44 protein-coding genes (1 of these 44 only partly in view) are annotated in these 50,287 nt (G+C 65.9%); 21 read left to right on the top strand and 23 right to left on the bottom strand.

What is annotated here, in order from left to right; genetic code table 11:
• Window positions 1-198: 198 nt before the first annotated feature.
• The 4 genes from pssA to AR540_RS21715 form a co-directional block, all read right to left on the bottom strand.
• A complete protein-coding gene (gene pssA / locus AR540_RS21730; protein WP_059232031.1) occupies window positions 199-1,053 on the bottom strand; it encodes a CDP-diacylglycerol--serine O-phosphatidyltransferase in 855 nt (284 codons plus the stop codon).
• A 164-nt stretch (window positions 1,054-1,217) separates the two neighbouring features.
• Window positions 1,218-2,234 (bottom strand): ketol-acid reductoisomerase, encoded by a 1,017-nt coding sequence (gene ilvC / locus AR540_RS21725; protein WP_007159689.1) that lies wholly within the window; start codon window positions 2,232-2,234, stop codon window positions 1,218-1,220.
• Window positions 2,235-2,260: 26 nt separating this feature from the next.
• Window positions 2,261-2,752 (bottom strand): acetolactate synthase small subunit, encoded by a 492-nt coding sequence (ilvN, locus tag AR540_RS21720; protein WP_007159690.1) that lies wholly within the window; start codon window positions 2,750-2,752, stop codon window positions 2,261-2,263.
• 2 nt (window positions 2,753-2,754) lie between these two features.
• On the bottom strand, window positions 2,755-4,479 hold the full coding sequence (locus tag AR540_RS21715) for an acetolactate synthase 3 large subunit (protein WP_059232029.1): 1,725 nt from the start codon (window positions 4,477-4,479) through the stop codon (window positions 2,755-2,757).
• A gap of 396 nt (window positions 4,480-4,875) precedes the next feature.
• Here AR540_RS21715 and AR540_RS21710 point away from each other — a divergent pair, with 396 nt between their 5' ends.
• Window positions 4,876-5,340: a DUF4124 domain-containing protein gene (locus tag AR540_RS21710; protein ID WP_059232026.1), complete on the top strand. Its 465-nt coding sequence runs from the start codon at window positions 4,876-4,878 to the stop codon at window positions 5,338-5,340.
• Window position 5,341: 1 nt separating this feature from the next.
• On the opposite strand, the gene AR540_RS21705 is transcribed toward AR540_RS21710, so the two are convergent.
• Genes AR540_RS21705 through mrcB form a run of 3 tightly spaced genes read right to left on the bottom strand, consistent with a single transcriptional unit; the run spans window position 5,342 to window position 8,798 of the window.
• Entirely contained in the window at window positions 5,342-5,668 is a 327-nt protein-coding gene (locus AR540_RS21705; protein ID WP_059232024.1) for a YqcC family protein, read from the bottom strand.
• Window positions 5,668-6,420: a tetratricopeptide repeat protein gene (locus AR540_RS21700; RefSeq protein ID WP_059232022.1), complete on the bottom strand. Its 753-nt coding sequence runs from the start codon at window positions 6,418-6,420 to the stop codon at window positions 5,668-5,670. The genes AR540_RS21705 and AR540_RS21700 overlap by 1 nt, the downstream gene beginning before the upstream one ends.
• Before the next feature lie 35 nt (window positions 6,421-6,455).
• Window positions 6,456-8,798: a penicillin-binding protein 1B gene (mrcB, locus tag AR540_RS21695; protein WP_059232021.1), complete on the bottom strand. Its 2,343-nt coding sequence runs from the start codon at window positions 8,796-8,798 to the stop codon at window positions 6,456-6,458.
• Window positions 8,799-8,950: 152 nt separating this feature from the next.
• Between mrcB and AR540_RS21690 the strand changes: the two genes are divergently transcribed.
• Together AR540_RS21690 and AR540_RS21685 are read left to right on the top strand one after the other, a co-directional pair.
• A complete protein-coding gene (locus tag AR540_RS21690) occupies window positions 8,951-10,498 on the top strand; it encodes a bifunctional aminoglycoside phosphotransferase/ATP-binding protein (RefSeq protein ID WP_059232019.1) in 1,548 nt (515 codons plus the stop codon).
• Window positions 10,499-10,628: 130 nt separating this feature from the next.
• Window positions 10,629-11,441 carry a cyclic nucleotide-binding domain-containing protein gene (locus AR540_RS21685; RefSeq protein ID WP_059232017.1) on the top strand — a complete coding sequence of 271 codons (813 nt, stop codon included), beginning with the start codon at window positions 10,629-10,631 and terminating at the stop codon, window positions 11,439-11,441.
• A 180-nt stretch (window positions 11,442-11,621) separates the two neighbouring features.
• Here AR540_RS21685 and deoA read toward each other — a convergent pair whose 3' ends face one another.
• The 6 genes from deoA to AR540_RS21655 form a co-directional block, all read right to left on the bottom strand.
• Window positions 11,622-12,932: a thymidine phosphorylase gene (deoA, locus tag AR540_RS21680; protein ID WP_059232015.1), complete on the bottom strand. Its 1,311-nt coding sequence runs from the start codon at window positions 12,930-12,932 to the stop codon at window positions 11,622-11,624.
• Window positions 12,933-12,944: 12 nt separating this feature from the next.
• Complete coding sequence (locus tag AR540_RS21675; RefSeq protein ID WP_059232013.1) at window positions 12,945-13,358, bottom strand: cytidine deaminase; 414 nt, start codon at window positions 13,356-13,358, stop codon at window positions 12,945-12,947.
• Between the two features lie 13 nt (window positions 13,359-13,371).
• On the bottom strand, window positions 13,372-14,307 hold the full coding sequence (locus AR540_RS21670; protein ID WP_059232011.1) for a nucleoside-specific channel-forming protein Tsx: 936 nt from the start codon (window positions 14,305-14,307) through the stop codon (window positions 13,372-13,374).
• Window positions 14,308-14,457: 150 nt separating this feature from the next.
• Window positions 14,458-15,720 carry a NupC/NupG family nucleoside CNT transporter gene (locus AR540_RS21665; RefSeq protein ID WP_059232009.1) on the bottom strand — a complete coding sequence of 421 codons (1,263 nt, stop codon included), beginning with the start codon at window positions 15,718-15,720 and terminating at the stop codon, window positions 14,458-14,460.
• Between the two features lie 105 nt (window positions 15,721-15,825).
• Window positions 15,826-16,533 carry a DNA/RNA nuclease SfsA gene (sfsA, locus tag AR540_RS21660; protein ID WP_059232008.1) on the bottom strand — a complete coding sequence of 236 codons (708 nt, stop codon included), beginning with the start codon at window positions 16,531-16,533 and terminating at the stop codon, window positions 15,826-15,828.
• Window positions 16,530-17,705, bottom strand: coding sequence for a pyridoxal phosphate-dependent aminotransferase (locus AR540_RS21655; protein WP_059232006.1), 1,176 nt, complete (start codon window positions 17,703-17,705; stop codon window positions 16,530-16,532). Before AR540_RS21655 ends, sfsA begins: the two co-directional genes overlap by 4 nt.
• Window positions 17,706-17,996: 291 nt before the next feature.
• On the opposite strand from AR540_RS21655, the gene dksA reads away from it, so the two are divergent.
• The gene (gene dksA, locus AR540_RS21650) at window positions 17,997-18,440 is read left to right on the top strand and encodes an RNA polymerase-binding protein DksA (RefSeq protein WP_058763290.1); all 444 of its coding nucleotides are present in this window, start codon (window positions 17,997-17,999) and stop codon (window positions 18,438-18,440) included.
• Between the two features lie 68 nt (window positions 18,441-18,508).
• Window positions 18,509-19,402 (top strand): tRNA glutamyl-Q(34) synthetase GluQRS, encoded by an 894-nt coding sequence (gene gluQRS / locus AR540_RS21645; protein WP_059232004.1) that lies wholly within the window; start codon window positions 18,509-18,511, stop codon window positions 19,400-19,402.
• On the opposite strand, the gene AR540_RS21640 is transcribed toward gluQRS, so the two are convergent.
• Window positions 19,396-19,812: a VOC family protein gene (locus AR540_RS21640; RefSeq protein WP_059232002.1), complete on the bottom strand. Its 417-nt coding sequence runs from the start codon at window positions 19,810-19,812 to the stop codon at window positions 19,396-19,398. The two genes, gluQRS and AR540_RS21640, sit on opposite strands and share 7 nt — an antisense overlap.
• 103 nt (window positions 19,813-19,915) lie before the next feature.
• On the opposite strand from AR540_RS21640, the gene AR540_RS25565 reads away from it, so the two are divergent.
• The 9 genes from AR540_RS25565 to acs all read left to right on the top strand — a co-directional run bounded on the left by AR540_RS25565 (window position 19,916) and on the right by acs (window position 32,859).
• Window positions 19,916-20,092, top strand: a complete 177-nt coding sequence (locus AR540_RS25565; RefSeq protein ID WP_007159707.1) for a hypothetical protein — start codon at window positions 19,916-19,918, stop codon at window positions 20,090-20,092.
• Window positions 20,076-23,024, top strand: a complete 2,949-nt coding sequence (locus AR540_RS21630; protein ID WP_059232000.1) for a sensor histidine kinase — start codon at window positions 20,076-20,078, stop codon at window positions 23,022-23,024. Before AR540_RS25565 ends, AR540_RS21630 begins: the two co-directional genes overlap by 17 nt.
• A gap of 115 nt (window positions 23,025-23,139) precedes the next feature.
• Window positions 23,140-24,555 carry a sigma-54-dependent transcriptional regulator gene (locus AR540_RS21625; RefSeq protein ID WP_059231998.1) on the top strand — a complete coding sequence of 472 codons (1,416 nt, stop codon included), beginning with the start codon at window positions 23,140-23,142 and terminating at the stop codon, window positions 24,553-24,555.
• Window positions 24,556-25,259: 704 nt separating this feature from the next.
• The gene (locus AR540_RS21620; protein WP_059231996.1) at window positions 25,260-26,651 is read left to right on the top strand and encodes a polynucleotide adenylyltransferase PcnB; all 1,392 of its coding nucleotides are present in this window, start codon (window positions 25,260-25,262) and stop codon (window positions 26,649-26,651) included.
• Window positions 26,648-27,151, top strand: a complete 504-nt coding sequence (folK, locus tag AR540_RS21615) for a 2-amino-4-hydroxy-6-hydroxymethyldihydropteridine diphosphokinase (RefSeq protein WP_177339269.1) — start codon at window positions 26,648-26,650, stop codon at window positions 27,149-27,151. Before AR540_RS21620 ends, folK begins: the two co-directional genes overlap by 4 nt.
• 128 nt (window positions 27,152-27,279) lie before the next feature.
• Entirely contained in the window at window positions 27,280-28,080 is an 801-nt protein-coding gene (panB, locus tag AR540_RS21610; protein WP_059231992.1) for a 3-methyl-2-oxobutanoate hydroxymethyltransferase, read from the top strand.
• Window positions 28,077-28,934, top strand: coding sequence for a pantoate--beta-alanine ligase (gene panC, locus AR540_RS21605; protein WP_059231990.1), 858 nt, complete (start codon window positions 28,077-28,079; stop codon window positions 28,932-28,934). Before panB ends, panC begins: the two co-directional genes overlap by 4 nt.
• 169 nt (window positions 28,935-29,103) lie before the next feature.
• Entirely contained in the window at window positions 29,104-30,768 is a 1,665-nt protein-coding gene (gene pgi / locus AR540_RS21600; RefSeq protein WP_059231987.1) for a glucose-6-phosphate isomerase, read from the top strand.
• A gap of 126 nt (window positions 30,769-30,894) precedes the next feature.
• Complete coding sequence (acs, locus tag AR540_RS21595) at window positions 30,895-32,859, top strand: acetate--CoA ligase (protein WP_059231985.1); 1,965 nt, start codon at window positions 30,895-30,897, stop codon at window positions 32,857-32,859.
• A 358-nt stretch (window positions 32,860-33,217) separates the two neighbouring features.
• Here the strand turns inward: acs and AR540_RS21590 are convergent, their stop codons facing one another.
• Both AR540_RS21590 and AR540_RS21585 read right to left on the bottom strand, forming a co-directional pair.
• Window positions 33,218-33,670 (bottom strand): PA2169 family four-helix-bundle protein, encoded by a 453-nt coding sequence (locus AR540_RS21590; protein ID WP_059231983.1) that lies wholly within the window; start codon window positions 33,668-33,670, stop codon window positions 33,218-33,220.
• Window positions 33,671-33,733: 63 nt separating this feature from the next.
• Entirely contained in the window at window positions 33,734-34,093 is a 360-nt protein-coding gene (locus tag AR540_RS21585; protein WP_007159717.1) for a BON domain-containing protein, read from the bottom strand.
• A 369-nt stretch (window positions 34,094-34,462) separates the two neighbouring features.
• Between AR540_RS21585 and AR540_RS21580 the strand changes: the two genes are divergently transcribed.
• From AR540_RS21580 to AR540_RS21570, 3 genes are all read left to right on the top strand, one after another.
• Window positions 34,463-37,969 (top strand): bifunctional diguanylate cyclase/phosphodiesterase, encoded by a 3,507-nt coding sequence (locus AR540_RS21580; RefSeq protein WP_059231981.1) that lies wholly within the window; start codon window positions 34,463-34,465, stop codon window positions 37,967-37,969.
• 86 nt (window positions 37,970-38,055) lie between these two features.
• On the top strand, window positions 38,056-38,247 hold the full coding sequence (locus AR540_RS21575) for a hypothetical protein (protein WP_059231979.1): 192 nt from the start codon (window positions 38,056-38,058) through the stop codon (window positions 38,245-38,247).
• 195 nt (window positions 38,248-38,442) lie between these two features.
• Window positions 38,443-39,702 carry a cation:proton antiporter gene (locus tag AR540_RS21570; protein WP_059231977.1) on the top strand — a complete coding sequence of 420 codons (1,260 nt, stop codon included), beginning with the start codon at window positions 38,443-38,445 and terminating at the stop codon, window positions 39,700-39,702.
• A 57-nt stretch (window positions 39,703-39,759) separates the two neighbouring features.
• Here AR540_RS21570 and speD read toward each other — a convergent pair whose 3' ends face one another.
• Window positions 39,760-40,554, bottom strand: coding sequence for an adenosylmethionine decarboxylase (gene speD, locus AR540_RS21565; RefSeq protein WP_059232054.1), 795 nt, complete (start codon window positions 40,552-40,554; stop codon window positions 39,760-39,762).
• Window positions 40,555-40,843: 289 nt separating this feature from the next.
• Entirely contained in the window at window positions 40,844-41,266 is a 423-nt protein-coding gene (locus AR540_RS21560; protein ID WP_059231974.1) for an OsmC family protein, read from the bottom strand.
• 209 nt (window positions 41,267-41,475) lie between these two features.
• Between AR540_RS21560 and crp the strand changes: the two genes are divergently transcribed.
• Complete coding sequence (crp, locus tag AR540_RS21555; RefSeq protein WP_027597530.1) at window positions 41,476-42,120, top strand: cAMP-activated global transcriptional regulator CRP; 645 nt, start codon at window positions 41,476-41,478, stop codon at window positions 42,118-42,120.
• Window positions 42,121-42,182: 62 nt separating this feature from the next.
• Here crp and AR540_RS21550 read toward each other — a convergent pair whose 3' ends face one another.
• The 5 genes from AR540_RS21550 to AR540_RS21530 form a co-directional block, all read right to left on the bottom strand.
• Window positions 42,183-43,949, bottom strand: coding sequence for a BCCT family transporter (locus tag AR540_RS21550; RefSeq protein WP_059231972.1), 1,767 nt, complete (start codon window positions 43,947-43,949; stop codon window positions 42,183-42,185).
• A 268-nt stretch (window positions 43,950-44,217) separates the two neighbouring features.
• Entirely contained in the window at window positions 44,218-45,042 is an 825-nt protein-coding gene (trpC, locus tag AR540_RS21545; protein WP_059231970.1) for an indole-3-glycerol phosphate synthase TrpC, read from the bottom strand.
• Window positions 45,039-46,088, bottom strand: a complete 1,050-nt coding sequence (gene trpD, locus AR540_RS21540) for an anthranilate phosphoribosyltransferase (protein WP_059231968.1) — start codon at window positions 46,086-46,088, stop codon at window positions 45,039-45,041. The genes trpC and trpD overlap by 4 nt, the downstream gene beginning before the upstream one ends.
• A complete protein-coding gene (locus AR540_RS21535) occupies window positions 46,089-46,682 on the bottom strand; it encodes an anthranilate synthase component II (RefSeq protein WP_059231966.1) in 594 nt (197 codons plus the stop codon).
• Between the two features lie 259 nt (window positions 46,683-46,941).
• Window positions 46,942-47,604, bottom strand: a complete 663-nt coding sequence (locus AR540_RS21530; RefSeq protein ID WP_059231964.1) for a GntR family transcriptional regulator — start codon at window positions 47,602-47,604, stop codon at window positions 46,942-46,944.
• Window positions 47,605-47,858: 254 nt separating this feature from the next.
• Here AR540_RS21530 and AR540_RS21525 point away from each other — a divergent pair, with 254 nt between their 5' ends.
• The 3 genes in view from AR540_RS21525 to AR540_RS21515 are tightly spaced (at most 15 nt apart) and all read left to right on the top strand, a layout consistent with a single transcriptional unit that may run on beyond the window.
• Entirely contained in the window at window positions 47,859-49,100 is a 1,242-nt protein-coding gene (locus AR540_RS21525; protein ID WP_059231962.1) for an NRAMP family divalent metal transporter, read from the top strand.
• A 15-nt stretch (window positions 49,101-49,115) separates the two neighbouring features.
• On the top strand, window positions 49,116-49,886 hold the full coding sequence (locus AR540_RS21520) for a LamB/YcsF family protein (RefSeq protein WP_059231960.1): 771 nt from the start codon (window positions 49,116-49,118) through the stop codon (window positions 49,884-49,886).
• Window positions 49,883-50,287, top strand: partial view of a putative hydro-lyase gene (locus tag AR540_RS21515; protein WP_059231958.1) — the 5' portion only. 402 nt of this gene lie beyond the right edge of the window; 405 of the gene's 807 nt are visible here — the first part of the coding sequence; the start codon lies at window positions 49,883-49,885; its stop codon lies beyond the right edge, outside the window. Before AR540_RS21520 ends, AR540_RS21515 begins: the two co-directional genes overlap by 4 nt.

The following is a 50,287-nucleotide window of genomic DNA, read 5'->3' as shown; positions in this document are numbered from 1 at the left end:
CCCGAAGGCGTTGACCCAGCCGCGAGGACTCCGTGGAGCCCTCGCCCGACCCAGACCTAAGTGCTTGATTTTCAAGCCGCTTCAGCGTCTGCGCCGGAAGTGGGGCGCATTATAGGGGAGTTTCGGAGCAGGTCAACAGGTTATTTTTCAAAAAGGCAAAAAAGAAGGGGCTGCTTGCGCAGCCCCTTCTCTGGAGACTCAGGCCCGACCGGTACGACGGCCGCGCCAGAGCGTCATGAGGGGACCGGAGACGGCATAGGCCAGGAAGCCCAGCAGCAAGACGCGCGGTGGATCGGTGAAGACCACGGCGAAGACCAGCACGGCGACCAGGATGACCACGAAGGGTACCCGCCCTTTCAGACCCAGGGTCTTGAAGCTCCAGTACTTGAAGTTGCTGACCATGAGCATGCCGGCGGCAGCCACCATGAGGGCAACTAGGAAGGAGAGCTTGGAGCCGAGGATGCCGAAGTCACTGAAGCACCAGACGGTACCGGCCACCAGGGCGGCAGCCGAGGGGCTGGCCAGGCCGATGAAGTAGCGCTTGTCCACCGAGCCGATCTGGGTGTTGAAGCGCGCCAGGCGCAAGGCCGCGCCGGCTACATAGATGAAGGCGACGGCCCAGCCGACATTGCCCAGGCCGCTGAGTGCCCATTGGTAGGCCAGGATCGCCGGAGCGACACCGAAGGCGACCATGTCGGACAAGGAATCGTATTGTTCGCCGAAGGCACTCTGGGTATTGGTCATGCGGGCGACGCGACCGTCCAGGCCATCTAGCACCATGGCGATGAAGATCGCCGCGGCGGCGGCCGAGAAGCCAGCGGAGGCGACGTCGTATTGCCCCTGGGTGAAGGCGGTCTGGGCAGCGACGCCCTTGATGATGGAATAGAGGCCGGCGAAGAGCGCCGCGGTGGTGAACAGGTTGGGCAACAGGTATACGCCACGGCGTCTGATCTTGCGCCCCTGGGCGTCCTGGGTTTCCTCGATGTGCTCATCCACGGGAATGAGGCCGTCGGTGGTGGAAGGGGACGGGGTTTCTTCGGGACGCTCGCTCATGGATTTTCCTTGGGCATTACCTGACGGATTGGACTGACCCCATGCGCACAGGGTTCAGCCTAACCTCCCATGCTAAGGCATTGCCGGGGTCGTGGGCAGTGCAATAAAAAACGCGGCCGAGGCCGCGTCTTTACCGTTCGTTACAGGGCTGACGCCCTGCCCGATCAGTTCTTGGTCTTGTCGACGATCTTGTTCGACGCGATCCAGGGCATCATGGCACGCAGCTTCTCGCCGACCTGCTCGATCGGGTGAGCCGCGTTGTTGCGACGGTAGGCGGTCATGGAGGCGTAGTTGGACGCGCCCTCGGCCACGAACATCTTGGCGTATTCGCCGTTCTGGATGCGCTTGAGCGCATTCTTCATGGCGGCGCGGGACTCGGCGTTGATCACCTCGGGGCCGGTCACGTACTCGCCGTACTCGGCATTGTTGGAGATCGAGTAGTTCATGTTGGCGATGCCGCCTTCGTACATGAGGTCGACGATCAGCTTGAGTTCGTGCAGGCACTCGAAGTAGGCCATTTCCGGCGCGTAGCCGGCTTCGACCAGGGTTTCGAAACCGGCCTTGACCAGCTCGACCGCGCCACCGCACAGCACGGCCTGCTCGCCGAACAGGTCGGTTTCGGTCTCGTCCTTGAAGGTGGTCTCGATGATGCCGGTACGGCCGCCGCCGACGCCACAGGCGTAGGACAGGGCGACGTTCTTGGCATTGCCGGAAGCGTCCTGGTGGACGGCGACCAGGTCAGGGATGCCGCCGCCCTTGACGAACTCGGAACGCACGGTGTGACCCGGGGCCTTGGGGGCGATCATGATGACGTCCAGATCGGCACGGGGTACGACCTGGTTGTAATGGATGGCAAAACCGTGAGCGAAGGCCAGGGTGGCGCCCTGCTTCAGGTTCGGCTCGATCTCGTCCTTGTACAGCTTGGACTGGAATTCGTCGGGGGTCAGGATCATGACCACGTCGGCGGAGGCGACGGCGTCCTTGACCGGCTTGACGGTCAGACCATGGGCCTCGGCCTTGGCCACGGTGGCCGAGCCACTGCGCAGACCGACGACGACGTCGACGCCGGAGTCCTTCAGGTTGCAGGCGTGGGCATGGCCCTGGGAGCCGTAGCCGATGATGGCGACCTTCTTGCCCTGGATGATGGAAAGGTCACAGTCTTTGTCGTAGTAAACGCGCATTGCAGGTTCTCCTGGAAAAGGGGGTATCAGATGCTCAGGGCTTTGTCGCCACGGGATATTCCGGTCACGCCGCTACGCACCACCTCGAGGATGGACGCGGCGCCGATCGCCTGGATGAAGCTGTCGATCTTCTCGCTGGTGCCCGCCAGCTGAATGGTATACACGCTGCTGCCGACATCGACGATCTGGCCACGGAAGATGTCGGTGGTGCGCTTGACCTCGGCGCGCTGGGCACCGGTGGCCTTGACCTTGATCAGCAGGAGTTCGCGCTCGATGTGGGCGCTCTCGGACAGGTTGACCAGCTTCACCACCTCGATGAGCTTGTTGAGGTTCTTGGTGATCTGCTCGACCGTCTCTTCCTGGCCGATGGTGGTCAGGGTCAGGCGCGACAGGGTCGGGTCCTCGGTCGCGGCGACCGTGAGGCTTTCGATGTTGTAGTTGCGCTGGGAAAACAGGCCGACCACGCGGGACAGGGCACCGGGCTCGTTTTCCAGCAGCAGGGAGATGATGTGTCTCATGGTCAGGTCCGCTCCGTCTTGCTCAGCCACATGTCGCGCATCGCGCCATCCTTGATCTGCATCGGGTAGACGTGCTCGGTGTTGTCCACGGCGATGTCGAGGAAGACCAGGCGGTCCTTCATGGCGAAGGCTTCGGCCATCATCGGCTTGAGGTCTTCCAGACGCTGGATGCGCATGCCGACGTGGCCATAGGCCTCGGCCAGCTTGACGAAGTCCGGCAGGGATTCCATGTAGGAGTGGGAGTAGCGGCTGCTGTACTGCATGTCCTGCCATTGGCGGACCATGCCCAGGGCACCGTTGTTGAGGCAGACGATCTTCACCGGCAGGTCGTACTGCATGCAGGTGGAGAGCTCCTGGATGTTCATCTGCACACTGCCTTCGCCGGTGACGCAGGCGACGTCGGCATCGGGGAAGTTGAGCTTGACGCCCATGGCCGCCGGGAAGCCGAAACCCATGGTGCCGAGACCGCCGGAGTTGATCCAGCGATTGGGCTTGTCGTACAGGTAGTACTGGGCGGCGAACATCTGGTGCTGGCCGACATCGGAGGTGACGTAGGCATCCCCACCGGTGACATCGTAGAGCGTCTCGATGACGGTCTGCGGCTTGATGATGCTGCCGTCGCCCTTGTTGTAGGGGAACAGGCCACGGCTGCCGCGCCATTCCTCGATCTGCTTCCACCAGGTGGCCTGGCTCTCGGCGTGGGGCTTCTCGTTGAGTTCGCGGACGACGGTGACCATCTCGGCGAGAACGCTGTCGACCGGACCGACGATGGGTACGTCGGCCTTGATGGTCTTGGAGATGGAGGCCGGATCGATGTCGACGTGGATGATCTTGGCGTTGGGGCAGAAGCGCTTGGCACCGTTGATCACGCGGTCATCGAAACGGGCACCGACGGCGAGGATGACGTCACTGTGGTGCATGGCCAGGTTGGCCGGGTAGCTGCCGTGCATGCCGAGCATGCCGAGAAACTGGCGATCGCTGCCAGGATAGCTACCCAGCCCCATCAGGGTATTGGTGACCGGCAGGTTGAGCAGGCGCGCCAGCTCGGTGAGGGCACCGGAGGCACCGCCGAGGATGACGCCGCCACCCGCGTAGAGGATCGGCCGCTTGGCCGCAACCAGCATTTCCACTGCCTTGCGGATCTGGCCTGAGTGACCGCGCTGCGCCGGATTGTAGGAGCGCAGCTTGATCTTCTTCGGATAGACGTATTCGTATTTCTTGGTCGGATCGCCCATGTCCTTGGGGATATCCACCACCACCGGGCCGGGACGACCGGACTCGGCGAGGTAGAAGGCCTTCTTGAGGACTTCGGGGATCTCGGAGGGGTGCTTGATGATGAAGCTGTGCTTCACGATCGGCCGGGAGATACCGACCATGTCGGTTTCCTGGAAGGCATCGGTGCCGACCATGTTGCTCGGCACCTGGCCGGACAGGACCACCATGGGGATGGAGTCCATGTAGGCGGTGGCGATGCCGGTGATGGCATTGGTCGCACCGGGACCGGAGGTCACCAGGACCACGCCGGCCTTGCCGGTGGCGCGGGCGTAGCCGTCGGCCATGTGGGTGGCGGCTTGTTCGTGACGAACCAGGATGTGGTTGAGCGCCGGTTCCTTGAACAGGGCGTCGTAGATGTGCAGCAGGGCACCGCCCGGGTACCCGTAGATGTGTTTCACGCCCTCGTCGCGCAAGAAGCGGACGACCATCTCAGCGCCAGTTAATAGCTCCACGTATCACCTCATTCCACGCGTGGCGAACGCCCATCTGGGACGTTCAAGGTTCGGTTGACTGCAAGGCAGAGCACGGGCGACGGTGATCACCGACGATTCAGCTGCCTAGAAAGCCTTGTTGGAAGATTCCGATGAATGCTGGAGCTTCCACCCGACGCGAGGTAACGCGGTGCAGGGTATTTGACTGTGGCGGCGCGGGTAGGCACCTCATGGTCTGCCGAGGAGTCAGCTTTGGGCCGATTCGCTACAGCGAACTTTGGATTGTTCGCATTCGACCGGCGCAAGTCAAGCCGAAAGGTGTGGTTGCACACAATCGGCCGCCGGTGGTCGGCCCTGGTGAAATGGTCGGCGCCAACTCTTATAGTGAAGCCTTGCCCTTCCGCCCATAGGATTCCCATGCGCTCGATCTTCTGGCTTCCCGCCCTGGCCTTCGTCTGCAGCCTGTCCGCCCAGGCCGCCCAGGTCTACAAGTGGACCGACGACAAGGGCGTTACCCACTTCAGTGCTCAGCCGCCCGAGGGCCAGAAGGCCAATGAGGTGGACGTGAAGGTGGCACCACAGATCAACGGCAGTGGCAGCGCGCCCACCTACAAGCTGCCCAACGGCGTCCAGCAGCCGTCGGTCTCCAACGACGCCCAGCAGCAGGAACTCGAGCGCAAGGTGAAGGCGCAGGTGCGCGAGGACCAGGCCAAGGTTCAGGCGTACTGCGACCAGTCACGCCAGAATCTGGCGCAGCTGCGTAACAATCCCCGCGTCCTGGTGCAGTCGGGCCGGGGCGAGACCCGCCGCCTGACCGAGGAAGAGCGCGAGCAGCGGGCCGCGGAGATCCAGCTGTCCATCGAGCAGAATTGCGGCAAGTGACTCAGGCGCTTTCGATGAGCCGATCGAATTCGGCCAGGGAGGCCAGCAGGGGCAGCACGGGATCGAGGTCGCCCTGGTAGACGACCTCGGCCATCGGCCGGATACCCGAGCGTACCGGCAGAGCACCATCGCTTTCGATGATCAGCTTCATCCGCGGCAGGAAAATCCACTGGAGCCACTGGGCGAAGCTCAGGGTGTCGACGCAGAAGGGCTCCTGGCTGGCCAGGGCCTCGACACTGGGGGATAGCGCCGACCACCAGCCGAGCAGGCGAAGTTCGCGTTCGATCTGCAGCAGCTGATCGGCTAAAGCGGGTAGGCGCTCGTCCATCAAGTACCCACCTGGGCCTTTTGCCGGGCCAGGGCAGCGCCGGCGGCATCGCCCTGGGCTTCGCGCGCCTGGGCGATGAGTTGCCAGAGGCTGGCCTGCAGCGCCGGACGACCGTTGGCGTAGGTCAGGGCACGGCGGGCCAGCTGCTCACCCTGGGCGGGATCGTTCTGCGCCAGGCGGACCTGGGCCAGGCGGTAGAGCACCTGGGGTTCGCGCGGGGCGATACGCTGGGCACGCTCCAGGCTGGACGACGCACCGTTGAGGTCTCCGCCGCCCTGCTGTTGCTGCGCCGTGGTCAGCAGCGCCAGGACCGGGCCGTCCAGCTGTTCGTCAGCGGCCAGGCCACCGCTGGTGGCGGCGCCTGCGGACGGAATGCCCGAAGGGGCACTGCTGGCGGCGCCGTAGCCGGTCTGGTTGGCCGGCGGATAGACCGGCTGGGAATAGCTGGGCTGCGCCGGTGCCTGGGCGGCAGGCGCGCTGGGACTGGACGAGGTGATCAGCGGCGCGGAGGCGGCCGGTGCGGCGTAAGTCTCCAGGGGTGCGGAACTGCCACTTGGCACCATGACAGTCACCCCGGAGTCGGCCGGCGCACTGGGCGCGGCGGCGACCGGCGCCTGGCGCTGGACCGGCATGGGCCGGTTGTTGCCCTGGCGATAGAGTTCGCCATTGGAGACAGGGCCACCGGAGTCGACCACGGGAATGGCGCCACGCTGCGGCGTGGCGCAACCGGCGAGAAGAACGCCGGCGATCATCACCGGCCAGACTGCTTTCGTCACCTTGCGACCTCTCAATTCAACCAACCCTTGACCCAATCCATGACCGGATTGCCGCCGTTGCCGCCCTGCCCGGCGGCGGGTGCGGCCGGCGCACCACAGGAGGCCCCCGGCGGCGGCTCACTGCCGCGAATATAAGGCATCTGCACGGCATTGGGACACGAGGGGTCGGTACCGCGACCGGTAGTGGCATCCACCCAGGCCTGGACCACGTTGTCGGGCACGGGCATGTCCAGCGAGACCGGATCGGCGCGGCGCATGAAGTTGCTCCACACCTGCAGGGCACCGGTCGCGCCGGTCAGGGGCGTCTTGCCGTTGTCGTCGCGCCCCAGCCAGACCACCGCCAGCAGGTCCTGGCTGAAGCCGGAGAACCAGCTGTCGCGGGAGTCGTTGGTGGTACCGGTCTTGCCCGCCAGGTTCACGCTGGTGGGAATCTGGTTGTAGACCGAGCGCCCGGTACCCTCGCGCATGACGCGCTGCATGGCGTACTGCACCAGGTAGATGGCACCGGTATCGAAGCGCTGCTCGATCTGGAAGGGATAGCGCTTGAGCGGCTCGCCGTTGGCGTCGAGCACGCTGCGGATGCTGCGCAACGGGGTGTTGAAGCCGCCGTTGGCCAGTGTCTGGTACATGGTCGCCACTTCCATGGGCGTCAGGGCGCCGGCGCCGAGCAGGGTCGCCGGGTAAGGCGGCAGGGCGCGACTCACGCCCAGGCGCTGGACGGTCTTGAGCACCTCGGGCACGCCCAGGTCGAGACCCAGGCGCGCGGTGGACAGGTTGTAGGAGTGCGCCAGCCCCTGGTAGAGGAAGATGGTGCCGTGGGCCTTGTGCTCGTAGTTCTGCGGTCGCCAGACCTGGCCGTCGGCACCCTTGACCGAGAAGGGTTCGTCCTGGATCAGGGTGGTCAGGGTGTACTTGCTGGGACGCTCAAGGGCGGTGAGGTAGACCGCCGGCTTGATCAGCGAGCCGACCTGGCGCACCGCATCGAGGGCACGGTTGTAGCCGGCGAAGCGCGGATCGCGACCGCCCAGCAGGGCCTGGACCTCGCCGGTTTCCGGGTTGGTCACCACCATGGCCGACTCGACGTTCTCCGCGCCCTTGCGGCCATCGATGCGCTTCAGGGCCTCGGCCATGGCGGCCTCGGCCTTGGTCTGCAGGATGGGATCGAAGCTGGTGAAGATGCGCAGGCCTTCCTCGGTGAGGTCTTCGTCGCGGTAATCCTGCTTGAGCTGGCGCTTGACCAGGTCGACGAATGCCGGGAAGGAGCTGTTGGTCAGGCTGCCGGCCTTGGTGATGCCCAGCGGCCGGGCCTTGGCGGCCTCGGCTTCGGTGGCACTGACCACGCCCTGCTCGGCCATGAGGTCGAGCACCAGGTTGCGGCGCGCCAGCGCCCGCTCGGGATAGCGCCGCGGATTGTAGTAGGAGGGGCCTTTCACCAGGCCGACCAGCAGGGCCACCTGGTGCAGTTTCAGTTCACTGAAAGGCTGGCCGAAGAAGTACTGGGCGGCCAGGCCGAAACCGTGGATGGCGCGGGAGCCGTCTTGACCGAGGAAGACCTCGTTGAGGTAGGCCTCGAGGATTTCCTGCTTGCTGTAGTGCAGCTCCAGCAGCAGCGCCATGAGCGCTTCGGTGCCCTTGCGGGTGATGCTGCGCTCGTTGGTGAGGTAGAAGTTCTTCACCAGCTGCTGGGTCAGGGTGCTGCCGCCCTGGCGGACCTGGCCGCTGGTGGCGTTGACCCAGACGGCGCGGGCGATGGACTTGGGCGAGACGCCATGGTGATGCCAGAACTCGCGGTCCTCCACCGCCACCAGGCCATCGACCAGGTGCGGCGGCGCCTGGTCCAGCTTGATCAGGATGCGGTCTTCGTTATGCGCGGGGTAGATGCCGCCGATCATCAAGGGCTCGAGGCGGGCTACGGCGAGGTTGCTGCCATCCAGGGCACTGACGCCAGACACGGTGCCGCCGGCGAAGCGCACGCGGATCGCCCGGGCCGGCTCGACGCCCTCGTAGAACTGGAAGCCACGGGTATTCAGGTCGACCGTGGAGGCGCCCACGGCGACGCTGCCGGGACCGTCCACGGTCTTCTCACGGCGATAGCCGAGGGCATCGAGTTCGGTGAGGAAGTCGTCGCGGCTGAGCTTGACGCCATTGAACAATTCCAGCGGCCGGGCATAGACCTTGGCCGGGATGGTCCAGCGCTTGCCGGAGAATTTTTCCTGGACCACGGCATCGAGATAGATGCACAGGCCGGCCAGGCCAACCAGCGCGACCAGGCCGAGCTTGATTGCCCAGCCAGAGAGACGGCGCCAGTCGAAGGTCTTGCGCTTGCGGGAACGGGAGGATCGGGGTCGCTTCATGGCGGCGGATTATACGCAGGTTGCCCGGCGCTCGGCACCGGTCGACCGATGCTTCGTCAGCTATCGTTCATGGCCTCCATGAAGGGCGCGCGGCTTGCGTGGGGAGCCCTGGCAGGGATAATGCCGGCATCCATTTCTATTAAGGATCGCCCGTGAGCCAACTACTGATTTCCGCCCTGCAGAATCCGGCGCTCTATCCCCACCCGACGTCGGCGTTTCGGGTCGTCGAAACCCATATTTCCTGGGTCGTGCTGACGGGAGAAGTCGCCTACAAGATCAAGAAGCCGGTGAATTTCGGCTTTCTCGATTTCACCGAACTGGAGGCCAGGGGCCATTTCTGCCGCGAGGAGCTACGGCTCAACCAGCGCCTGACGCAGGGTCTCTATCAGGACGTGGTGGCCATCACCGGCAGCGAGAGCACCCCCCGACTGGGTGGCGACGGTCCGGTGATCGAATACGCCCTGCGCATGCGGGAATTTCCCCAAAGCCAGCTGCTCAGCGAAGTGCAGCAGCGCGGCGAACTGACCGAGGCGCACATCGACGCCCTGGCCGCACAGATCGCCCGCTTCCACCTGGCAGCCCCCCAGGTGGCGACCGAGCATCCGCTGTGCACCCCGGATGCCGCCATGGCGCCGGTACGGCAGAATTTCGAGCAGATCCGCGCCATGCTCAGCGAGGCGGCTGATCTCCAGCAGCTCGACCAGCTCGAAGCCTGGGCCGAGGCCAGCTACGCCCGTCTGCTACCGCTGTTCGAGGCGCGGTGCCGCGAGGGCTACATCCGCGAATGCCATGGCGACATCCACCTGGCCAACGCCACCCTGCTCGATGGCGAGGTGGTGCTGTTCGACTGCATCGAATTCAACGAGCCCTTCCGCCTGACCGATACCCTGGGCGACGCCGGCTTCCTGGCCATGGACCTGGAGGACCGCGGCCTTGGGGCGCTGAGCAACAGATTCGTCAATGCCTATTTCGAGGCGACCGGCGACTACCAGGGGCTGGCCCTACTGGACTTCTACAAGGCCTATCGCGCCATGGTGCGCGCCAAGATCGCGCTATTCCGCCTCAGCCAGGCCGAGAATGCGGAGCTGCGCGCCGAGATCCTCGCCGGCTATCGCAGCTACACCACGCTGGCCGAAGGCTACACTCGGGTGCCCCAGCCGTTCGTGGCGGTGATGCATGGCGTGTCGGGCATCGGCAAGAGCACCGTGGCCCTGGCGCTGGTGGAGGCGCTCGGCGCCATTCGCCTGAGATCCGACGTCGAGCGCCAGCGGCTCTATGCCGACAGCGACGAGGCCACGCGCTACAGCGCCGCGGCCGGCGAGGCCACCTACGCCCGCCTGCACGAACTCGGCGCCCAGGTGCTGGCCGCCGGCTATCCGCTAGTACTCGACGCCACCTACCTCAAGCAGGACCAGCGCCAGGCCGCCCAGACCCTGGCCGAAGCCCAGGCGGCGCCCCTGCTGATCATCGACTGCCAGGCGGACGACGAACTCATCGCCCGCTGGCTGCAGGAGCGCCAGGCCGCGGGTACCGATCCGTCCGAGGCCACCCTCGCCGTGGTCGCGGCGCAGCGCCAGGCGCAGGACAGGCTGACGCCTGCCGAGCAGGATCTCGCCCTGGTCGTGGAACTGGGTCGGGCCGGGCAGCTGGAGGCCTTGCCGGCTCGGATCAGTCGTCGCCTGGGTCGCAGTCAGGCCTGAGCGCAACCTCTGGGGTGGCAGAACAAGCGTTCTGTCACAGCGCGTAGAGTTGCGGATTTACGATGGCCGACGGGCGGCTTATCGTGCGACCCACGTCACAACCTTTGCGTAACAAGAAGGAATTGGCACCATGTACCTCATCGGCGATCAGCCTCCCTATGTCGATCAGTTGCGCCAGTCGCTGCAGGCCATTCCCGCGCAACTGCTCAGTGGCGTGACGCCGAGCCGGCCGCCTTTGACGTTGAGTCCGGCAGCGCTGTCGCAGGACTGGATGCGTGACGACGAGGTCTACCTGATCCAGCAGGGCCCCTTGCGGGTGGTGCTGGATCAGCGGGCGCTGTTCCAGCTCGACGAGGGCGACCTGATCGGCCTGGGCCGGACGCTCGACCTGCCGCGCCTCGATTACGAGAGCGAAGCCGAGGTGCTGATCCAGCCCTATGGTCGCGAAGCCTTCCTGGCCGCGGCGACCGCCACCCCAGCCCAACGCGATGCCCTGCTGCGCTATCTGCTGGGCCAACAGGCGCTGCTCGCCCAGGCGCTGATCCGCCTCAAGCCACCGGTGACCCAACCGGCGACGGGCTTCCGTCGCTATGCGGCCGGCGACGAGATCATCCGCCAGGGCGATACCGCCGAGCACGTCTTCGTCATCACCGAAGGCCACGCCGAGGCCTGGGTCGATGGCTGCAAGGTGGGCGAGGTGTGCCAGGACGAGATCGTCGGCGCCCTGGCGGTCTTCACCCATACGCCGCGTACCGCCAGCGTGATCGCCAGGACCGCCTGTACGGTGCTGGTGATCCCGCAGGATCAGTTCGTCTCGCTGATGGAGACCACCCCACGTATCGCCCACAGCCTGATCGAGAACATGGCACGCCATATCGACTCGCTGAACAAGGAAGTGACCCGCCTGCGGGGCATCCCGGAGCGACCCGCCGAAAGTAATTAAGAAATATTCTCGAATACGCTTGACGATGGAATGAGAATTGTTATTATTCAACTCAGCCGGTCGCGAGACCGGTCGATAACTGAAGGTCCAGCAGTTGGTCTTTCGGGTTATCTCCTCATCAGGCTAATCACGGTTTTGGACCCGGCTCTGCCGGGTCTTTTTTTTGCCTGAAATTTGGCGCTAGCGCCGATCCAGCAAGGCCGGCACCGGATCAGCCGGTCGCTCTTCCCCCAAGACATAGGCCGCCTGCAACTGCCGGGCAGCTCGCGCTGCACTGTCAGCGTCACGGGCATGAATCAGGCCCAGGGGCCGATTTTCGTCCACCCGCTCACCTGGCAGCGCCAGGCCGGCCAGGCCCACCGCGGGATCTACTTCATCTTCCGGACGTTGCCGCCCGCCACCCAGCTCGACGACCAGCAAGCCAAGGGCGCGGGTATCGACCTGCTGCACCCAGCCCGGGCGTGCCGGATGGACGGCGCGTACCTCTTGAGCCCGGGGCAGATGCTGCCAGGGCCGCTCGGTCAAGTCGGACGGGCCGCCCAGGGCCAGGTTCATCGCGGCGAAACGCGCCAGGGCGGCGCCGCTCTGCCAGGCCTCCAGCACCAGGCGCTCGGCGGTGGCGGCATCCCTTGCCAGTCCGGCCAGTTGCAGCGTCTCCTCGGCCAGGGCCTGAATCACCTGCCAGAGTCGTTCGCTGCGCACCTCCCCGGCCAGCAGGGCGATGGCCTCCTCCACTTCCAGGGCATTGCCGGCACTGCGTGCCAGGGGCTGGTCCATGTCGGTGACCAGGGCGCGAGTGCGCACGCCCGCCGCCTCGGCGACCTGGACGATGCTATCGGCCAGGCGTTGCGCCGCCTCCGCCTCGGCCATGAAGGCACCGCCGCCGGTCTTGACGTCCATGACCAGCACGTCCAAGCCGGCAGCGAGTTTCTTCGCCAGGATGGAGGCGGTGATCAGGTCGACGGATTCCACGGTGGCCGTGACGTCGCGGATGGCATAGAGCCGGCGATCGGCCGGCGCCAGATCGGCATTGGGGCCGACGATGGCGCAGCCCACCTCGGCCACCACCTGGCGAAAGCGCGCCAGCCCCGGGCGGATGAGATAGCCCGGAATGCTCTCCAGCTTGTCCAGGGTGCCGCCGGTGTGGCCCAGGCCGCGCCCGGAGATCATGGGTACATGGCAGCCGCAGGCGGCGAGCAGGGGCGCCAGCACCAGGCTGGTGAGATCGCCCACGCCGCCGGTGGAATGCTTGTCCACCACCGGGCCCGGCAGGTCCCAGTGCAGCACTTGGCCGCTGTCGCGCATGGCCAGGGTCAGGGCGGTGCGTTCGGCGGCGGTCATGCCGCGCAGCAGGGTGGCCATGGCGAAGGCAGCGATCTGGCCCTCGCTGAGGCTGTCGTCGGCGATACCGCGAACGAAGCGCTGCAGGTCCGCTGCAGACAGTTCCCGGCCGTCGCGCTTCTGACGAATCACTTCCTGGGCGAGCCACATGGGGCGAACTCCTTAGAAGTCGTCGAAGGCGCCGGGCAGCAGTTCGGCCAGGGTCCAGGTGCGAGTCAGATCCGGCTCGCTGCCGCTGCAGACGATGGTGGCATCGGGCGCCATCAGCTCCAGCAGCACCTGGCGACAGGCGCCGCAGGGGCTGATCAGGGGCACGCCCGGCGCATGGATGGCCATAGCGGTGAAGCTGCGCGGCGGCAGGCCCTGGCTGATGGCGGCGAACAGGGCGCTACGCTCGGCGCAGTTGGTCAGCCCGTAGGAGATGTTTTCCACGTTGCAGCCATGGACGATCTCGCCCTCGGCGGTCAGCAGGGCAGCGCCCACGGGAAACTCGGAGTGCGGGCAATAGGCGCGCGAGGCAGCGGCAACCGCTTCCGGAAGCAGCGCGGTCAGGTGCGCAGGCAAGTTGGTGCTCATGACGGTCTCCAGATCAGAATTGATAGCCCACCCCCACATAGTAGCCCCAGCCGTTGGAGCGACCCTCGAAGGAGCCCTCGCCGAAGTTCAGCTCGGTGCCGTCGCGCCAGTTGCCGCCATTGTGGAAGTGGCGCGCGGCGAACATGAAACGCAGGTGGGTGAAGGCATACAGCAGCACGTTGGTGGACACGGTGGCATTGGCCGTGCGGCCCGGCTCGTCGCCCAGCTTCGAGCCGACATCGAAGTTGGTGAAGCCGACGTAGGTCAGGGAGGCACCGTTATCGAACTTGGCCAGCGGCCAGATGTACTTGAGCTGCGCCCGATAGCCGTCCCAGGAATCCTCGTTGGCGGCGCCATAGTTTTCCCACTGGCGGCGGCCGTACAGGTTGGCGGACAGCAGCACCGGGGTATGGGTCTCGATGTCGGTACCGAAGCCGGCGTAGAGAGTGTTCTGCCGGCTGGCCTGGCTGCTGCCGTGATCGTAGATCCAGTCGAAGGCCAGGTACCACTCCTTGAACGGCCCGAAGGCCAGCGAGTGTCCCAGTACCTGATCGAGGGAAATGCGCGGCTCGTGCTCCATGAACAGGGGCGAACCGCGATCCCAGACGCCGGAGTCGTGGCTGTTGCCGATGCCGAGCACCCTTGGCACGTCGATGTAGCCGTAGAGCTCGAAGGGCCCCTTGCGGCCGAAGTACTCGTACTCCAGATAGACGTCGTCCACGGGTTGCGGGCCGAAGCTGATGTCCTTGCTGCCGATCAGGGTCAGATCCTGGTTGTACCAGGACGACAGATAAGGCGAGCGATTTTCCGTCTGTTGCGCGGCGGGACTGGCGGTCTCACCCTGGGCACTGTCGGTATCGAGCGCTGGAGCGGCAAACAGCGGAGCACTGCAGCAGAACAGGAGCGGTAGTGCGCTGAAGGAAGCGCGACGGAGGCTGAACGGCGTCATGAGAAGTTCCCGAACCAAGACCTTGAGAAGCCGGCGGATGGCTCGCGGCGGCAACGCGGGAGCGCGCCACGGTCATCCGCTGTTACGTTTTGGCGCATTCAGCGCCGCTGTGCACCATAAAGTGGACCGAACGGTCCAACCGACATCGACCTAGAGGCCGATGAAGAAGCCGGCCAGGGCCGCGCTCATCAGGTTGGCCAGGGTGCCGCCGAGCATGGCGCGCAGACCCAGCTGGGCCAGTTCGTGACGGCGCTGGGGGGCGATACCGCCCAGGCCGCCGAGCTGGATGGCGATGGAGGAGAGATTGGCGAAGCCACACAGGGCGAAGGTGACGATCACCTGGGTATGCGCCGACAGCGGCTGGACGCCAGCCGCTGCCGACTTGATCGGGTCCAGGTAGGTCGAAAGGTCGGCATAGGCGACGAATTCGTTGAGCACCAGCTTCTGGCCGATGAAACCGCCCGCCTGCACCGCCTCGCTCCAAGGCACGCCGATGAGGAAGGCCACCGGCGCCAGCAGATAGCCGAGTACCAGTTGCATGCTCAGCTGCGGCATGCCGAACCAGGCGCCGCACCAGCCGAGGATGCCGTTGAGCAGGGCGATCAGGGCGATGAAGGCCAGCAGCATGGCACCGACCGCCAGGGCGATGCGCAAGCCGACCTGGGCGCCTTCCGCTGCCGCGTCGATGACATTGGTCGGCCGTTCCTCGCCCTCCCCCAGGGTCTTCATGGCTTGGTCGCGTGGTTGCTCGGTCTCCGGCTCCATCAGCTTGGCCATCAGCAGGCCGCCTGGCGCGGCCATGAAGCTGGCGGCGATCAGGTATTTCAGCTCCACCCCCATGCCGGCATAGCCCAGCAGCACCGAGCCGGCCACCGCGGCGAAACCGCCGACCATGATGGCGAACAGCTCCGAACGGGTGAGATCGGCGATGAAGGGCCGTACCACCAGGGGCATTTCCGACTGCCCGAGGAACAGCGTGGCGGTGACCGTGGTGGACTCCACCCGGCTGGTGCCGAGCAGGGCGTGCAGCGCGCCGCCCACCAAACGAATGATCCAGCCCATGATGCCCAGGTAGTAGAGCACCGCGATCAGGCTGCCGAAGAAGACGATCAGGGGCAGCACCCGCACGGCGAAGACGAAGCCGCCGTTACCGAAGTACTCGAACATCTTGGGCCCGGCGAGACCACCGAAGAGGAACTCGATGCCCTTGTCGGCATAGAGCTGTAGCGAAGAGACGGCTCCGGACACGCTGCCGAGCACCTGCTGGCCCCAGGGGATATAGAGCACGAACAGGCCGAGACCGGCTTGCAACAGGAAGGCCGCGATCACGGTACGCGGCCGGATGGCGCGTCGCTGACGGGAGAAGAGGATGGCGATCGCCACCAGCAACAGCATGCCCAACACAGAGATCATCGACGGACTCCTCAGCAGGATCGCCGATTGCGGCGATCGATGGGCGAAATCCGTAAGCAAGGCGCCTGCCAGATCCTGTCTGGGCGATCAGCTTTCTGTGACTGGTCAGTCAGCGAGGCGCAGCGGTCGTGCCAATTGCAGACCCGCAGGCGAGAGCTGCGCACCATAGGCCAGCACCTGCACGCCCTGCCGGCGGGCCTCGGCCAGGGCCAGGGCATAGGCGGCATCGATCTCGGCCGCCGGGCGCACTGCTTCAATGCCGTCGAGCAGCACGCAATAGAGCAGCACCGCCCGCTCGCCGGCCGCGGCCAGGGCCGCCAGCTCGCGCAGGTGCCGGGCACCGCGGGTGGTGACCGCATCGGGGAAGGCAGCGATAGCGGTGTCGGCGAAGCCCAGGGTGACGCTCTTCACCTCCAGGTAGAGCGGCCCTGCGGGATACTCCAGGCGGAAGTCGGCACGACTGTTTTCCAGGCCGTAGGCTACTTCCCGCCGCAGGCTGGTGAAGCCCGCCAGCTCGGGGATGCCGCCGGCCAGCAGGGCTTCCTCGACCAGGCGATTGGCGCGGGCGGTATTGATGCAGGCCAGGCGCCCGTGATCCGTCTCGACCAATTCCCAGGTGCCCGGCAGCTTGCGCTTGGGTCCGCTGGCCCGGCTGAACCAGACCCTGGCTCCAGCGGGCTGGCAGTTGAGCATGGAACCAGTGTTGGGGCAGTGCAGGGTCAGCACCTCACCGCTGGCGGTCTCGATGTCGGCGAGAAATCTCTTGTAGCGACGCAGCAGGCGGCCTTCTTCCAGGGGCGGCTCGAATCTCACCGGGCGCTCCAGCGCTGCAGGCCCTGGGCGATACGCGCGACGGCCTCCTCCAGACGCGGCAGCGACTGGGTGTAGGCGAAGCGCACATGGGTATCGGCGCGATGGCGACCGAAGTCCAGGCCGGGGGTGATGGCCACGTGCTCGGTCTCCAGCAGGAACTGACAGAAGGCATAGGCATCGCCACCGAAGGCGGAGATGTCGGCATAGAGATAGAAGGCGCCCTGGGGCTCGACGGCGATCCTGAAGCCGAGCCCACGCAGCGCCGGCAGCAGGTAGTCGCGGCGGCGGGCGAATTCGGCGCGCCGCTCCTCGAAGATGGCCATGGCCTCTGGGGTGAAACAGGCCAGGGCGGCCTGCTGGGCGACGGTGGAAGCGCTGATGTAGAGATTCTGCGCCAGCTTTTCCAGCTCCGGCACGGCGGCGCGCGGCGCCACCAGCCAGCCGAGTCGCCAGCCGGTCATGCCGAAGTACTTGGAGAAGCTGTTGAGCACGAAGGCCGCGTCGTCCACTTCCAGCACGCTGGGCGCGTCCAGGCCATAGGTCAGGCCGTGGTAGATCTCGTCCACCACCAGATGCCCACCGCGCGCCTGGAGGCTGGCCGACAGCGCGGCGAGTTCGTCGCGGTCGAGCAGGGTCCCGGTGGGGTTGGCCGGCGAGGCCACCAGGGCGCCGACACTGTCCGGCTGCCAATGACGCTCGACCAGTTCGGGGGTGAGCTGATAGCGGCTATCGGCACCGACCGGGATCAGTTGAGCCGCGCCCTCCACCAGCCGCAGGAAGTGCCGATTGCAGGGATAGCCCGGATCGGCCAGCAGCCAGTGACGCCCGGGATCGACCAGCAGGGCGCTGGCCAGCAGCAAGGCACCGGAGCCGCCGGGGGTGACCAGCACCCGCTCCGGGTCGAGGTCGACGCCATGGCGCTCGCCATAGAAGGAGGCGATGGCGCGACGCAACTCCGGTAGACCGCGGGCCGCAGTGTAGCGGGTCTGGCCGGCGGCCAAGGCGGCCTGACCGGCGGCGACCACCGGCGCGGCAGTGGTGAAGTCGGGTTCGCCGATCTCCAGGTGGATGACGTCGTGACCGGCGGCCTGGAGCTGGTTGGCACGCTCCAGCAGAGCCATGACGTGGAAGGGCTGGATGGCCTGGCTGCGCGCGCTGTAGGAATTGGACATGGACGAGGTCCGAACTTGTGGCGAAGGCGGGATTCTAACCAAGGCTTCGCAGACCGGCACCCGCCGCGTCAGCACGGAGCGGGAGGCCGGTAGTAGCGCCCCCTGGAAGCTTCTGGTAAGTTCGCCGGCTTGCATCCGCAGGGCGACTGGCCAGTCGAGAACATATTCAGCCTGGCGTCGGCAATGCGCGGAACGCCGTTGGCAGCCCCAGCCCCCGGGCGTTCCATCATGGAGAGGCCTGGAGACGCATCCAGCCTGTGGACAGGATCAGCGAAAGTGAGAGGGTCAATCATGCCCAGCGAAGCAAATCAGCAGAACAATCATCTGGCCCGTGGCTACGAACCCTATGAGCCCACCAAGGGCGAGGAATACATGAGTGAGCGTATGCGCGCCCACTTCACCGCCATCCTGAACAAGTGGAAGCAGGAACTGCGCGAGGAAGTCGACCGCACCGTGCACCACATGAAGGAAGAAGCAGCCAACTTCGCCGATCCGGCCGATCGCGCTACCCAGGAAGAGGAATTCAGCCTGGAACTGCGCGCCCGCGACCGCGAGCGCAAGCTGATCAAGAAGATCGACGAAACCCTGCAGCTTATCGAAGACAACGAGTACGGCTGGTGCGACTCTTGCGGCGTGGAAATCGGTATCCGCCGCCTGGAAGCCCGGCCTACCGCCAGCCTGTGCATCGATTGCAAGACGCTGGCCGAGATCCGCGAAAAGCAGACCGGGACCTGAGTCCTACTGTTTCTTCGACGAGGGCGCTACGGCGCCCTTTGTTCTATCCGACATTCACAGGATGAGCTATGTCCAGGCGCCCCTATGTCGGCCGTTTCGCCCCCACCCCCAGTGGCTACCTGCATTTCGGCTCGCTGGTGGCTGCCCTCGCCTCCTACCTGGATGCCCGCGCTGCCAGTGGCCGTTGGCTGGTGCGCATGGAAGACCTGGACCCACCCCGCGAGGTGCCCGGTGCCCAGGCGGCCATCCTCCAGACCCTGGAAGCCTACGGCTTCGAATGGGACGGCCCGGTGCTGCGCCAGAGCGAACGCCTGGATGCCTATCGCGCGGTCATCGGGCAGTGGCTGGCCAGTGGCCTGGCCTACGCCTGCGATTGCTCGCGCAAGCAGCTCGAAGGCAGCGGCGGCCTCTATCCTGGCTACTGCCGTAACCGCGGCCTGCCCAGCGAAGACGCCGCCATCCGCATCCGCGTACCGGAACTGGAGTATCGCTTCGTCGACCGGGTGCAGGGCGAGTTCCGCCAGCACCTGGGTAACGACGTGGGCGACTTCGTCATCCAGCGCCGTGACGGCCTGATCGCCTATCAATTGGCGGTGGTCATGGACGACGCCCTGCAGGGCATGACCGACGTGGTGCGGGGCGCCGACCTGCTGGACTCCACGCCGCGCCAGCTCTATCTGCAGGAACTGCTCGGCCATCCGGCGCCGCGCTATCTGCACGTCCCCCTGCTGATCCAGCCCGACGGCCATAAGCTGGGTAAGCGTTATCGCTCCCCTCCGCTGCCCCCCGAGCAGGCCGGGGCCCTGTTGGTGCGCGCCCTGCGTACCCTCGGCCAGCCCGTCGCGACGGACCTGGCCCAGGAAACGCCCGCCCAGGTGCTGGCCTGGGGCGTCGCCCATTGGGATGCCGCGCGGATTCCACGGGTGCGTCATCTGGCCGAGGCCCAGCTACCGGCTCAGTAATTGGGCCACAGCCCAGGCGTGGCGAGCTCCAGCAGGTGCCCATCCGGATCACGGAAATACAGGCTGACCGCGCCACGCGGCCACTGGGTGCGCTCCTCGATGGCTATCCCGGCAACCTCCAGGTGGGCCACCCAGGCGTCCAGTTCGGCGGCCGTGATCGCCAAGGCAAGGTGCTGGCGGCCACTGGCGCCATGGGGCGGAATGCGCCCGCCAGGTAGCTCGCCCCCCTGTTCGGTGCTGCCCCGCTGGAACAGCAGCAGCACGCTGGCGCCTACCGCATAGGCGGCCAGGCGTCCGTCGATGAACATCGGGACCAGTCCCAACGTCTCTTCGTAGAACTGCCGGGCGCGCGCCAGATCGGCTACATAGAGCGCGGTTTCCAATACGGCCGCGAGCCGGGGTAGGGTCATCAGCGGTCTCCAGACGGGAACGTCCCTTCACCGTAGAACCGTCGCGCTCCGGGGTACAGCGCTTTTGCTTTACCATGGCGCCATCGCCGTTCGGGAAGCGCGCATGTACATCTATCGGCTGGTCCTGCTCCTCGTGGTAGGCATCTACCTGTTCTCCCCCGCCATCATGGATTGGTGGATCGCCCCCAGCGGCGCCTGGTATCGCCCCTACCTGCTGTGGCTCATCCTCATCGTGGTGACCTTCATCCTGCAGAGCCAGCGCGATGCCGACGAGCTTTAGTCTGTCCCAGCTGGTGCTGATCAGCGCCGGCTACCTGCTGATCTTCTTCGGCGTCGCCTGGATGACCGAGAAGGGCTGGGTACCGCGCCGCCTGGTGCGCCACCCGCTGATCTACACCCTGTCGCTGGGGGTCTATGCCAGCGCCTGGGCCTTCTATGGCACCGTCGGCCTGGCCTACGACTACGGCTACGGCTTTCTCGCCTACTACCTGGGCCTGTGCGGCGCCTTCCTGCTCGCGCCGGTGCTGCTCTACCCCATCCTGCGGCTGACCCGCGCCTATCAGCTGGCGTCCCTGGCCGATCTCTTCGCCTTCCGTTTCCGCAGCACCTGGGCCGGTGCCCTGACCAGCCTGGGCATGCTGATCGCCGTGCTGCCGCTCCTGGCGCTGCAGATCCAGGCGGTGGCCACCAGCACCGGCATCCTGGTGCAGGCCCGCGCCCAGGACGCCCCGGCGCTGGGCTTCTGCCTGCTGATCACCCTGTTCGCCATGCTCTTCGGTGCCCGCCAGATCAATTCCAAGGAACGCCATGAAGGCCTGGTGGTGGCCATCGCCTTCGAGTCCCTGGTCAAGCTGCTGGCCCTGGGCATCGTCGGCGGCGTTACCCTCTACACGGTGTTTGGCGGGCCCAACGGTCTGGAGACCTGGCTACAGCAGAACCAGAGCGCCCTCTCCACCCTGCACACCCCGCTGCAGGAAGGCCCCTGGCGGATCCTGCTGCTGGTGTTCTTCGCGGCGGCCATCGTCACCCCGCACATGTACCACATGGCCTTCACCGAGAACCTCAGCCCCCAGGCGCTGGTCAGCGCCAGCTGGGGTCTGCCGCTGTTCCTGCTGCTGATCAGCCTGGCGGTGCCGCCGATTCTCTGGGGCGGCCTGGCGCTGGGTTCGCCGACGCCACCGGAGTACTTCACCCTGGGCGTGGGCCTGGCGCTGGACAATCCGCTGCTGGCACTGGTGGCCTTCGTCGGCGGGCTGTCGGCGGCCAGTGGCCTGATCATCGTGGTGACCATGGCGCTGTCGGGCATGCTGCTCAATCACATCGTGCTGCCGCTCTACCAGCCGCCCACCGACGGCAACATCTATCGCTGGCTGCGCATGACCCGGCGCATGCTGATCGCCGCCATCATCCTCGGCAGCTATGGCTTCTATCGCCTGCTCCAGGGCCATGGCGACCTCTCCAGCCTGGGCATCGTCTCCTTCGTGGCCACCGTGCAGTTCCTGCCCGGGGCGCTGTCGGTGCTCTACTGGCAGACGGCCAACCGCAAGGGCTTCATCGCCGGCCTGCTGTGCGGCCTGGGCCTATGGTTCCTGAGCATGCTCATGCCGCTGGTGGCCGACATCAATCCGCTGCACATCGGCGTCTTCAGCTATCGCATCAGCGCCAGCAACTGGCACCTGGCAGCGGTCGCCTCCCTGACCGTCAACGTCCTGGTGTTCGCCCTGGTCTCGCTGTTCACCGAGGCCAGCGAGGAAGAGAAGAGCGCCGCCGAGGCCTGTGCGGTGGACAACGTCCGCCGTCCACAGCGCCGCGAACTGGCCGCCGGCTCGCCCCAGGACTTCGCCGCCCAGTTGGCCAAGCCGCTGGGCGCCAAGACCGCGCAGAAGGAGGTCGAGCGCGCCCTGGCCGACCTGCTGCTGCCCTACGACGAGCGCCGCCCCTATGCCCTGCGCCGGTTGCGCGATCGCATCGAGGCCAACCTGTCCGGCCTCATGGGGCCGCGGGTGGCCCAGGACATCGTCGAGACCTTCCTGCCGTTCAAGGCGGAAAGCGAAGCCTATGCCACCGAAGACATCCACTTCATCGAGAACCGCCTGGAAGACTATCAGTCACGCCTGACGGGCCTTGCCGCCGAGCTGGACGCCCTGCGCCGCTATCACCGCCAGACCCTGCAGGAGCTGCCCATGGGCGTCTGCTCCCTGGCCCGGGATCGCGAGATCCTGATGTGGAACCGCGCCATGGAAGAACTCACCGGCATCGATGGCGCCCGGGTGGTGGGCTCACGGCTCAACGCCCTGCCCGATCCCTGGCAGGACCTGTTCGAGCGCTTCCTCGCCGAACCGGCGCAGCAGCACCTCTATAAGCAGCGCCTGCCCCAGGAACACGAACAGCGCTGGCTCAACCTGCACAAGGCGACCATCGACGAACCCCTGGCGGTGGGCAGCAGCGGTACGGTGCTGGTGGTGGAGGACATCAGCGAGACCCAGTTGCTGGAAGACCGCCTGATCCACTCCGAGCGCCTGGCCTCCATCGGCCGGTTGGCCGCGGGCGTGGCCCACGAGATCGGCAACCCCGTCACCGGTATCGCCTGCCTGGCGCAGAATCTGCGCGAGGAGCGCGAGGCGGATGAAGAGATCGACGAGATCAGCAGCCAGATCATCGAGCAGACCCGCCGCATCACCCGCATCGTCCAGTCGCTGATGAGCTTCGCCCATGCCGGCGGGCGCCAGCAGGCCCATGAGCCGGTGTGCGTGGCCGAGGCGGCCCAGGAAGCCATCGCCCTGCTCTCGCTGAACCGCCAGAGCGTGGATGTGGACTTCTTCAATCTCTGCGATCCCGACCACTTCGTGCAGGGCGACCCGCAACGCCTGGTGCAGGTGATGATCAACCTGCTGTCCAACGCCCGCGACGCCTCACCGCCCGGCGCGCCGATCCGGGTACGCAGCGAAGCCCAGGGCCAGACCATCACCTTGAGCGTCGAGGACGAGGGCAGTGGCATCCCCAAGGCCATCGTCAGCCGGCTGTTCGAACCCTTCTTCACCACCAAGGACCCGGGCAAGGGGACGGGGCTTGGCTTGGCGCTGGTCTATTCCATCGTAGAAGAGCATTATGGTCAGATAATGATCGATAGCCCTACCGACCCCGTGACCGGGCAGGGCACCCGCATTCGGGTGCTGCTGCCGCGTTATCTCGGGTTGCCGGAGGCGCCGTGACGGACCCATCCGCCTGCTGGATGGCTCTGCTAAAGCATTCGGAAGTCCAGACCACCGCGACACGACACGCTGCCTGGCGTGGGTCGGCCTGCCTTCCCGTAAGAGAGCGCACTTGATGGCCCATATCCTGATTGTCGAAGACGAGAAGATCATCCGCTCGGCGCTACGCCGGCTGCTCGAACGCAACCAGTTCCGCGTCAGCGAGGCCGGCTCCGTCCAGGAGGCCCAGGATCTCTACGACGTGCCCAGCTTCGACCTCGTCATCAGCGATCTGCGCCTGCCCGGCGCCCCCGGCACCGAGATGATCGATCTCGCCAAGGGCAAGCCGGTCCTGATCATGACCAGCTATGCCAGCCTCCGCTCGGCGGTCGACTCCATGAAGCAGGGCGCGGTGGATTACATCGCCAAGCCCTTCGACCACGACGAGATGCTGCAAGCCGTGGCGCGCATCCTGGTGGAGCGCGAACAGCGGACCCCGAGCGCCGTCGAGGAAAGCCCTGCCCCGCCCCCGGCCACCGGCGAGATCGGCATCATCGGCAACTGCGCGCCGATGCAGGATCTGTTCGGCAAGATCCGCAAGGTCGCGCCCACCGACTCCACCGTGCTGATCCAGGGCGAATCGGGCACCGGCAAGGAACTGGTGGCGCGGGCGCTGCACAACCTGTCACGCCGGGCCAAGGCGCCGCTGATCTCGGTCAACTGCGCGGCCATCCCCGAGACGCTGATCGAATCCGAACTCTTCGGCCACGAGAAGGGCGCCTTCACCGGCGCCAGCGCCAGCCGCACCGGCCTGGTGGAGGCGGCCGACGGTGGCACCCTTTTCCTCGACGAAATCGGCGAACTGCCGCTGGAGGCCCAGGCACGCCTCTTGCGCGTGTTGCAGGAAGGCGAGATCCGCCGGGTCGGCTCGGTGCAGTCGCAGAAAGTCGATGTGCGCCTGATCGCCGCCACCCACCGCGACCTTAAGGGCCTGGCCAAGGTCGGCCAATTCCGTGAAGACCTCTTCTATCGCCTCAACGTCATCTCCCTGCGCCTGCCGGCCCTGCGCGAGCGCGGCGGTGACGTCATGGAGATCGCCCGGGTGTTCCTCGCCCGCCAGTCGGCACGCATGAGTCGTCCGGGACTGAAGTTCGGCGCCGAGGCCGAGGCCGCCATCCGCCACTACAGCTGGCCGGGTAACGTCCGCGAGCTGGAGAATGCCATCGAGCGTTCGGTCATCCTCAGCGAAGGTCAGGAGATCAACGCCGACCAACTGGGCATCGATGTCGAGCTGGGCGAACTGGACCTGGCCGACAGTTACCTGGACCAGTTGCCCGCTACCGGTCTGGGCAACGGCAATGGCGCCCACGAGCCTACCGAGGACCTCTCCCTGGAAGACTACTTCCAGCACTTCGTCCTCGAGCACCAGGACCACATGACCGAGACCGAGCTGGCCCGCAAGCTCGGCGTCAGCCGCAAGTGCCTCTGGGAGCGCCGGCAGCGCCTGGGCATCCCGCGCCGCAAGGCCAGTGCCAGCAGCGACGCCTCCTGACCTGACATCTGCCAGGAACGTGGGAAGCTTCCCACGCTCCTCAGGTAACACCCTCCCCCACCGCCTCATCCTTTGCAATGTGTTACCGCCGTAACAGCCAGCGGGTTCAGGGGTAACGAAAATTGCCCTGTAGCCTCCCACCAAAAGGGCTACATTTTTCTCAAGCCATTGAAAATAAAGGGTTTTAAAAAACTGGCACGGCACCTGCTTTATGTTCTGGCACAACAACAAGAACAACGTAGCCCCTCCATAACAAGAACAAGACGTAGCGACTCCAGCACAATAAGAACAAGCAGGCGGAGGCGTAGCTAACTGATCATTTTGGAGAAGAGTCGTCTTGCGGGATGGTCCGCGCGATGTCAGGACAGAGAACAACAAAACTGCCCCGAGGCAGCACCCGTACCAGGCAGAGCAGGAATGATCCTGACGGCATCAGCTTCCAAAGTAATCCGTTTGCTCTTGGCTCTAGACTTCAGAGCCTTTCCGGCGGCCGGTAACCGCACGGGACAGACCACACAAGAAAAACAAGAGGTCTGGATAGACAATAAAAACAAAGCACGTACCACTTTGGGGGGGAGCTTCGGCTCCCCCAGTGCCTTTGACAGCCTCCCCTCCCTCGTTCAAGATCCCCTCCTTATCTATCGCGCAATGGTTCCTGCTAGGGTCCAGCTTGCGTATAGCCGTCTCTCCGAACAGAAACTCGCATGCTGAAGAAGCTGATCCAGACCCTGCGTTCGCCCCTGCGGCGAACTCCGCCCGCGCCTGCCTTGCCCATCGAACTGCCCCGCAGTCAGCATGCTCTGGAACGCGAGCGCATCAGCCGTCACGCCCTGAGCGTCGTCGACCGGTTGGAAAAGGCCGGCTACCAGGCCTATCTGGTGGGCGGTTGCGTACGGGACCTGCTGCTGGGCTTCACGCCCAAGGACTTCGACGTGGCCACCAGCGCCACCCCCGAGCAGGTCCGCGCGGAATTCCGCAACGCCCGAGTCATCGGCCGCCGCTTCAAGCTGGTCCATGTACACTTCGGCCGCGAGATCATCGAGGTCGCCACCTTCCGCGCCAACCATCCCACCGGCGATGCCGAGGACGAGACCCAGGGCTCGCGCCACGAGAGCGGTCGGATCCTGCGCGATAACATCTATGGCAACCAGGAACAGGATGCCCAGCGCCGCGACTTCACCATCAACGCGCTCTACTACGATGCCAGTGGCGAACGCATCCTCGACTACGCCAACGGCGCCCAGGACATCCGCCTGCGGCAGATCCGTCTGATCGGCGATCCGGAACAGCGCTACCAGGAAGATCCGGTACGGATGCTGCGCGCCGTGCGCTTCGCCGCCAAGCTGGACTTCGAGATCGAGACGGCCACCGCCGAGCCCATCGCCCGCCTTGCCCCGCTGCTGCGCGACATTCCGCCCCCCCGGCTGTTCGACGAGGTGATCAAGCTGCTGCTCGGCGGCAAGGCCGAACGGACCTTCGAGCTGCTCTGCCAGTACGGCCTCTTCGCCCCGCTGTTCCCCGCCAGCGGCGAAGCCCTGGAGCGCGATCCCGAGTATGCCGGTAGCCTGATCCGCAAGGCCCTGGCCAATACCGACGCCCGCATCCGCGAAGGCAAGCCGGTCACCCCGGCCTTCCTCTTCGCCGCCCTGCTCTGGCCGGCGCTGCCCGAGCGCGTCCGCCATCATCAGGACCGCGGCCTGCCGCCGATTCCGGCGATGCAGGAAGCCGCCCACGACCTGACCTTGCAACAGTGCCAGCGCACCGCCGTACCCAAGCGCTTCACCATGCCCATGCGCGAGATCTGGGACATGCAGGAGCGCCTGCCGCGGCGCCAGGGCAAGCGGGCCGACCTGTTGCTGGAGAATCCGCGCTTCCGTGCCGGCTACGACTTCCTGCTGCTGCGCGAGAGCGCCGGCGAGGAAACCGGTGGCCTGGGCGAGTGGTGGACCCGCTACCAGGAAGTCGATGACAGCCAGCGACGCGAAATGATCAAGAATCTCAGCCGTGAGGAAGGCGCACCGGCCAAGCGTCGGCGCCGCGGTGGCAGCAGTCGCAAGCGGCGCAGCGCCGACGCCCCTTCCGCCGGCGAAGAATGATGGAGCGGGTCTACCTCGGCCTCGGCAGCAACCTGGCCGAACCCCGACGCCAGCTGGATGCGGCCCTGGATGCCCTGGCCGCCCTGCCAGCCAGCCAACTGGTCGCGGTATCGGCCTTCTACGCCAGCGATCCCCTGGGACCGCCCGACCAGCCGCGCTACGTCAACGCCGTGGCCGCCCTGGATACCGAACTCGCTCCTCTGGCGCTGCTCGACGCCACCCAGGCCATCGAGCGGCAGCAGGGCCGTGTACGCAAAGATGAGCGCTGGGGTCCGCGTACCCTGGACATCGACATCCTGCTGTTCGGCGAGCGGCTGATCGACGAGCCGCGCCTGCAGGTGCCGCACTACCACCTCCACGCCCGGGCCTTCGTGCTCTATCCCCTGGCGGATCTCGCACCAGCACTGCGCCTGCCCGATGGCCGCCACCTGCCCGACCTGCTAGCCGCCTGTCCTTTCGCAGGCCTCGAGCGACTGGTACCGTCGTTACCCACCCAGTAACACGGCGGTAACAACGATCATTGACTTGTACCGAGCGCGCCGGGACTATAGCAGCCGTTTTCGCGCGGCCACCCCGCGTCCGCGGCGCCAGACAATAACCATAGCGCCGTCCCACGAGGACCCTTTGCATGCCTGATATCAGCCTCACGACCCTCCAGGGACTCAAGCAGCGCGGCGAGAAGATCGCCATGCTCACCGCCTACGATGCCACCTTCGCCCAGGCCGCCAGTCAGGCCGGTGTCGAGATGCTGCTCGTCGGCGACTCCCTCGGCATGGTGCTGCAGGGCCACGACAGCACCCTGCCGGTAACCCTCGATGACATGGTCTACCACACCGCCTGCGTCAAGCGCGGCCAGGCCGGTGCCTTCATCGTCGCCGACCTGTCGTTCATGACCTATGCCACCCTGGAGCAGACCCTGACCAGCGCCGGCCGCCTGATGCAGGCCGGCGCCCAGATGGTCAAGCTGGAAGGCGATGGCTGGCTGGCCGAGCCGATCCGCCGCCTGGCGGCCAATGGCGTGCCGGTCTGCGCCCACCTGGGCCTCACGCCCCAGTCGGTCAACGTCTTCGGTGGCTTCAAGGTGCAGGGGCGCGATCCGATTCGCGCCCAGCAACTGCGTGACGCGGCCAAGGAGCTGGAAGACGCGGGCGCCGCCATGCTGCTGCTCGAGTGCGTCCCCTCGTCCCTGGCCGAAGAAATCACCCGGGGCGCCCAGGTGCCGGTGATCGGCATCGGCGCCGGGGCCGCCACCGACGGCCAGGTACTGGTGCTGCACGACATGCTGGGCCTCGCGCTGCGCGGCCGCACGCCCAAGTTCGTGCGCAACTTCATGGCCGGTCAGGACAGCATCCAGGCTGCCCTGGCGGCTTACGTCGCCGCCGTCAAGGACGGCAGCTTTCCCGCTCCCGAACACGGATTTTCCGCATGAAGACGGTCCATAGCGTCCGCGAACTGCGCGCCGCGGTCGCCGCCGCGCGCCGCCAGGGCCTGCGCATCGGCCTGGTCCCCACCATGGGCAACCTGCACGCCGGACACATCGCCCTGGTGGAGACCGCCCGTCGCCACGCCGATTTCGTGGTGACCAGCATCTTCGTCAACCCGCTGCAATTCGGCCCGAGCGAGGATCTGGACAAGTACCCGCGGACCCTCGCCGAGGACAGCCGGCAGTTGCACGACGCTCACTGCGATCTACTGTTCGCGCCCGCCGTAAGCGAAATGTATCCGCACGGGATGGACGGCCTGACCCGGGTGACCGTCCCCGGCGTCTCCGAAGGCCTGTGCGGCGCCCGCCGGCCGGGGCATTTCGAAGGCGTGGCGACGGTGGTCACCAAGCTGTTCCAGATGGCGCAGCCGGACGTGGCGGTGTTCGGCGAGAAGGACTACCAGCAGCTGGCGGTGATCCGCAAGCTGGTACAGGACCTGGACCTGCCCATCGACATCGTCGCCCAGCCCACCGTGCGTGCTACCGATGGCCTGGCGCTGTCGTCGCGCAACGGCTATCTCGACGAAAACCAGAGGGCCAGCGCGCCCTGCCTCTACAGTCTGCTCCGACGCCTGGCCGACCAGCTCTCCGCCGGCGCGGCGGTCGAGCCGACCCTCGCCGCCGGTGTCGCGGAATTGCAAGGTCAGGGGCTTACCGTGGACTACCTGGAGTTGCGCCGGCAGTCGAGCCTGCAGCCGGTCAGCGCCACGGATCGCGACCTGGTGCTGCTGGTGGCGGCCTACCTCGGCCAGACCCGGCTGATCGACAACCTGAGCTTCCGCCGCAGGGCCGGAGTGTGACGCAACCGAAGGTTGGCGCACCCCAGCCCGCTCGCACCCAGGAAGCCCGGAACATACCGGGCTTTTTCATGCTCGAAGCGCATCGCCGTGCCGCGCCCGATTTTCCCTTGCAAGCCGTTGGCTTGTGGGGCACAACAGCAAACAAGAGCCACCAAGGAAAAGCCGACCCATGGAGTACTTCCAACAGCCTCTCGACGTGACCCAGCTCGCCTCCTGGAAAGCCCTGCAGGACCACCGCAAGTCCATGCAGAATTTCCGCATGCGCGATGCCTTCGCGGCCGATCCGCAGCGCTTCAAGCACTTTTCCCTGAGCAGCAGCGGTCTGTTCCTCGACTACTCCAAGAACCTCATCACCGAGCAAACCCGTGAGCTGCTGGTGAACCTGGCCCGCGAAGCGGGTCTCGAAGGGGCCATCCGTACCCTGTTCGACGGCGCCTACGTCAACTCGTCCGAGCATCGCCCGGCCCTGCACACCGCCCTGCGCCGCCCGGTGGGCGACAGCGTGCAGATCGATGGCCAGGACATCATGCCCGAGGTGCACCGGGTCCTGAACCAGATGACCGAGCTGGTCACCCGCATCCACAACGGGCTCTGGCGCGGCTACACCGAGAAGCCCATCACCGACGTGGTCAACATCGGCATCGGCGGCTCCTTCCTCGGCCCGCAGCTGGTCTCCGAGGCCCTGGTGCCCTTCACCCAGCGTGGCGTGCGCTGCCACTACCTGGCCAACATCGACGGCAGCGAATTCCGCGAGGTGACCTCGAAGCTGTCCGCCGACACCACCCTGTTCATCGTCTCCTCCAAGTCCTTCGGTACCCTGGAGACCCTGAAGAACGCCCAGGCCGCCCGCGCCTGGTGCCTGGCCCAGGGTTGCCCGGAGCCGGAACTGCACAAGCACTTCATCGCCGTCTCCAGCAACGTCAAGGTGGCGGTGGAATTCGGCATCGCCGAAGAGAACATCTTCCCCATGTGGGATTGGGTCGGCGGCCGCTATTCGCTGTGGTCGGCCATCGGCCTGCCCATCGCCCTGGCCATCGGCATGTCCAACTTCAAGGACCTGCTGGCCGGCGCCTATGCCATGGACCAGCACTTCACCAGCGCCCCCTTCGAAGAGAACATGCCGGTGCTGCTGGGCCTGCTCGGGGTCTGGTACGGCAACTTCTGGGGCGCCACCAGCCATGCCATCCTGCCCTACGACCACCACCTGCGTAACTTCGTGAAGCACCTGCAGCAGCTGGACATGGAGTCCAACGGCAAGAGCGTGCGCCAGGACGGCTCGCCGGTGAGCCTGGAGACCGGCCCGGTGATCTGGGGCGGCGTCGGTTGCAACGGTCAGCACGCCTACCACCAATTGCTGCACCAGGGCACCCAGCTGATTCCCGGCGACTTCATCGTGCCGGTGGTGAGCCACAACCCGGTGGCCGATCACCAGCAATGGCTCTATGCCAACTGCCTGTCGCAGAGCCAGGCGCTGATGCTGGGCAAGACCCGCGAGGAAGCCGAGGCCGAGCTGCGCGAGAAGGGCCTGGGCGAGGCCGAGATCGCCAAGCTGGCGCCGCACAAGGTGATCCCGGGCAATCGTCCGAGCAACACCCTGGTGCTGGAACGCATCTCGCCACGACGCCTGGGTGCGCTGGTGGCCCTGTACGAGCACAAGGTGTTCGTGCAGAGCGTCATCTGGGGCATCAACTGCTTCGACCAGTGGGGCGTCGAGCTGGGCAAGGAGCTGGGCAAGGACGTCTACCAGCACATCATCGGCCGCGGCGAAGGCAAGGCCGACGATGGTTCGACCCAGGGCCTGATCGATTACTTCCGCGGTCGCCACCGCGGCTGATCGCCGTTCCCGCTCGAAGAAAAGCGCCGCTCTGCGGCGCTTTTTTCGTTTTATCGCCTCGCTGAACCCCGGCAGGCCATCCGCGGCCTAAACTAGGAGCACAACAACACCAAGAAGGAGCCGGCCATGAGCCAACGCTATCCCGTGCCCGAGAGCCTGAGTGCCCGCACCCACCTCGACGAAGCCCGTTATCGCGAGCTCTACCAGCGCTCGGTGGAACAGCCGGAGCGCTTCTGGAGCGAACAGGCCAGCGCCCTGCTCGACTGGTTCCGCACCTGGGACGAGGTCCATAGCGGCGATATGCGCAAGGGCCAGACCCGCTGGTTCAGCGGTGGCCAGCTCAACGTCGCCTACAACTGCATCGATCGCCACCTCGCCGCTCGCGGCGACCAGACCGCCATCCTCTGGGAAGGCGACGATCCCGCCGACAGCCAGGCCATCAGCTATCGCCAGTTGCACGAGCACGTCGGCCGCCTGGCCAATGTGCTCAAGGATCGCGGGGTCAGGAAGGGCGACCGGGTCTGTCTCTACCTGCCGATGATTCCCGAGGCGGCCTACGCCATGCTGGCCTGCGCGCGAATCGGCGCGGTGCATTCGGTGGTGTTCGGCGGCTTCTCGCCCGAGGCGCTGCGCGACCGCATCCTTGATTCCGACTGCCGGGTGGTGATCACCGCCGACGAGGGCGTGCGCGGGGGCAAGCGCGTCCCGCTCAAGGCCAATGTCGACAAGGCCCTGGTCAAATGCCCGGACGTCCACACCGTGGTGCTGGTCGAACGGACCGGTGCCGCCGTGGCCCGTCAGGAAGGGCGCGACCTGCCCTATGCCCAGGCGGTGGCCGCGGCTTCGCCCGACTGTCCGGCTGAGCCCATGGACGCCGAGGATCCGCTGTTCATCCTCTACACCTCGGGCTCCACCGGCAAACCCAAGGGTGTGCTGCACACCACCGGCGGCTACCTGCTGGGCACCACCCTGAGCTTCAAGTACCTGTTCGACTACCACGAGGGTCAGGTCTTCTGGTGCACCGCCGACGTCGGCTGGGTGACCGGCCACAGCTACATCGTCTACGGCCCCCTGGCCAATGGCGCCACTACCCTGATGTTCGAAGGTGTGCCGAGCTATCCCGATGCCAGTCGCCTGTGGCAGGTGGTGGACAAGCACCAGGTCAACATCTTCTACACCGCCCCCACCGCCCTGCGCGCCCTGATGCGCGAAGGCGACGGCCCGGTACAGCGCACCTCGCGCCAGAGCCTGCAGCTGCTGGGCAGCGTGGGCGAGCCGATCAATCCCGAGGCCTGGGAGTGGTATCACCGGGTGGTAGGCGAAGGGCGCTGCCCCATCGTCGACACCTGGTGGCAGACCGAGACCGGCAGCATCCTCATCGCTCCGCCGCCGGGCGCCCTGGCGCTGAAGCCGGGTTCGGCCACCCTGCCCTTCTTTGGCGTCCAGCCGGTGCTGCTGGACGAGCACGGCAAGGAGATCGACGGCCCAGGCAGCGGCGTGCTGGCGATCAAGGCCAGCTGGCCGAGCCAGATCCGTACCGTCTATGGCGATCACCAGCGCTTGATCGATACCTATTTCAGTGCCTATCCCGGCTATTACTTCACCGGCGACGGCGCCCGCCGTGACGAAGACGGCTATTACTGGATCACCGGGCGGGTGGACGACGTGCTCAACGTCTCCGGCCATCGCATCGGCACCGCCGAGGTGGAAAGCGTGCTCACCGAGCATCCCGACGTCGCCGAGGCGGCGGTGGTCGGCTGCCCCCATGAGGTCAAGGGCCAGGCGGTCTATGCCTTCGTCACCACCAAGGGCGGCGTGACCCCGAGCGACGAACTCAAGGCCCGGCTGCGCCAGCAGGTGGCCGACGAGATTGGCAGCTTCGCCAAGCCGGAATTCCTGCAGTGGGCCCCTGCGCTGCCCAAGACGCGCTCGGGCAAGATCATGAGACGCATCCTGCGCAAGATCGCCTGCGACGAGCTGGACAGTCTGGGCGATACCTCGACCCTGGCCGACCCTTCCGTGGTCGACAGTCTGATCGAGGCCCGCCTCAATCGCGGTACGGGCAAGGCCGGAACGACGGGCAACGGATGAAGTTGGGTCTGACTTCAGTCTGCTATCGCGGCCCTGGGCCGCTCCTACAGGAAGAGGTACGCTGGTTTGACATGATCTTGCCGTGGCTGATGAAACTGAACGCCTGCTCAGATAACCCCCTCTCCCCTCGGGAGAGGGTTGGGGTGAGGACCTCCTCGCCACCAAGTCTCCAGTGGAAAAGGCTGCGCCGTTTTCCACGCTACGAGAGGTGTCCCCACAGCGATAAGACAGTTGCTCCTACGGATCAGGTCCACCGTAGGAGCGGCCCATGGCCGCGATTAGGCAGGAGCGATAGAGGCCCAAGTAGTGGTTCATGAAAAACCCCGCATCGTGCGGGGCTTTTCCTTGCCGGTCAGGCTCAGTGGGCGGCTTGCATACGGTGCTTCAGGTCACGCATGCGATCATGGGTCGCACGGGCCTTTTCCAGCTGGCTGCGCAGGTTGGCCTGGGCATCCGGCGTGGCATGTTCGTTCACGGCGCGTTCCAAGGCGTGCAGCAGGCGATCTTCCTGCTCTTCCAGTTCGCTGACGTAGGTGACCTCTTCCTTCTCCTTGCTGGCGAAGGAGGTTTTGACGTCGGTGTAGTACTTGCGGAAGCTGCCGGCGAAGGTGCCTTGTTCGGCGGGCTTCTCGCCAGCGGCCGAGACCTGGCTGCTCAGGGCGCTGATGATCTCGGTCTTGCTCTGGGCGATCTCGGTGAACAGCGCCTTGAGCTCGGGATTCTTCACTTCGGTGAGGGCATGCTCGTAGAAATTCTTGCCATCACGGGCGATCTCGATCAGATCGTTGAGGGTTTCGGTCGTGCTGGTCATGACGCTTCTCCAGGGTGATGGGCAACGGCAACCCGCTGGGCGGGCCGCCGTGGATGTCAGGCGTTATTGCGCGGCTTTCAGCGCATCGGCCGATACGGCCTTGACGCCCTTGATGGCCTTGGCTTCTTTGATCGCCAGGTCGCGCTGGGCTTCGGTCGCCACGGTGCCGGACAGGGAAACGACGCCCTTGTTGGTCTCGACCTTGATGGCGGTACCCTTGATGTGTTCGTCAGCCAGGAAGGACGCCTTGACCTTGCTGGTGATCCAGGTGTCGGAGGCGGCTTCTTCGGTCTTGTCCACGGTGTTGTTGGCGGCCAGCGTCATGTTCTGGCTGGTGGCAGCAAAGGCACCGCCGGCCAGCGGCAGGCTCAGTACGGAAGCGGTGACGGCAGCGAGGGCAAAGGTACCGAAAGTCTTTTTCATGAGATGACTCCTGTTTTCCTTGGTTGTACTGCGCCCGGTCCTGGCAGCAGCGACTTCCATGTAGAGCGCAACCGTTTCGCCGAATTCCAAAGAGATTAAAAGACAAATAAAATCAATGACTTGAATCAAAACCCCGCTGACCAAGAGCGGGCAAAATGCAATCAATCGATGAAATCGCCAGGCAAATTGCACGGTCGTGGCCAGTGGCAACCCCGGAGCCTGGAAGGCGCCTTTCAACGTACGAACGGCCAGGCGCGATATGCCCTCCTTCGGTATCTTTCTACCTGGTGAAACCAGAACTGCCTCACGTTTGGCAGGTCAATGCTCAATTGAACCCGAACCCCATGATCGGGCTTTAGAGGATCCCGGATGCGGCTTCCTTCCCCTGCGCGCATTGCCCTGACATACCTGGTGCTGAGCATCCTCTGGGTGGTGGGCACCGACACCCTGTTGCGCGTACTCCTCGGCGATGAGACGAGCCACTATCCCTGGCAGACCTTCAAGGGACTGGGCTTCGTTACCCTCGTGGCACTGGCGACCTATGGCTTGATGCGTCGCCAGCTCCACCAGCGCGAAGGCGTCATCGAAGCGCTGGAGGCGCAACGCGCTACCCAGGACTTCGTTCAGCGGCTGAGCAATACCGGCGACTGGCAACTGCTGCCCGATGGACGCCTGCTCTGCTCCGAACGCACCCTGGTGATGCTGCACCAACCCAAGGGCAGTGATCCGCTGGATTTCGCCACCATCGTCGCCTGCGCGCGCGCCGATGATCGCGATCACGTACGCAGCATGCTCGAACGTCTGCAGCACATGCAGGGCCCACTGAACTTCTCCGCGCATTTCGACGATGGTGACGGCAGCTGGCGCTGGCTCAACTGGCAGAGCGACTTCGACGAGGCCGGCATCACCCGCGGCGCGCTGGTCGATATCACCAGCCACAAGCTCGCCGAGCAGGCCCTGCAGGATAGCCAGCGGCGCTATCGCGAACTGGTGCAGCACCTGCCGCTGGTGGTCTTCGCCAGCGACCATCGCGGCCGCTGGCAATTTCTCAATCCGGCCTGGGAAGCGCTCACCGGCCAGGCCGCCGCCCAGCAGCTCAACCACCCCCTGGCCCAGGCCTTCCATCCGCAGGACGGCACCCGCTTGCGTCAGTTGGTGGCCGAATTCGCCGGCGGCCAGCGCCTGCACTGGAGCGGCGTGGTGCGGCTGCGCCTGTCGGTGGAAAGCCACCGCTGGATGCAGATGGAACTGCGCGCCGGCCTGGACGGCGAGATCCAGGGCACCCTGACCGACATCCATCACGATTACCAGGCCCAGCAGTTGCAGCAGGCCCGCAGCGATGTCCTCGACGACCTGCTCACCGGCCTGCCGCTGGCGGAAATCCAGCAGGGAATCGCCCTGCGCCTGGAGCGCATCTATCCGGAGATGCGCGTTGCCCTGCTGCTGGACGATCAGGGGGACCACCTGCGGGTGGCCGCGGCGCCCAGCCTGCCACCGGCCTTCCAGGCGGCCCTGGAGAGCGTTCCGCGGCAACGGCACGACCAAGGTTGCTGTACCGCCGTCACCGGCAACGCCCCGGTCTTCACCATCGACATCGAACTGGACCCGGCCTGGCAGCCGCTGCTGCCGGCAGCCCTGGCCGCCGGTATCCGTGGCGCCTGGGCCCTGCCACTACAGGACGAACAGCAACGCGCGGTCGGCGCCCTGGGCATCTACTACGGTGAACCGCGGCTGCCCGAGCCGGAAACCCAGGCGCTGATCACCGAATTCACCCGCCTGGCGGTGCTGGCGATCCGTCAGCAGCGGGTCGTCCAGGCCCAACGGGCCAGCGAGGCGCGCTATCGCGGCATCTTCGAGCAGGCCTACACGGGCATCATGCTCAGCGACCTGCATGGCCGCTGGCTCAGCGTCAACCACCACTTCTGCCAGATGCTCGGCTATTCGCAACCGGAACTCCTGCAGCGCGATGCCGCCTCGGTCACCCACCCCGACGAACGGCCGCTTGGCGCTGCGCTCCGGCAGCAACTGGTCGATACCGGACAGGATCGCTACACCCTGGAGAAGCGCTATCTGCACCGCAACGGCCAGCCGGTCTGGGCCAACGTCACCACCCGGCTGATCCGCGACGACCAGGGCGTTCCCCAGTACTTCATCAGCACCGCCCAGGACATCACCCTGCGCAAGCAGCAGGAAGAAAGCCTGCGCCAGGCCGCGGCCATGTTCGAGAACAGCCGCGACGGCCTGCTGCTGCTGGACGAGCGCCGCTGGATCCTGGCGGTGAATCCGGCTTTCGCGCGCCTGCTGGGTACCCAGGAAGGCACCCTGCTCGGCCAGCGCCTCGGCCTGCCCGGCGGCGGCCGCCAGGACCAGCGTTTCTACCGCGATCTCTGGCGCACGGTGCGCCGCGAAGGACGCTGGGAAGGCGAACTGCTCTGGCCGCGACTCGACGGCAGCACCTTCCCGGCCTGGACCGCCATCGACACCCTCTACCCGCGGGAAAGACGCCAATACACCGTCACGGTCAGCGACACCACCCGCCTGCGCGAGAGCGAGGCCCGGCTGAGCCACCTGGCCCACCACGATCCCCTCACCGACCTGCCCAATCGGCTGCTGGCCCGGACCCGACTGGAACATGCCCTGGCCCTGGCCGAGCCCCAGGAATACCTGGTCGCGGTGCTGGTCCTCGATTTCGACCATTTTCGCACGGTCAACGAAAGCCACGGCCATGCCCTGGGCGACGAACTGCTGGTGGAGTTCGCCGCACGGCTGCGCGCCCTGCTCAGCGAAGACATCACCCTGGCGCGTCTCGGCGGCGATGAGTACCTGGTCATCATCGAACGCCTCGACCGCCCCGAATTCGCCGCCCAGATCGCCCAGGCGATGCTCGCCAAGCTGGAGCAGCCCTTCCACTTCGGCGACCACGACATCTATCTGAGCGCCAGCATCGGCATCAGTCTCTTTCCCGACGATGGTGTCACCGCCGACGATCTCATCCGCAATGCCGACTCGGCGATGCACCAGGCCAAGGACCAGGGTCGCGATACCTTCCGCTTCTACACCCAGGCCCTCACCGAGCAGTCACGGCGGCGCCTCAACCTGGAATCGCGGCTGCGCACGGCGCTCAAGCGCGGTGACTTCGTGCTGCACTACCAGCCGCTGATGAGCGTGAGCACGGCGCAGACCATCGGCGTGGAGGCCCTGGTCCGCTGGCAGGACCCGGAACTGGGGCTGATCCCGCCCGCGGAATTCATTCCCCTGGCCGAGGAGACCGGTCTCATCGTGCCCCTGGGCGACTGGATCATCGAAGCGGCCTGCCAACAGATGCACGACTGGCTGGAGCGCGGTCTGGAACTGCACACCCTGGCGATCAACATCTCGCCCCGGCAATTCGCCAAGCGCGACCTGGCCAGCACCATCTCCCGGGCCCTGGCGCGCAGCCGCCTGCCAGCAGAGCATCTGGAGCTGGAGATCACCGAAGGCACCCTGATGGATAACGTCGAGGAGGCGCTGCTCTCGCTGGCCACGCTCAAGACGCTGGGCGTGCGCATCGCGGTGGACGACTTCGGCACCGGCTATTCCTCGCTGGCCTACCTGCGTCGCTTCCCGCTGGACAAGCTCAAGATCGACCAGAGCTTCATGCATGAGCTGCGCAGCGACAGCGGCACCCACAGCAGCCAGGCCATCGCCGCCGCCATCGTCGCCCTGGGCCAGGGACTGGACCTGGACGTGCTGGCGGAAGGGGTGGAAACCACCGAGCAGTGGGACATCCTGCGCAAGCTGGGCTGCCAGCAATGCCAGGGCTTCCTCTTCAGCCAGCCGCTGCCACCCCGGGAGTTCGAGCTTTGGTACGCGGAACGCCAACGGACGCGAGCGTGACCTCAGGCGACGAATGTCACTGTCCTGCAACCAAAACCGCTCTAGAATCGACGCTCCACCTTTCGTCTGTTCCCGAGGGCATCAGCATGAAGATCGTGGTCCGTCCGTTGCGCAAGTCCAGCAGCAGTGCCTGGCAGGTCTGTCTCGACAAGCAAGCCATCACCTTCCTCAGCGAAGCCGACGCCCGTAGTTACGTCGCCACCCTGGAAGCGCGCATCGCCGCGCCCCATCCGCTGCCCCTACGCGAAGAGGTGCCCGCCACGCGCGTACCGCTCTAGCCAGCCGCCGTTCGTCCCCGTGGCTCAGCCCGGCTCCCGCTGTCTGAAGCGCAAGCCAGGGCCGACCCACGGCTTCATCCGTTCGGGCTTTTGGATAGCCGGCTATTCATCATGTAACTTTTGCGGCCTCCGCCCCATCCTACTTCCAGGCCTCGCGCTCGCGGGGTCTCGCTGTCTGATGGATTTGGAACGCCCATGCTCGAACTCGCTGCTGCCTTTATCTGCTTCACCTCCCTGCTGACCTACCTCAACTATCGCTTCGTCGGCCTGCCGCCCACCATTGGCGTCATGGTCATCGCGCTGATCTTCTCGGTCGGCCTGCAGAGCCTGACCTGGCTGGGCTTTCCCGGCCTGGAACAGCGCATCGGCGAGTTGCTCGGGCAGATCGACTTCAACGATCTGTTGATGAACTGGATGCTCGGCTTCCTGCTGTTCGCCGGTGCGCTGCACGTCAACCTCAAGGACCTGCGCGACTACAAGTGGGCCATCGGCGGCCTGGCCACCCTCGGCGTGATGATCTCCACGGTGCTGATCGGCTACCTGACCCACTGGATCTTCGGCTGGCTGGGCTGGCACGTCGACCTGCTCTACTGCCTGATCTTCGGCGCCCTGATCTCGCCCACCGACCCCATCGCCGTGCTCGGCATCCTGCGCTCGGCGGGAGCGCCCAAGTCGCTGGAGACCACCATCGTCGGCGAGGCGCTGTTCAACGACGGGGTCGCCGTGGTGGTCTATTCGGTGCTGCTGGGGGTGATCCAGCTGGGGGAGACGCCTACCGTCCATGCCGCGCTCTGGCTGTTCCTCGAAGAAGCCGGCGGCGGCATCCTCTTCGGCCTGGTGATCGGCTTCCTCTGCTACTGGCTGATGCTGAGCATCGAGCAGCACCAGATCGAGGTGATGCTGTCCCTGGCGCTGGTGATCGGCGGCTCGACGCTGGCCAGCCACCTGCACGTCTCCGGTCCCATCGCCATGGTGGTAGCGGGCTTGATCATCGGCAACCTGGGCCGTACCAAGGCCATGAACGACTTCACCCGGCGTTACCTGGACGGCTTCTGGGAATTGATCGACGAGATCCTCAATGCCCTGCTGTTCGCCCTGATCGGCATGGAGCTGCTGGTGCTGCCGTTCAGCTGGACGCACCTAGGCGCGGCGTTGCTGGTGACCCTGGCGATCCTCTTCGCCCGCTGGATCAGCGTGGTGCCGGTGGTGCTGCTCAGTCCGCACTGGCGCAACATGACCCGCGGCACGGCGCGCATCCTCACCTGGGGCGCGCTGCGCGGCGGCGTCTCGGTGGCCCTGGCATTGAGTCTGCCGGCTGGTCCGGAACGGGATCTGATCCTGGCCCTGACCTACATCGTGGTGCTGGTCTCCATCCTCGGCCAGGGCCTGACCATCGGCCGGGTGGTCAAGAGCGTCACCGGTGGCACCCCGGTCGCGCGCGACGAGCACCACTGAGCCCCTGAAAAGCAAGAACCCCGCCGTGGCGGGGTTCTCTGGGCAATGCCCGAGCGATCAGCGCGGCAAGTTGCGGCCGGAGAAGATCTCACGCATCTCGTGCTTGAGACGCTGGGTGACCTGCTGGCGCTGCTCGGCCGAGAGGCTGCGGGAGGCGTCGCCGAACAGGTAATTGTCCAGCTCGAATTCCTTGAGCAGCATCTTGGTGTGGAACAAGTTGTCCTGGTACACGTTCACGTCGGTCATCTGGTAGGCCGCACGGGTGTCTTCGGAGAGGTAGTTCTGGATCGAATTGATCTCGTGGTCGATGAAGTGCTTGCGGCCCTCGATGTCGCGGGTGAAGCCGCGCACCCGATAGTCCACGGTGACGATGTCCGAGTCGAACTGGTGGATCAGGTAGTTCAGGGCCTTGAGCGGGGAGATCACGCCACAGGTGGAGACGTCGATGTCGACGCGGAAGGTGGCGATGCCGTCGTCCGGATGGATCTCCGGATAGGTGTGCACCGTGATGTGGCTCTTGTCCAGGTGGCCGAGGATGGTCTCGCGCAGCGGGCCGGGCGATTCCTCGATCTGGCTCTCGGTCGGCTCGACCGGTTGCTCGGAGATCAGGATGGTCACGCTGGCGCCCTGGGGATCGTAATCCTGACGAGCGATGTTGAGGATGTTGGCCCCGATGATGTCGACCACGTCGGTCAGGATCTGGGTCAGACGCTCGGCGTCGTATTCCTCGTCGATGTACTGGACATAGGCCTGTTGATCTTCCGACGTCTCGGCGTAGCAGATGTCGTAGATATTGAAGCTCAAGGTCTTGGTCAGGTTATTGAACCCATGGAGCCTGAGTTTGCTTTTCACGGTGGTAAAGCTCCCGTCGTGCGGTCTCTGACCGCGGTCCTGAATGCCCGTCAGTTGCGGATTGCGCAAGCTGCGTAGGGCGGCGAACACCTCTTCGCGATGGCGATTGGCTGTACTTGTCGGGGCCTGGACCCCTTAAGAGCGGCGCATTATGCAGATCGGCAGCGGCTGGGGCCAGAGTCTGCCGGGAGCAGGTGATGAATTGATGTCGGCCAGGTTGGCCACCACCTAGGCGCTGGCGGCCAACCCGGGCCGGCAGGCGACGCCCGGACGAGCGTCGCGCGAGGGTTCAGGCGAGTTCGACGAGTTCGTAGCTGTGGCTGATCTCGACGCCGGCCCGGCCAAGCATGATGGAGGCCGAGCAATACTTTTCAGCAGACAATTCGATGGCCCGCTTGACCTGGGCCTCCTTGAGGCCGCGGCCCTTGACCACGAACTTCAGGTGGATGCGGGTGAATACCTTGGGCTCGGTGTCGGCACGGTCGGCCTCGAGGAAGGCCTCGCAGCTCTCCACCGGCTGGCGCGCCTTGCGCAGGATGCTGACCACATCGTAGCTGGCGCAGCCACCCAGGCCGATCAGCACGGTCTCCATCGGTCGCACGCCAAGGTTGCGCCCGCCACTCTCCGGCGGACCGTCCATGACCACCACGTGACCACTGCCGGATTCGCCGAGGAACATGGCCTCGCCGGCCCACTGAATGCGTGCCTTCATCGCTTTCGTCCTACTTTAAGTGCAAATGGTGATCAGCTTAACATGTTGGATGTCGTAAACTGGCTGATGGTGCTGGGTTATTCAGCTCGCATTTACACTGCGCATGTTCTCATTCCGGTCTTTGAATCGGAACCGGCGCAGCTTATGCATGCACCGGTTCGGACATCGGTGCCCCCGACTCAGGTTAGTTTTCAACCTCAGGAATCAGCATGGCCGCTATCATCCCTCCCGCGAAGTTACAGCACATCGACAAGCTGCTAGCGCACTGCTCGCGTCGCCGCTACACGGCAAAAACCACCATCATCTACGCTGGCGACAACAGCGAAAGCCTGTTCTTCATCCTCAAGGGTTCGGTCACCATCCTCATCGAGGACGATGAAGGCCGCGAAATGATCATCGCCTATCTCAACGCCGGGGACTTCTTCGGTGAGATGGGTCTGTTTTCCAAGGAAGGCAGCGAGCCCGAGCGCAGCGCCTGGGTGCGCGCCCGTACCGAGTGCGAAGTCGCCGAGATCAGCTACAGCCAGTTCCGCGAACTGAGCCAGCAGGACCCGGACATGCTCTTCTCCCTCGGCCGCCAGATGGCCGAGCGGCTACGCCAGACCACTCGCAAGGTGGGCGACCTGGCCTTCCTCGACGTCACCGGTCGCGTGGCCCGTACCCTGCTCGACCTGTGCAAGCAGCCCGATGCCATGACCCACCCGGATGGCATGCAGATCAAGATCACCCGCCAGGAGATCGGCCGCATCGTCGGCTGCTCCCGCGAGATGGTCGGCCGCGTGCTGAAGTCCCTCGAAGAACAAGGCCTGGTCCACGTCAAGGGCAAGACCATGGTGGTGTTCGGCACCCGCTGACCCACCCCGCGCCTTCCCCTGCCAGGCGCTGGAGGGGAAGGCGCTTCCTTTCGTCCGGGGCTTCAGACCTCGGTCTTCTTCTCGACCCGTATCTCGGCCGCCGTGGTGGTGGCCGCGGTCTTCGCCGACTTCGGCTCGCCCACCACGAAGTGGAATTCCTCGCCATGCTTGGCGGCGCCATAGAGCACCGCCTTCTCGATCAGCTCGGTGCCGCGCAGGTGCCTGAGCATCAGCGGATCGCTGCGCAGGTCGCGGTAGAGCGCCAGGCACAGCAGCGCCATCACCACCACGAAGGGCAGTGCGACGACGATGGTCAGATTCTGCAGGCCGTTCAAGGCCGCGCCCGGATTGCCCGGGTCACCGATGGCCAGCATGATCGCCGCCACCGCCCCGGTCAGGGCGCCCCAGAAGATCACCGTGCGCCGCGACGGCTCGATGGTGCCGCGCTCTGATAGGGTGCCCATCACCAGGGAGGCGGCATCCGCACCGGAGACGAAGAAGATCGCCACCAGCACCATGACCAGCACCGAGGTGATCGAGACCCAGGGGTAGCTGGCCAGCAGGTCGTAGAGGGCGAAGTTGCTGTTCACCGCGCCGTCGACCAGGGTGAAGGCCCCCACCCGCATGGCGTCGATGGCCGCGCCGCCGAAGATCACGAACCAGACCACGCTGACCAGGCTGGGCACCAGCAGCACCCCGGTGACGAATTGGCGGATGGTTCGACCGCGGCTGATGCGGGCGATGAACATGCCGACGAAGGGCGTCCAGGAGATCCACCAGGCCCAGTAGAACACCGTCCAGCTGGACAGCCAGTTGCTCATGGCCTCACCGCCGCTGGCACTGGTGCGCGCCATCATCTCCGGCAGCAGGTCGATGTAGTCGCCGATGGCGGTGGGCAGCAGGTTGAGCATCAACAGCGTCGGGCCGACAATGAAGACGAACAGCGCCAGGGCCACCGCCAGTACCATGTTGGTGTTGGATAGCCACTGGATGCCCTTCTCCACCCCGGACACCGCGGAGAGGACGAAGGCCAGGGTCAGTACCGTGATGATGCCGATGTACAGCAGCTTGCCGGGCTGCTCGATCCAGCCATTGTGCTCCAGGCCACCGGCGATCTGCAGGGCGCCGAGCCCCAGGGAAGCCGCCGAACCGAACAGGGTGGCGAAGATCGCCATCATGTCGATGACGCGCCCCAGGGGGCCATTGGCGTGCTCGCCGATCAGCGGCCGGAAGGCCACCGAGATGAGCTGGCAGCGTCCGCGACGGTAGGTGCCGTAGGCGATGGCCAGGCCGACCACGGCATAGATGGCCCAGGGATGCAGGGTCCAGTGGAACAGCGTGGTGGCCATGGCCACCTGCAGGGCAGCGCTGCTCTGCCCCGCTACGCCACCCGGCGGCGGATTGAGGTAGTGCGACAGCGGCTCGGCGACGCCGAAGAACATCAGGCCGATGCCCATGCCGGCGCTGAACATCATCGCCACCCAGGACAGGGTGCGGAATTCCGGCTGTTCGTCGTCGCGCCCCAGGGGAATCCGTCCGTAGCGACTGGCGGCCAGCCAGATGACGAAGACCACGAAGCCGGTGGAGGTGAGCACGAACAGCCAACCGAAGTGGGTGATGACCCAGGCCTGGGCGGTCGAGGCGCTGCTGGCCAGGCTGGCCTGACTGACGAAGCCCCAGATCACGAAGGCCAGCGCGACGAGACTGGTGACGCCGAAGACGACCCAGTCCGTGGTGCCGGCGAGGCGCCGATCGCGCCGGGCCTCCTCGGTCCGCGAGGGGTCGGTGATGCTGATATCGAGTGTGTCGCTCTTTTCTACCGTTGCCATGGTTCTGCTTGCCCCTGGATAGCCTGATGCACGGGAGCTGTCGCCAGCGGGAACGACGGCCATACAGCTCCCCGATTCGTCACGGTGCAGCGAATCGGACGCCATTAACCGGGTTTAGGCAGGCGGAAAAAAACCCCTGCGTCGGCTGTGGACACACGGAGGTCGCTCTCGCTGTCCGGCAGGCGCAGGAGTCGACCTGGATCACTGCGCCAGAAAACAAAAGGCCCTGGTGTCATCCACCAGGGCCTTCGCGAACGCGCCCGCGGGATCAGGCGTCGAGGGGGAAGCGTCGCTCCGGGAAGAACAGACGCTGCAACTCCTGCCCCGGCTCTTCGGCACGCATGAAGGCTTCGCCGACCAGGAAGGCGCGTACCTCGTTGATCTCCATCAGCTCCACGTCGGCGCGATTGAGGATGCCGCTCTCGGTGATCACCAGGCGATCCTGGGGAATGCGCGGCAGCAGATCGAGCGTGGTCTCGAGACTGACTTCGAAGGTGTGCAGGTTGCGGTTGTTGACGCCCACCAGCGGGGTATCCAGCACGGTCAGCGCCCGCTCCAGCTCGGCGCCATCGTGGACCTCGACCAGCACGTCCAGGCCGACGTCCTTGGCCACGGCGGCCAGTTCGCTCATCTGGCCATCGTCCAGCGCGGCGACGATCAGCAGGATGCAGTCGGCGCCGATGGCCCGGGCTTCCACCACCTGGATGGGATCGACGAGGAAATCCTTGCGGATCACCGGCAGCTGGCAGGCCGCGCGGGCCTGCTGCAGATAGGCGTTGCCGCCCTGGAAGAAGTCCACGTCGGTGAGCACGCTCAGGCAGGTGGCGCCGCCCAGGGCGTAGCTGTGGGCGATCTCGGCCGGCACGAAGTGCTCACGGATCACGCCCTTGCTCGGCGAGGCCTTCTTCACCTCGGCGATGATGGCCGGCTCCTTGCGCGCCACCTGGGCCTGCAGGGCGCGGGCGAAGCCACGCGGAGCGTCGGCGGCGCGGGCCTGGGCCTCGAGTTCGGCCAGGGAGGTACGGGCCTTGAGCTGGGCGATTTCCTCGGCCTTGCGGGCCAGGATCTTCTGCAACACGGTGGGCACGGTCACGCGCGATTCTCCTCTCGATAGACGGAAGTGAAATGGGCCAACTCTTCGAGTTTTTCCCGCCCCAGGCCACTGTAGAGGGCGTCGTGGGCGAGTAGTACCCCCTCGTGCAGGCTATGGGCGAGATCGGCGGCATAGAGGGCGGCGCCGGCGTTCAGCACGATCATGTCGGCGGCTTTTTGACCGGCTTCGGTCTTGCGCCGGCCAAGGGCATCGCGGATCAGCGCCAGGGACGCCTCGGGGCCATCCACGGTCAGGCCGACCAGGGTCTGGCTCTTGATGCCCAGGTCCTCGGGCAGCACCTCGTATTCGCTGATGCTGCCGTCCTTGAGTTCGGCCACCTGGGTCGCCGCGGCCAGGCTGAATTCGTCCAGGCCGTCGCGGGAGTGCACCACCAGCACGTGATGGCTGCCCAGGCGCTGCAGCACCTCGGCCAACGGCCGGCAGAGGGCGGCGCTGAACACCCCGACCACCTGGTGGCGTACGCCTGCCGGATTGGTCAGCGGGCCGAGCATGTTGAACAGGGTGCGCAGCCCCAGGGAGCGACGCGGCCCGGCGGCATGGCGCATGGCACTGTGGTGCGACTGGGCGAACATGAAGCCGACGCCCACCTGCTCGACGCAGCGAGCGATCTGCGCAGGCGTCAGTTCCAGATAGATACCGGCGGCTTCCAGCAGGTCGGCGCTGCCGCTCTTGCCCGATACCGCGCGATTGCCATGCTTGGCGACCTTGCCACCAGCGGCCGCCACCACGAACACCGATGCCGAGGAGACGTTGAAGATGTTGGCGCCATCGCCCCCAGTACCGACCACGTCGACGACATGGTCGAGCGTCGGCAGCACTACCGGGGTGGCCAGTTCGCGCATCACGCTGACCGCGCCACAGATCTCGTCGATGGTCTCGCTCTTGATGCGCATGCCCATGAGGAAGGCACCGATCTGCGCTTCGTCGGCGCCACCGGTCATGATCTGGCGCATCACCGCCTGCATCTCGGCCACGTTGAGGTCGAGTTGGCCGCTGATGCGATTCAGGGCTTGCTTGATGTCCATCTAGCGGCGCCCTCCCTGCTGCTGGAGGAAGTTGGCCAGCAGATCGTGACCATGCTCGGTGAGGATGGACTCGGGGTGGAACTGCACCCCCTCGATCATGAACTCGCGATGCCGCAGGCCCATGATCTCGTCGACGCTGCCGTCCGGATGCTGGGTCCAGGCGGTGATCTCCAGGCACTCGGGCAGGGTCTCGCGCTTGACCACCAGCGAGTGGTAGCGGGTCACGGTGAAGGGATTGGGCAGGCCGGCGAAGACGCCTTCGCCGTTGTGGTAGACCGGACTGGTCTTGCCGTGCATCGGCTCGCGCGCCCGTACCACCTCGCCGCCGAAGGCCTGGCCCAGGCTCTGGTGGCCCAGGCAGACGCCCAGCACCGGCAGCTTGCCGGCGAAGCGTTCCAGGGTGGCCAGGGAGATGCCCGCCTCGTTGGGCGTGCAGGGACCGGGAGAGACGACGATGCGCTCCGGCGCCAGTTCTTCGAGTGCCTCGACCGGCACTTCGTCGTTGCGCACCACCTTGACCTCGGCGCCCAGCTCGCCCAGGTACTGCACCAGGTTGTAGGTAAAGGAATCGTAGTTATCGAGCATCAGCAACATGGCGGATCACCCTTGGAATCGATTGCGACTGTGGAAATGGACTCAGCTTCGCCACGGCGCCGGAAGCGGCTGGCCGGGGGCTGGAACGACAAGGCGGGCCGGACGTACCGGCAGGGGGATGTCAGGCGCGCCAGCGCCAACGGGCGTGGGCCTTGAAGAGAGGCATCGAGAGGGCGGCGCTGCAGGTCACGGGATGGATTCCGACGTGGTTCTCTCCGCACAGTAGCCCAGCCGGCGGTCCGGCGCAACCGCTGGCGGCTCAGCTCCCGAGTCGACCATAGGCCGCCAGCACGGTCCGCTCGGACTGCACCAGGTAGCTTTCCAGTGCCGCCGTGGCCTCGATGGGTTTGCCCCCCTCCAGCAGCTCGATGATGGCGACGTTCATCTCCAGGTAGGGGGCATGGAGGAATTCCGGATCCTTGAGCAGGCCGAAGGCCAGCCGCAACTCGGCGGAGAGCTGATCGTAGAAGGCCGATAGTCGCGGGCTGTCGGCCAATTCGACGATGGCGGCGTGGAAAGCCATGTTGGCGGTGCCCACCGCGACCCAGTCCTGGGCCGCACGCGCGTGCTGGGCCGCCGTGACCGCCTCACGCATGCGCAACGCGCCGGGATGGCGCGGATAGGCCTGAGCCAGCGCCTGGCACTCGATGAAGCGCCGTACCCGGTAAATGTCGATGATCGAAGCCATGTCGGGTACGCAGACGAACACCCCGCGATTGGGTTCGTGCTTGAGCAAGCCCTCCTGAGTCAGCACCCGGAAGGCCTCGCGCAGGGTATTGCGGGAGATCTCCAGGCGCTCCGCCAGCGCCGCTTCGGACAGGCGTTGGCCAGGCTTGAGCTCGCCCTCCACCAGCTGGCGGCGGATCTCCGCGGTCACGGACTCGCCGAGGGTACGGGCATTGTCGGGCACAGGGGTCTTCATGGATGTTCCGAGGCAGGCAGACGCGGTGCGATGGTGTCCGAGGGCGAAGGCTTAGGCAAGAAAAGCTGGCACCTGCGCACCAGGAGGTAGCACTTTTGAGTGGATGAGTAACAAAGTGGTGCAAATAAAAGAACCATGAACATATTTTTGTTGAACAATAAATCCATGTAAAACCTACAAATACTGCCTTTTGTCCACGAGTGGCACAGAGGTTGCGTCGGCCGGAGCATGACCTCTCGTCCAGGAACGCCGCCGTGACCCAGACCGCCCATGCCGCCAACGCTTTTGCCAAGGATCGCCGAGCCTCTCTGATCGCCGCCATCTTCCTGATGGCCACCTCGGCCATCGGCCCCGGTTTCCTCACCCAGACCGCCACCTTCACCGCCAAACTGGGTGCCGCCTTCGCCTTTGGCATCCTCGCCTCCATCCTCATCGACTTCGTGGTGCAGCTGAACGTCTGGCGCATCGTTGCCCTGACCCGCATGCGCGCCTCGGACATCGCCAACGCGGCCATTCCCGGCAGCGGCTATCTGCTGGCGGTACTGGTGATCTCCGGCGGCCTGGTGTTCAGCCTGGGCAATATCGCCGGCGCTGGCCTTGGCCTGAATGCCTTGCTCGGCCTCGATCCGGCCTGGGGTGGTGCTCTCAGCGCGCTGGTAGCGATCGGCATCTTCCTGTCGCACCGCGCCGGCGTGGCCATGGATCGCATCATGGTGGTGCTCGGCGTGTTCAAGGTGGCGCTGATCGTGATCGCCTGCTTCGCCTCCCATCCGCCCGTGGGCGAGGCCCTGCGCCAGACGATCTTCCCGGACGTCCTGGACTTCGCCGCCATCACCACCATCGTCGGCGGTACCGTCGGTGGCTACATCACCTACGCCGGTGCCCACCGCCTGCTGGACCGCGGCACCGTCGGCGTGGAAAACCTCGAGGCGGTCTCCAAGGCTGCGCTCAGCGGCATCCTGGTCACCGGTATCGCCCGCTACGTGCTGTTCCTGGCGATCTTCGGGGTAGTCGCCAGCGGCGTGGTGATCGACGTCTCCGGCCAGGCCGCCAACCCGGCCGCCCAGGCCTTCGACGCCAGTCTCGGCGAATACGGTCTGCGCGTGTTCGGCCTGATCCTCTGGGCCGCCGGCATCAGCAGCATCATCGGCGCCTCCTACACCTCCATGACCTTCATTACCGTGTTCTCCAGGAACATCACCGAACGGGCCCGCAACCTCTGCACCGTGGTCTTCGTACTGATCGCCCTGGCTATCTATTTGCTGATCGGCAAGCCGCCGGCCGCCCTGCTGGTATTCGCCGGTGGCTTCAACGGCCTGATCCTGCCGCTCGGCCTGACGTTGTTCATGTACGTCGGCTGGCGCCGTTCCGACCTCATGGAGGGCTACCACTACCCCCGCTGGCTGCTGGTACTCGGCGTACTCACCTGCCTGCTGTCGTGGTACATGGCGGTCAAGTCCGCCGGCCCCATCTTCGCCCTGCTCAACGCCGCCTGATCCCGGGAGCCCCCTATGCCGACCATCGATCTGAACAGCGACCTGGGCGAAAGCTTCGGCCAGTGGCAGATGGGCGACGATGCCGCCATGCTCGACATCGTCACCAGCGCCAACATCGCCTGCGGGTTCCACGCCGGAGATCCCGCCGGCATCCTGCGCACCCTGCAGGCGGCTGCCGCCAAGGGCGTGGCGGTGGGCGCCCACGTCGCCTATCCCGACCTGGTGGGCTTCGGCCGGCGCAACCTGGACATTGCCAGCGACGAGCTGACCGCCGACGTGCTCTACCAGATCGGTGCCCTTCAGGCCCTGGCGCGCGCCACCGGGACCCGGGTGAGCTACGTCAAGCCGCACGGCGCCCTGTACAACACCATCGCCCAGGACGAACGCCAGGCCCGGGCGGTGATCGCCGCCCTGCGCCAGCTGGACGAAGGCCTGGTGCTGGTCTGCCTGGCCGGCTCGCCGCTGCTCGGCTGGGCGCGTGCCGCCGGCCTGACCTGCGTGGCCGAGGCCTTCGCCGATCGCGCCTATACGCCGGAGGGCACGCTGGTCTCGCGACGCCTGCCCGGCGCGGTGCTGCACGATGCCGAACTCGTCGCCCAACGCATGCTGCGCCTGGTGCAGGACGGCGTGGTGGAAGCCATCGACGGCAGCCTGACGCCCATCGCGGCCGACTCCATCTGCGTCCACGGCGACAGCCCCGGCGCGGTGGACATGGCCCGCGCCCTGCGTCGCCATCTCGAACTCGCCGGGGTCACGCCCCGCGCCTTCACGGAGGTCCACCCATGAATCCGCTCAAAGCCGCCCAGGACGCCGCCATCGCCGCCGCCCGCGAGGCCCGTACCCGCTACCGCGCTGGCCTGGTCGCCCCCAGCGCCGGCGTCGCCCCCGGCATGACCCAGGCCAATCTCATCGCCCTGCCACGCGACTGGGCCTACGACTTCCTGCTCTATGCCCAGCGCAATCCCCAGGCCTGCCCGGTGCTGGACGTCACCGACGCCGGCAGCTATGCCACGCCATTGGCCGAGGGCGCCGACCTGCGCACCGACCTGCCGCTGTATCGCGTCTGGCGCGATGGCGTGCTGGTGGAGGAAGTCGCCGACGGCCGCGCCGCCTGGGCCGAGCATGCGGACCTGGTGACCTTCCTGATCGGCTGCAGCTTCACCTTCGAGACCGGCCTGCTGGAAGCC

Source organism: Pseudomonas sp. EpS/L25 (genome assembly GCF_001512295.1).
In the GTDB taxonomy this organism is placed as follows: domain Bacteria; phylum Pseudomonadota; class Gammaproteobacteria; order Pseudomonadales; family Pseudomonadaceae; genus Chryseomonas.
Note: the sequence above shows the minus strand (reverse complement) of the source record. Positions and strands in the feature narration are given on the sequence as shown.

Coding starts and splice junctions, on each gene's coding strand:
- pssA (WP_059232031.1), bottom strand. CDS start 1,053: ATGAGCGAGCGTCCCGAAGAAACCCCGTCCCCTTCCACCACCGACGGC.
- ilvC (WP_007159689.1), bottom strand. CDS start 2,234: ATGCGCGTTTACTACGACAAAGACTGTGACCTTTCCATCATCCAGGGC.
- ilvN (WP_007159690.1), bottom strand. CDS start 2,752: ATGAGACACATCATCTCCCTGCTGCTGGAAAACGAGCCCGGTGCCCTG.
- AR540_RS21710 (WP_059232026.1), top strand. CDS start 4,876: ATGCGCTCGATCTTCTGGCTTCCCGCCCTGGCCTTCGTCTGCAGCCTG.
- AR540_RS21705 (WP_059232024.1), bottom strand. CDS start 5,668: ATGGACGAGCGCCTACCCGCTTTAGCCGATCAGCTGCTGCAGATCGAA.
- AR540_RS21700 (WP_059232022.1), bottom strand. CDS start 6,420: ATGATCGCCGGCGTTCTTCTCGCCGGTTGCGCCACGCCGCAGCGTGGC.
- mrcB (WP_059232021.1), bottom strand. CDS start 8,798: ATGAAGCGACCCCGATCCTCCCGTTCCCGCAAGCGCAAGACCTTCGAC.
- AR540_RS21685 (WP_059232017.1), top strand. CDS start 10,629: ATGTACCTCATCGGCGATCAGCCTCCCTATGTCGATCAGTTGCGCCAG.
- deoA (WP_059232015.1), bottom strand. CDS start 12,932: ATGTGGCTCGCCCAGGAAGTGATTCGTCAGAAGCGCGACGGCCGGGAA.
- AR540_RS21675 (WP_059232013.1), bottom strand. CDS start 13,358: ATGAGCACCAACTTGCCTGCGCACCTGACCGCGCTGCTTCCGGAAGCG.
- AR540_RS21670 (WP_059232011.1), bottom strand. CDS start 14,307: ATGACGCCGTTCAGCCTCCGTCGCGCTTCCTTCAGCGCACTACCGCTC.
- AR540_RS21665 (WP_059232009.1), bottom strand. CDS start 15,720: ATGATCTCTGTGTTGGGCATGCTGTTGCTGGTGGCGATCGCCATCCTC.
- AR540_RS21655 (WP_059232006.1), bottom strand. CDS start 17,705: ATGTCCAATTCCTACAGCGCGCGCAGCCAGGCCATCCAGCCCTTCCAC.
- dksA (WP_058763290.1), top strand. CDS start 17,997: ATGCCCAGCGAAGCAAATCAGCAGAACAATCATCTGGCCCGTGGCTAC.
- gluQRS (WP_059232004.1), top strand. CDS start 18,509: ATGTCCAGGCGCCCCTATGTCGGCCGTTTCGCCCCCACCCCCAGTGGC.
- AR540_RS21640 (WP_059232002.1), bottom strand. CDS start 19,812: ATGACCCTACCCCGGCTCGCGGCCGTATTGGAAACCGCGCTCTATGTA.
- AR540_RS25565 (WP_007159707.1), top strand. CDS start 19,916: ATGTACATCTATCGGCTGGTCCTGCTCCTCGTGGTAGGCATCTACCTG.
- AR540_RS21630 (WP_059232000.1), top strand. CDS start 20,076: ATGCCGACGAGCTTTAGTCTGTCCCAGCTGGTGCTGATCAGCGCCGGC.
- AR540_RS21625 (WP_059231998.1), top strand. CDS start 23,140: ATGGCCCATATCCTGATTGTCGAAGACGAGAAGATCATCCGCTCGGCG.
- AR540_RS21620 (WP_059231996.1), top strand. CDS start 25,260: ATGCTGAAGAAGCTGATCCAGACCCTGCGTTCGCCCCTGCGGCGAACT.
- folK (WP_177339269.1), top strand. CDS start 26,648: ATGATGGAGCGGGTCTACCTCGGCCTCGGCAGCAACCTGGCCGAACCC.
- panB (WP_059231992.1), top strand. CDS start 27,280: ATGCCTGATATCAGCCTCACGACCCTCCAGGGACTCAAGCAGCGCGGC.
- panC (WP_059231990.1), top strand. CDS start 28,077: ATGAAGACGGTCCATAGCGTCCGCGAACTGCGCGCCGCGGTCGCCGCC.
- pgi (WP_059231987.1), top strand. CDS start 29,104: ATGGAGTACTTCCAACAGCCTCTCGACGTGACCCAGCTCGCCTCCTGG.
- acs (WP_059231985.1), top strand. CDS start 30,895: ATGAGCCAACGCTATCCCGTGCCCGAGAGCCTGAGTGCCCGCACCCAC.
- AR540_RS21590 (WP_059231983.1), bottom strand. CDS start 33,670: ATGACCAGCACGACCGAAACCCTCAACGATCTGATCGAGATCGCCCGT.
- AR540_RS21585 (WP_007159717.1), bottom strand. CDS start 34,093: ATGAAAAAGACTTTCGGTACCTTTGCCCTCGCTGCCGTCACCGCTTCC.
- AR540_RS21580 (WP_059231981.1), top strand. CDS start 34,463: ATGCGGCTTCCTTCCCCTGCGCGCATTGCCCTGACATACCTGGTGCTG.
- AR540_RS21575 (WP_059231979.1), top strand. CDS start 38,056: ATGAAGATCGTGGTCCGTCCGTTGCGCAAGTCCAGCAGCAGTGCCTGG.
- AR540_RS21570 (WP_059231977.1), top strand. CDS start 38,443: ATGCTCGAACTCGCTGCTGCCTTTATCTGCTTCACCTCCCTGCTGACC.
- AR540_RS21560 (WP_059231974.1), bottom strand. CDS start 41,266: ATGAAGGCACGCATTCAGTGGGCCGGCGAGGCCATGTTCCTCGGCGAA.
- crp (WP_027597530.1), top strand. CDS start 41,476: ATGGCCGCTATCATCCCTCCCGCGAAGTTACAGCACATCGACAAGCTG.
- AR540_RS21550 (WP_059231972.1), bottom strand. CDS start 43,949: ATGGCAACGGTAGAAAAGAGCGACACACTCGATATCAGCATCACCGAC.
- trpD (WP_059231968.1), bottom strand. CDS start 46,088: ATGGACATCAAGCAAGCCCTGAATCGCATCAGCGGCCAACTCGACCTC.
- AR540_RS21535 (WP_059231966.1), bottom strand. CDS start 46,682: ATGTTGCTGATGCTCGATAACTACGATTCCTTTACCTACAACCTGGTG.
- AR540_RS21530 (WP_059231964.1), bottom strand. CDS start 47,604: ATGAAGACCCCTGTGCCCGACAATGCCCGTACCCTCGGCGAGTCCGTG.
- AR540_RS21520 (WP_059231960.1), top strand. CDS start 49,116: ATGCCGACCATCGATCTGAACAGCGACCTGGGCGAAAGCTTCGGCCAG.